Origin of the sequence: Rhizobium sp. SU303, assembly GCF_021052345.1 — a bacterium.
GTDB lineage: Bacteria > Pseudomonadota > Alphaproteobacteria > Rhizobiales > Rhizobiaceae > Rhizobium > Rhizobium laguerreae.
The window spans coordinates 168215-224136 of sequence record NZ_CP088095.1 but is presented as its reverse complement, the minus strand read 5'-3'; the positions used below and the strand labels follow the sequence as shown (position 1 = coordinate 224136).

The following is a 55922-nucleotide window of genomic DNA, read 5'->3' as shown; positions in this document are numbered from 1 at the left end:
TTGGGCGATCTTGCCGGCACCGAAATTGACGGCGTCGAGGCCGGAGGCGCAGAAGCGGGAAATCTGCATGCCAGGCGCCTTAGTGGAGTAACCGGCTTCGAAGGCAGCAGCCTTGGGGATGACGGCGCCGGCATCCATGACCGGATCGACGCAGCCCATGATGATGTCGTCGACCGTTCCCGTATCGAGCCCGTTGCGATCGCGGATCGCCTCCAGCGTCTTTGCGGCAAGGCGGACGGAGGGCACCTCATGCAGGGCGCCGTCCTTCTTGCCGCGGCCGCGCGGCGTACGCACGTGGTCGTAAATGAAAACCTCGGTCATTGTCTCATCTCCCTGACGGCAATCTATCTTGCCTCAAATCTTGGAAGGAGGAGATTAAGACCCCTCCCCAGCCCTCCCCACAAGGGGGAGGGAGAACCAGCTCAAAACGCTTCGGCGGCCAGTTCCATCATCGTGTCGGCGCCAGCCTCGATGCGGGCCTTGCGAAGCGCGGTTTCCGGCATCAGGCGTTCCATGAAGAAGCGGGCGGTCACCAGCTTGTTCTTCAGGTAATCCTCGCGGACGGCATCGCCGGATGCAAGGCCGTCCTCGGCGGCTTTGGCCATCTTCGCCCACATATAGCCGAGAATGACGAGGCCGAAGAGGTGCATGTAGTCGGTCGAGCCGGCACCGGCATTGTCGGGTTTGGCCATGGCATTCTGCATGAACCACATGGTCGCGCCCTGGACGTCGTTCAAGCCCTTCTTCAGATGCTTGGTGAAGAAGGAGAGCTTTTCGTTCTCGCGGTTCTCCTCGCAGAAATCACCGATCTCCTTGAAGAGGGCCATGGCGGCACGGCCGCCGTTCAAGGCCAGCTTACGGCCGACGAGATCGAGTGCCTGAATGCCGTTGGCGCCCTCATAGATCATGGCGATGCGGGCATCGCGCACATACTGGCTCATGCCGTGTTCTTCGATATAGCCGTGGCCGCCGAAGACCTGCTGGGCCATGACGGCATGATCGAAGCCCTTGTCGGTCATCACACCCTTGAGGATCGGGGTGACGAGGCCGAGAATGTCGTCGGCCGTCTGGCGCTCCTTCTCGTCGCTAGCGCGGTGGGCGATATCAGACTTGAGCGCGGTCCAGAGCAGGAAGGCGCGGCCGGCCTCGTTGAAGGCGCGGATGGTCATCAGCGTGCGGCGAATATCCGGATGGACGATGATCGGATCGGCCTTCTTGTCCGGCGCCTTGGGGCCGGACAACGAGCGGCCCTGGATGCGGTCGCGGGCATAGCTGGCGGCGTTCTGATAGGCGATCTCGGAAATGGCGATGCCCTGCAGGCCGACCATCAGGCGGGCCTCGTTCATCATCACGAACATGGCGTTGAGGCCGCGGTTTTCGGCGCCGATCAGGAAGCCGGTCGCCTCGTCGTAATTCATCACGCAGGTGGCGTTGGCGTGGATGCCCATCTTGTGCTCGATCGCACCACAGGAGACTGCGTTGCGGGCGCCTGCCTCGCCGTCCTCGCCGACGAGGAATTTCGGAACGATGAAGAGCGAGATGCCCTTGGTACCCTCGGGCGCACCTTCGATGCGGGCCAGCACCAGATGGATGATATTGTCAGTCAGGTCGTGCTCGCCGGCGGAGATGAAGATCTTCTGGCCGGAGATCTTGTAGCTGCCGTCAGCCTGCGGCACTGCCTTGGTGCGCAGCATGCCGAGATCGGTGCCGCAATGCGGCTCGGTCAGGTTCATGGTGCCCGACCAGGTGCCGTCCACCATCTTCGGCAGATAGGTGGCCTTCTGCTCGTCGGAACCGTGGACGAGGAGTGCCGCGATCGCGCCCTGCGTCAGGCCCGGATACATCATCAGCGACATGTTGGCGGCAGACGTATATTCGCCGACGGCGGTATGCAGCGTATAGGGAAGCCCCTGCCCGCCGAATTCTTCCGGCACCGCAAGGCCGATCCAGCCGCCTTCGCGATAGGCTTTATAAGCCTCCTTGAAGCCCTTCGGCGTCGAGACGCTGGCATCGTCGTGACGCGTGCAGCCTTCCTGATCGCCGGAATAATTCAGCGGAAAGAGAGCTTCTTCGGCAACCCTTCCGGCCTCGCTGAGGATCGCTTCGATCATATCGGGGGTCGCGTCGGCAAAACCCGGCAAATTGTTGTAGCGCTCGAGACCCAGTACGTCGTTCAGGACGAAAAGCGTATCGTTCACCGGGGCCTTGTAGACTGGCATCTCTCAAATTCCTCCCATTCGACTGACCGGATTGCGACGGCCTTGGGCACTGTCTTACAAAATATTGACGTTTGCGTAAACGTCAAATTTTACAGCTACGGCGTCTTTCTTGAAAAAATTCGAGAGCACGAATCCGCGGGCCATGAAGGCGCCGAAAGGAGCAGACGCCATCTCATCTTCCTTGTCCACCGCAGAACGGAGTCTCGGCCGAGCAGTAGCGCAAGTCGTTCCGACGTCCTACGTCTGTGGAACGATCCATCGAGGAAGACATCATGACCGACTTTCCCTATGAGAGCGCACTCATCGTCGGTGCGGGCTCCGGCATCAGCGCATCGCTTGCCCGGCAATTGTCGGCGCAGGGCGTCAAGGTCGGGCTCGCCGCCCGCAATATCGAAAAACTCCAGGCGCTGGTCGATGAAACGGGCGCCAGCGCCTTTACCGCCGACGTCTCGCAGCCGGCGAGCGTCGTGGCACTGTTCGACGAGGCTGCCGCCGCAATCGGTGGGCCTGACGTGGTGATCTTCAATGCCAGCGCCCGTCAGCGCGGACCGCTGGCCGAACTCGATCCCGCCGAGGTCGAGAAGGCGATTGCGACCACTGCTTTCGGCGGTTTCCTGGTGGTGCAGCAGGCGGCGCGACGGATGATCCCGCGCGGCCGCGGCGCCATCCTCATGACAGGCGCGTCGGCAAGCGTGAAGGGATTTGCGCAATCGGCCCCCTTCGCGATGGGCAAGTTCGCGTTGCGCGGCCTTGCCCAGAGTGCCGCCCGCGAACTCGGGCCGATGGGCATCCATGTCGCGCATTTCGTCATCGACGGCGCGGTGCGCTCGCAGATCCGGCCGGACCGGGTGGAGAAGCCGGATGGTACGCTGCTGCCGGATGCGATCGCCCAGACCTATATCGATGTGCTTCGCCAGCACCGCAGCGCATGGTCGCTGGAGGTGGAAGTTCGGCCCTGGACGGAGAGCTTCTGAGCCCTGCTGGCGGGTGGCTATCGCTACGAATACTACGATATTCCCGACACCGATCTCGGCCAGGTCTTCGTCTATGGCCCTAAAGGCGTGAAGATCGAGCTGCAATATCCAGGCCGGCCTGAGCGCGCGAGCGGCCATTCGATATGACGCGTTCGGGGGCAATTGCCGCCAAAAACGGCGTTTGGAACACAAACGTTAAAAAATTCCCATCGGCATTAACGGCTTGTTTACCACGTTTCGTGAAAGGTGCGGATTGAGCAGTAGTGATCCGCATCCTTTCCCCCGTCTCGCGTTCCCTTAGGATGCCGCTACATCGTTCAGCTTGAGGAAAGTCTAATTGACTATCGTCTTATGAATGGTGCGCTCAGGCCCGCGTAAAGCGGGCAGCAGACGAAAAGCCAACGATCGAGCTCTGACGAGGGGTCGAGCAGTCGAAGCGAGCAAGAAGATGAACGGATCGCGATCAAATCCTTCCCGACAGTCCGACAGGACCTCGCTCGATGCGCTGAACCGCACGATCGAAGGGCTGGAGGCGCGCATCGAAGGGCTGATGGGCAGCGGGCGCGAACAGCGGCCGCGCGCGGCAACGGCCGAGCGCGATCCTTATGCCGCTTCCCATGCTCCCCGGCCAGCAAAAGCCCTGCCCGAGCCGCGGCCGGATCCGCTCTCCGAAATTCGTCAACGCCAGCGCGCGCTTGAAGCCGGCCGCGAGCGGCCTTACGCACGCGAGCAGGCTCCGCAGCTTCGTGAACCTGCGCCGCGCGCCGCTGCCCCGGTGCCGGCACCCGCCTTCCGCGCCGGCGACGACACGATGACGGAGATCGCCCAGGCGCTCGTAAATCTGCGGCAGGACCTCAAGCGCGACATTTCCGAGGGCGTCACCCGCGAAATGAACGCGCTGCGCGCCGAGCTGCGCGAAATCAAGACAAATGCCGGAGACGGCCGCTTCGCCGACGACATACGCGCGGACATGGGCCGCCTGGCCCAGAGCATCACGCAACTGACCGGCCGCTCCGCCGCACCGGAGGCCACGGGCCTTCGCGAGGATTTCGAAGAGCTGCGCTCGCTGATGGACGGGCTGGCGCGCGAAGATTCGCTGCGCCATTTGGAAAATCGCTGGGATGGCTTCGAAAACCGGCTTGCGGCGCTCGATACCGAGGGGTTGCAGGAAGAGCTCGTTTCGCTCGCCTATCGGCTCGACGATATCAAGCGCCATATCGGCGGCATGGGCGAAAGCCCGGCTGTTCGGGCCTTGGAAGACAAGCTCATCTCAATCGCCACGGCGATGGAGCATTTCGGCAATATGATCCAGCCGCACGACCGGGTCATGTCCGAACAGTTCGCGGCCATGGACATGCGGCTCGACGAGATCAGCCGGGCAATCGCGGCAAGCGGCCGCACCGCCACTGCGAATGATCCGGGTCTGATGCAGCGGCTGGAAAGCCGGCTTGCGGCGCTCGCCGACCAGATCGACCTGATGAGCCATGATGCGGCCAGCCGCGTGAACCCGGCCGACGAGCTGGCGATGCGGCTGGAGGCACTGACGGGACGCGTCGAGGAACTGACGAAGGCGGAATCGACGTCGCGGCTCGACGAACGGCTGGAACATCTTTCCTATCTGCTAGAGCGCACGCAGGAGACTGCGCCGCAGGCCGATCTCACCGGCACGCTTTCCGACATTTCCCGCAAGATCGACGCGCTTGAGAACGGCGCCGTCAACGATGTGCTGGCCCAGCGGCTCGACCATCTCGCCCGGCGCATCGACGAGATGGCCCATCAGCAGCAGGCGCCGGCACCGGCACCGGCCGCGGTAGTCGACGACGGCGCCTTCCTGCGTCTCGAAGGACGGCTGAGCGACATTGCCGCCCGGCTGGAAGAGAGCACATCGGCAGCGCCGACCGATCCGCGGGCGCTGAAGAACCTCGAAGACCAGATCGCCAATCTTTCGGCGCTGATGAGCGCGCCGCGCGAAAGCGCTGTAATACCCCCCGAGTTCGACCAGCGCATGGGCGCCATCGAAGATTACATGGCGACGAGCGATGAATATATCATCGAGGCCGCACGCCAGGCGGCAGAGGCCGTCGTCGAAGCCTATTCGCGCCATGGCGGCCCGCAGGGTGTCATGCCCGACGCCGACATGTCGGCGCTGACGGCGCTGGCCGAAGATCTGCGCCACCTCGAGGACCTCAGCCGCGACAGCGAGGAACGCACGCACAAGACTTTCCAGGCGCTGCACGAGACGCTGGTGCATATCGCCGATCGGCTCGACGGCATGGAAGATCGCGGGCGGCCGGCCGCGCAGATGCCGATCGCCGACGTCGATTTCGATGTCGATCCCTATGCGCTGATGGTGGCCGAAGCGGAGCTGAACAGGACGCCGGCCGCTGCCCCGACAGCGAAGGCTTCTCCTGTTATCCGGACGGCCGAGGTCGCCGCCGAACCTGCCGCCCCGGCGCAAGCCACCGCCATGAGCGGAACGAGCGCGATCGCCATCGACGCCGCGACCAGGACAACGGAGACAGCAGCGGCATCGGCAGGGACACAGGCACCGGCAAAGGCCAGCCTGCTCGCCAACCTCGGCAAGCGGCTACTGCCCGGCAAGAAAGCCGAGAGCCGGGCGACCGAACGTCCGATGATCGACCCCGCGCCGTCGATTGACCCCACCGACGTGGTGGCGACCGATGCGGCAAACGAACTACTCGAGCCCGGTTCGGGCGCGCCTGACGTGAAGAAGATCCTTGAACGGGTTCGCGCCAGCCAGAGTGCGGCGCGCGGCAAACCTGCCGGCGAAACCGATCGCGCCGATTATATCGCTGCCGCGCGCCGTGCGGCGCAGGCGGCCGCGATGGAGGTGGATGCCAATCCGAAGCAGGCAGCCGGCAAGGCCGAGAAGAAGGGCGCGACTGCCGACAAGGCCGGCAAGGCTTCTGACAAGACGGGCAAGACCAGCGCCTTTTCGCGCTACCGGCGGCCGATCCTGCTGGCGGTCGGCGCCGTGCTGCTCGCGATCATGGCCTTTCCGCTGGCCCGAACGCTGACAAGTGGCGAGAGCGCGCCGCAGCCGCCAGCAGAAGTCTCGGCGCTGACTGGCGCCGAAAATCCGTCGCCGGCCTTGCCTGACGCGACACCTGCCCAGCCGGATGCCGCCTCTCTCGGAACGACCGCTCCGGCAGCGGATGCTGTACCGCCCGCCGCCGAACAGACCCAGCCGGAAGCGACCCTGCCTGACGCCGGCGAGCATCTGACCGACGTGGCGCCGCTTGACGGCGAAGGGGCAGCGACCCTTGCCCCTCCGGGTCCGTCGGGCGCGGCACAGGAGATATCGGGCTTCGCTCCGAACGCCCCGGCTGCGGCAGCACCCGCACCGGCCATCACCATTCCCGATACCGTCCAGCCGAAATCGCTTGCCGATGCGGCGAGCGGCGGCGATGCGCTGGCGCTGTTCGAGATCGGCGCACGTTATTCCGACGGCCGCAACGGCATGGCGGTCGATCAGAAGCAGGCCGCAGGCTGGTACCAGATTGCGGCCGACAAAGGCTTTGCGCCTGCGCAATATCGGCTCGGCAGCATGTACGAAAAGGGCAACGGCGTCGAACGCGACATCGCCAAGGCGAAGGGTTTTTACGAACAGGCGGCCAACCAAGGCAATGCCAGCGCCATGCACAATCTCGCCGTCCTCTACGCCTCCGGCGCGCTCGGCCAGCAGGATTATGCAACGGCCGCCTCGTGGTTTACCAAGGCAGCGAACCTCGGCATCACCGACAGCCAGTTCAACCTGGCGATCCTCTGCGCGCGCGGCAATGGCGTCCCGGCGGATCTCGAAGAATCCTACAAATGGTTTGCGATCGCCGCCAAGGGTGGCGACAAGGATGCGGCGCAGAAGCGCGACGAAGTGGCCAAAGCCATGAAGCCCGACCAGCTCGAACGGGCACGCGCCAAGGCCGATCTCTGGAAGGCGGAACCGGTCGACCATCGCACGAACGCCATCGACATTCCCGACGAGTGGGCCGGCACCGGCGCCAAGACGGCGAGCGTCGACATGAAGAAGGCGGTCCGCAACATCCAGGCGATCCTCAACAATAACGGCTTCGACGCCGGCGTGCCGGACGGCGAAATGGGCGCGAAGACCGTGACCGCGATCAAAAACTTCCAGAAGTCTGTCGGCCAGGAACCGGACGGCAAGGTGACCGATGCGACCGTGAAGGCGCTGCTCGAACGCAACAAGCAGGGCAGCAAGGCAATCTGAGGCGCGTCGCATCGACGCGGGATCGTCTGGACTCTCTGTTCCGGCGATGAAAAACGCCTGGCGGCACTATGCCGCAAGGCTTTTTTCAATTTTGCCGTCGCCTGTCACAAAACCTGAAAAAAGCCGGATTATGCCCGGACATATCGATCCACGCATCCGGCGAATCCTCTGCCACCGATCTCTCCGTCAATCTCTATGGCTAATCACGGGGCCGATCGAAAGCCTCTGGCAACGATTTCACAGTATGATGCGCATTCGAACGGGGACGTGACAAGAAACCGCCCGGCAGGAGCGGTCATCATTCGGGGTCGGCTGTGACAATCTATCTGCCCATCGCAGAATTGTCGGTGAACATCTTCATCATTCTCGGCATGGGGGCGGCCGTCGGATTCCTGTCTGGAATGTTCGGCGTCGGCGGCGGTTTTCTCATCACGCCGCTGTTGATCTTCTACAACATCCCCCCGGTTGTCGCAGTCGCGACCGGCGCCAACCAGGTGGTGGCGTCGTCGATATCTGGCGCGATCTCGCATTTCCGGCGCGGCTCGCTCGACGTCAAGCTCGGCACGGTGCTGCTGGTCGGCGGCCTTGCGGGTGCGACGGTCGGGATCTGGATCTTCTCGCTGCTGCGCGCCATCGGCCAGCTCGATCTCATCATCTCGCTGATGTATGTCGTCTTCCTCGGCACCGTCGGCGGACTGATGCTGCTCGAAAGCGTCAATGCCATGCGGCGGGCAGCGCGCAACGAGCCGCCCGCACCGCGCAAGCCCGGCCACCAGCACTGGGTGCATAAGCTTCCGCTGAAGGTGCGCTTCAAGAAATCAAAGATCTTTCTCAGCGTCATTCCGATCGTGGCACTCGGCTTTGCGATCGGAATCCTCACCTCGATCATGGGTGTCGGCGGCGGCTTCATTATGGTGCCGGCGATGATCTACCTGTTGCGTATCCCGACCAATGTCGTCGTCGGCACCTCGCTGTTCCAGATCATCTTCGTGACCGCCTATACGACGATCGTGCAGGCGGCGACGAACTTTTCCGTCGACATCGTGCTCGCCTTCATCCTGATGGTGGCGGGTGTGATCGGGGCGCAATACGGCGTGCGCGTCGGCCAGAAACTGCGCGGCGAGCAGCTGCGCGCCCTGCTCGGCCTGCTGGTGCTCGCCGTCGGCGTGCGTCTTGCGATCGCTCTGGTGGTGACGCCGGCCGACGTCTATTCGGTGGTGATGGGAGTGGGCAATTGATGCGCCTGGCTGCCGCTGTCATCGCATTGCTTTGCCTGCTGCCGGCGGTAGCCGCAGCGCAGTGGCTACCCGGGCAGGCAACGGAAGCGGTGCGTGAAGGTTTGGAAATCGGCACCTCGACCAGCGAAATCGCCATCACCTCGGATTTCCACGGCGCGGATCTGACCATCTTCGGGGCGCTCTCGAATACCGACCAACTGCTGCTCGCCATCGGCCAATATGACGTGGTCGTGGTGCTGGAGGGCCCGCGCGAGGATGCGACAGTGCGCAGGAAGGAACGCGTCTTCGGCATCTGGGTGAACACCCGCTCGATGACCTTCGAAGCGGTGCCGCATTCCTATTCGATGTCGAGCTCGCGTATGATCGACGATCTGACGACACCGCTCGAGCTGACCGATCAGGGGATCGGCATCGACCACATTCCGCTGACGCCGGTCGGCTTCGTCGGCGACGGCAGCAATCTCGGCGAGTTCCGCGACGCCTTCCGGCGGCTACAGCAGGGTGGCGGGCTCTACGACCGCAACCCGAGCGGCGTGCGGTTCGTTTCCTCCAACCTTTTCAAGGCGAGCCTGCGCTTGCCGGCAAACATTCCGAACGGCGTGCACACCGTGCGCGCCTACCTGTTCAAGAGCGGGCTTTTCGTCACCGAAAAATCGTTGCCGCTGCGGGTCATCAAGACCGGCATCGAGCAGACGATCACCGATGCGGCGCATGAGCAGCCGATCCTCTACGGCTTTGCGGCCGTACTGCTCGCCGTCATCACCGGCTGGGGTGCCAGCCTGATCTTCCGCAAGGACTGATCCATAGCCAAGGCGCTCAGGATTTCCTCCCGAAAATAGGCTCGGCAAGGCGCTGAGGGCGAAGGCCTGCGGGAGCAGCTGCTTGCCCGAATGCTCTACTCCAAAAAAAACCGCTTGCATTTCGCTATCAGTCAGTTTAGCTTTCAACCAGTTGTTAAACGCAACCAGTTTTCATGATGGATGGCAATTCAGAAGGAGGATGGAAATGAGAAAGCTTGTTGTCTGGAACCTGATGACACTCGATGGTTATTTCGAAGGCACGAAGCCTTGGGATATCGACTTCCACAATTTCGCCTGGGGGGCCGAGCTGCAGCGCTATGCCGAACAGTTCGGCAGGGAAGGCGATCTGCTGGTGTTTGGCCGCAAGACCTATGAGGGCATGGCCGCCTACTGGCCGACCGCCGAGGGCGAAGGTGAGATCAAGGCCTATATGAACGGCATCGCCAAGATCGCCGTGTCGCGGACGATGAGCGAGCCCGGCTGGAACAATGCCCGCGTCGTCAGCGATCCGATCCCCGAATTGACGCGGCTGAAGCAGGAGGACGGCAAGACGATCTTCATCTTCGGCAGCGCCGAGCTTGCCGACACTCTGCTGAAAGCCGGCCTTATCGACGAGATCAGGGTTTGCCTGGTGCCGGTGATCCTCGGCGGCGGCAATCCGCTTTTCAAACCGGCAGAGGGCCAGGTGCCGCTGAAGCTCATCGAATCCTCGACGACGGAAGGCGGCGCGGTGATCCTGCGCTACGAGCCCGTCAAAGCGTAGTGGATGGGATGCCGTCCGATGGTCAGGCCAGGGTATCGATCCCTGGCCGCACAAGGAGGCAGCCGGGGAAGTTCGCATTCGACTAAAAACCGGTTTTTAACATTTACGAGTTAGTAATCTCTCGGAAACGAGAGGTTTTGTCATGCGTACTCGTATCGTTCTGACGGCCGTGGGTCTCGCGCTGCTTGCCGGCTGCGCGACGGCGCCGAAGCAGACGAGGAACATCTGTGCCGTCTTCGACGAGCGCGACGGGCTCTTCTCCAGCTGGCAGAGCGCCGCAGAACGAACGGAGAAGAAGTACGGCGTGCCCGTGCCGATCCTGATGGCGACGATGTATACCGAGTCCGGCTTCCAGCCCTATGCGCGGCCGCCGCGCACCAAGCTGTTCGGCTTCATTCCCTGGACCCGGCCTTCAACGGCCTACGGCTATTCGCAGGCACTCGACGGGACCTGGGATCACTATCAATCGCAGACGGGGAACTGGGCGGCGCGGCGGGCGAACTTCGCCGACGCGATCGATTTCATCGGCTGGTATCACTATCAGAACAGCATGGAGACCGGCATTCCGCTGAACGATGCCTATAATCTTTACCTTGCCTATTATTCCGGTCCGACAGGGTACAAACGCGGCGACTGGCGCTCAAACAGGCAGTTGCAGCAAACGGCGCAGAAGTTTGCGCGGATGGCAGGGACGTATCAGCGGCAGTTGCAGGAGTGCGATTGAGCTAGGCGGTGCCGTCCAAATATGAAGGGCTCTACCCCCACAAATTCCCGTACCTGACAGAATAAATCCGGTCTTTGCCGAGCAGATGCGCCACCAGCAAAGCCTTGTCGAATAGGCCCTTCATCGCCTGGTGGCCGAGATCCAGACCGCCGCTCATGAGGCCGAAGGCTGGCATCAGCAGGCGGGCGCCGTCAGTGGCAAAGCAGGGGCGGCGGACGGATTTCTCGCGGCGGCGCACGGTCGCCGACGGATGCAGGTGGCCGGCGATTTCGCCGCTCTGCAAACCGTTCTTCGGCTCGTGCCGGAAGGTCAGGCCGGCATAATGCATCTCGTCGGCAGATGTGCCCGGCAAATCGACGATGCCATCCGGATCATGGTTGCCATTGATCCAGATCCATTCGCGGCCGCGCGCCATCTCGACGATCAGGGCGCGAAAATTCTCCGGCAGGTGCTTGGAACCGATGCGGTCGTGGAAATTGTCGCCGAGCGAGATAACGAGCTTCGGGTTATAGCGGGAAATGACGGCGGCAAGGACGGTCAGCGTCGCCAGCGTATCGTAAGGCGGCAGCATCATGCCGCGGCGCGCAAAGGCTGCGCCCTTTTCCAGATGCAGGTCGGAGACGACGAGCAGGCCGGCATCGGGCAGATAGAGGGCGCCGAGCGGATCGCAGACGACGGCAATGCCATGGACCGATGTCTCGATGCCCGGCATCGCGGCCAGTCCTGATATGTCGCGCGCCAGCGCCAGGCGGTTCATCACTTCTCTTATTCCCAAATACGTCAGTCAGGCCCTATATTTCATCAGGCGAGAGCTTCGGCGATCAGATCATCCGCCGCTTCGGCCAGGAGTGCGTCATGGGCCTCGCCCGGCACCGCCTCGCGTCCGATTTCCAGCATCACCGGCACGGCGAGCGGGGAAATATGGTCGAGAGCGCGGTGGGTGATGTGACCCCTGATTCGCCTCAGCATATCGCCAAGACGGCCAATATCCAAAAGTCCCGTCGCCGCATCCTGCCGCGTCGCCTGCAAGAGGATGTGATCCGGCTCGTGGCTGCGCAGCACGTCATAAATCAAATCGGCGGAGACGGTGATCTGGCGGCCGCTCTTTTCCTTGCCCGGATGGCGGCGTTCGATCAAGCCTGCAATCACGGCGCAATTGCGGAAGGTGCGCTTCAACAGGAAGGATTCGTCCAGCCAAGCCTCGAGATCGTCGCCGAGCATGTCCTCGTCGAAGAGGTCGGAGAGATTGAGCCGGCCATTGCGGATCATCAGTCCCATATCCTCGAGGCCCCAGATGGCCAGCGAATAATCGGTGGCGACGAAACCGAGGGGCTTGGCGCCTATCCGCTCCAGCCGGCGGGTGAGCAGCATGCCGAGCGTCTGGTGGGCAAGACGGCCTTCGAAGGGATAAGCGACCATATAGGCGCGGCTGCCGCGCGGGAAGGTTTCGATCAGGAACTCGTCGCGCTTCGGCAGCATCGACTTGTCGTCCTGCAGCGACAGCCAGTCGCGCACCTGATCCGGCAGGCGGCGCCAGCGATCGGGATCGGCGATCATCGCCCGCACCTGCTCAGCGAGATAGGTCGACAGCGGAAACTTGCCGCCATTATAGGAGGGGATCTTCGGATCGAGCGAAAAGGCCTGCGACGCCAGGCACTCATTTTCACGAATGCCCTCGAAGCGCAGCACCTTGCCGGAGAAGACGAAGGTATCGCCCGGCGACAATTGCTCGAGGAAATATTCCTCGACCTTTCCCAACGTGGCGCCGCCGCGGCCGATCCTACCGCCCTCGCCGCGCTTGACCATGCGGATATTCAGCATCGGGCTTTCGACGATGGTGCCGAGGTTGAGGCGATATTGCTGGGCGACCGCAGGATTGGAGACGCGCCAGCGGCCCTCCGCTGTCTTGCGGATACGGGCGTAGCGGTCATAGGTGCGGAGCGCATAACCGCCGGTCGCGACGAAATCGACGACGCGCTCGAAGGTCTCCCAACTCAGATCGGCATAGGGCGAGGCGCTGATGACCTCATCGTAGAGTTCCAGCATGTCGAAAGGTTCGGCGCAGGCCATGCCGAGCACATGCTGGGCGAGCACATCGAGCGCGCCGCGGCCAACGGGCGGGGTGTCCTGCGCGCCAATATAATTGGCATCGAGGGCGGCTTGGCACTCCATGACCTCGAAACGATTGGCGGGCACGAGGATCGCCTTCGAGGGCTCGTCCATGCGGTGGTTGGCGCGGCCGATGCGCTGGGCAAGACGCGAGGCGCCCTTCGGCGCGCCGACATGAATGACGAGATCGACATCGCCCCAGTCGATGCCGAGATCGAGGGTGGAGGTGGCGACGACGGCGCGCAGCCGGTTTTCGGCCATCGCCGCCTCGACCTTGCGGCGCTGGGCGACGTCGAGGGAGCCGTGGTGGAGGGCGATCGGCAGGTTGTCGTCATTGATCGTCCAGAGCGCCTGGAAAAGCATTTCCGCCTGGCTGCGGGTGTTGACGAAGAGCAGCGTCGTGCGATGTTCGACGAGCTGGCGGTACACGTCGGGAATGGCATATCGGGCGGAATGGCCGGACCAGGGAATACGCTCCTCGGTCGACAGGATCGAGATATCGGGCTTGGCGCCGCCTTCGACGACGACGAGGCCGGCATGATGTTCGCTACCCTCTTCCTGGCCGACCAGCCACTTCTGCAGATCCATCGGTTCGGCGACGGTGGCGGACAGGCCGATCGTCTGGAGACCGGGGGCAAGGCGGCGCAGGCGGGCAAGGCCAAGCGAAAGCATATGGCCGCGCTTGGAGGTGACCAGCGAATGCAGCTCGTCGAGGACGATATATTTCAGGTCCTTGAAGAAGTGCTCGGCCTCCCGGTTGGCCAGCAGCAGGGCAACCTGTTCCGGCGTCGTCAGCAGAATATCCGGCGGGTTGAGCTTCTGGCGTTGGCGCTTGGCGTTGGGCGTATCGCCGGTGCGGTTTTCGACGGTGACCGGCAGGCCCATCTCCTCGACCGGCTTCATCAGGTTGCGCTCGATATCGATGGCAAGCGCCTTCAGCGGCGAGACATAGAGCGTGTGGATACCGGTGAAGGCGGAGCCGGGCGGGATCTTGCCGCGGCGGGTGAGATCGGTGAGCGAGGGCAGGAAACCGGCGAGCGTCTTGCCGGCGCCGGTCGGCGCAATCAGCAGCGTACTTTCGCCGGCCTCGGCGCGGGCAAGCAGCTCCAGCTGATGGACGCGCGGTCGCCAGTCCTTTTCCGCAAACCAGCGGGTAAAGGCGGCAGGCAGCAAGGCACGAGCTTCGGAATCGATCTGGTCCACGCCTGGAAGGTAGTGAAATGCAGGGGAAAAAGAAGAGCCGCGAGCCTTTACATGGCGATATAGCGGTCCTTGCGGTGGTTGATGGCGATCGTGAGGTTGAGAACGATCGCACCGAGCACCGAGCAGGCGATGATGAAGGGGCTCGCGACGAAGAAGGAGAGCGCCAGGATGATGCCGTCGAAGCCGAGCTGGACGAAGCCGGCGCGCCAGCCGAAGCGATCCTGGATATAGAGGGCGAGAATGCCGATGCGCCGAGGCTGGCGCGGTGGCGGAAGAGCGCCAGCATGCCGGCGCCGATGACGAGGCCGCCAAAGAGCGCACCGGCGATAGGATCGACATGCGCCATGCTGATGAAGCCCGAGACGAATTCCGACAGGACCGAGGTGAGCGCGATGGCGGCGAAGGTCTTGATGGTAAAGGCGGCGCCCAAGCGGCGGAAGGCGAGATAATAGAAGGGCAGGTTCACGGCAAAGAAGCAGAGGCCGAAGCTGAAGCCCGTCGCATAATGGGCGAGGAAGGCAAGGCCCGCCGTGCCGCCAGCAAGCAGCCCCGCGCCGGAGAGAAGCGTTACGCCGAGCACGGCGAGCATGCTGCCGGCGACGATGCCCTGGGCGTCGTCGAAGAGCGAGTGACGATCGGCGCTGGAATTCAGAAGGCCTACGAAAGCGTTGGATGCCATGTTGTTCCCCTGTCGGCGTTTCCGTCTTCTATCCGGGGTCAGGATAAAGACAAGTGGCAGCAGCGAGGACACCTCTTGACAGCCGACACAATCGTGGATATTTTTTATCCACGATTTGAGGAGGCCGGGTGCATGAAGATGGGCGATGGGGTCGAGCAGGCCATTCACAGCGTTGCGATGCTTTCCGGCCTCTCCGAAGGCAGCGTGCTTTCGGCGGCCGCGCTGGCAGAATTCCACGGCGTCTCGACAAGCTATCTGCTGAAGCATCTGCAGGCGCTGTCGGGCGCCGGCATCCTCGATACCGTACCGGGGCCGAAGGGCGGATATCGGCTGGCAAAAGCGCCGAAGGAGATTTCGCTGCTCGACATCGTGCTCGCGGTCGAGGGGTCTGCACCGGCGTTCCGCTGCGCTGAAATCCGCCAGCGCGGACCGAACCCGGTCTCCGATCGCTTGTTCGCCCAGCCCTGCACCATCAACGCGGCGATGCTGAAAGCCGAACGGGTCTATCGCGCCGAACTCGCCAAGACGAGCCTGGCCGATATCGGCATCGAACTTGCCGCCGTCGACGACGGATCGATCGCAGCGAGAGGCTGCGCCTTCCTTGAAATCCATGAACGCAAGACGGCTCGTTGAGCCACCAACAAAGGAGAAAGAGCATGCAACCACGCTTCAATTTCGCCAAAGCCGCTCCCGACGCCTACAAGGCAGTCGCCGCGCTCGAGCAATATGTCCAGTCCTCCGGGCTGGAGCGCCGCTTCATCCACCTGATCAAGCTGCGCGCTTCGCAGATCAACGGCTGTGCCTATTGCGTCGACATGCATGTGAAGGAAGCCCGCCACGATGGGCTCTCCGAACAATGGATCAACCTGATGTGCGTCTGGCGGGAATCGCCGGTCTATGACGCCCGCGAACGGGCGCTGCTTGGGTGGGTGGATTCAGTGACCAATATCGCCAAGACAGGCGCGCCGGATGCCGACTACGAGACCCTGAAGGCGCATTTTTCGGAGGAAGAGATGACCAAGATCACGGTGGCGATCGGCGCCATCAACATCTGGAACCGGCTTGCCGTCGGCTTCCGCTCACAGCATCCGCTCGATGCGGCGCAAAAGGCAGCCTAATCGCAATCCGCTTGCAGGGAATTCATCCTGGCAACCGACCCGAAAATCTCGGGTCGGTCGAATATCGGGTCACTCGTGATCCCTGATGGCCCGTACGGCAACGGCGTCAAACCGATTGCCCGAGAGGTCGATGCTGTTGAATAGGTCGCGGACGACTTTCGAAATTTCTTCTGCGGAAGCGCCCTTGGCGTATTCTTCCTGCATACGGCGTCTCACAAGTTTTTCCAAATCTGACATAGTTCACCTCATCAAATCCGGCGCGAGATGAGTTTCGCGCCGCGACCGATCACAGGCAAGTTACGTTTTGTTTAGAATGGCTTACCGATTTGTAACGTTGGAGCATGTCGCGCAAAAGTGTGCGGCGGTTTTGCGATAACCGACATGCATAAAATTAAAGCGCGATGTAGCGATCAGCGCGGTGATTGATGGCGACGAAGAGGTTGAGGACGACGGCGCCGAGAACCGAATAGAAGACGACAGGCGGCGTGGTGACGAAGAAGGCGGCGGCGAGCACGCAGATGTCGATGGCGAGCTGGACGAGGCCGGCGCGGATGCCGAAACGCTCCTGCAGGTAGATGCCGAGAATGCCGACACCGCCGAGGCTAGCGCGGTGGCGATAGAGCGCCAGCAGGCCGAAGCCGAGCAGCAGGCCGCCGAGAAGTGCCGCCCAGGCCGGATGAATGCTTGAAATGGACAAGAAGCGCGACTGTACATCGGCAAGCACCGACGTCAGGCCGATGGCGATGAAGGTCTTGATGGTGAAGGCCATGCCGAGTCGCTTCCAGGAGAGATAGAAGAACGGCAGGTTGAGCAGGAAGAAGGCGAGACCGAAATTGGCGCCAAAGGCATAATGCAGGAGGAAGGCCACGCCGGCCGTGCTGCCGGTCAGAAGGCCAGCGCTGGCGAGCACATAGAGGCCGAGCGCCGCAACGAGGCTGCCCGAGAATATGCCCTGCACGTCTTCGATCGGGGTGTGGCGCGTCGCAGTCGTATTCCAAAAACCAAGGGCATTGATGAGCTGTGTCATGTCGCCAGTCTCCACGGCAGACGAGTTCAAGAACGCGCTTGGGAAAACCCGGCGCGGCGGAATTTTGCATCATGAAAGGAGCCCGAGCGCCTCGGCGTAATATTGCCGGGCTCTCTGCCGATGTGGTGCAGTATCGGGTTTTTCGGTCTTCCGATCAAGCGAAATAGGTAAGCAATGCTGACCTATTCAAAAATCGCAAGAAATGTTCGCTCACGCGGGCTTGCGCGTAAGGAACAGAATGCCGGAAACCGGTTTTCCGCCATCTTTGCGAATGAACGACTTGACGGTCTTCAGGATTTCCAGCCCGTGACGGGCAAAAAGCATGCTGACATAGGTTTCCGAGTGGGCGTAACGCAGCGACGGGGCGAGATGGAAGCCCTCGCCCTCCCCCGCATCCTCGACGGAAAAGGCGATATCGGCGCCTGATGCCGCGAGTTCTCCGACGATGGCAAAGACGCTCTCGAGATTGCCGAGATACATCAGCACATCGGCTGCCGTCACCAGGTCGGCGCGATGGCGCGCTGCATTGGCAAAAAGGCCGGAGAGATCGGGTGCGAGCGAGAGATCGGCCTGGGCGAGACTGTCATAGACATGTTTCTCGGCGGCCTTAGCCAGCATGTTCTGCGAGAGATCGAAGCCCTCGAGGCGGCCGACACGGCCACGGATTTCAGGGCCGAGCAGGCCGGTGCCGCAGCCGAGATCGACGGCGCGTTCGTAGCGCCTGCCGGTGGAGGCGATGAGCGCTGCAAGCTTCTGCGGGACGCTGTAGTCGAGCTTTTCGATAAGCGCTGATTCGAAACGGTCGGCATAGTCGTCGAAGAGGCGCTCGACATAGCGGCTCGGCGGCCGGTCGGGCGTGGCCGCGTCGCCGAGAAGGGCGAGCTTGAGGGTTGCGCCGAAAATGTCTTCCGGATCGAGGGCAAGCGTCTTGCGATAGGCCTCGATCGCGGCATCCGCCCTGCCCGCCTTTTCCAGGTAGGTGGCGAGGCGATACCAGCCGGCGGCCCAGCCAGGCACGAGCTCGAGAGCCTGTTCCATCAGCTCGGCGGCCGCTTCCGGCTCACCGCCTTCTTCGAGCATCCTGGCATAGTCGGCGCGGCGGTCGGCAATTACGTCGCCGGAGGAAAGCTGGTGGGGCTGCATCAATGGACCTTATTGGTTCGCGCGCATTTGGCGGCGGCCACAAAAAAACTCAAGTCCTATTTCAGAGGCGAAGCGGCCAATTCCGGAAAGGGCTTGCGGGCGTCGCGCCGCGACCTTATTCCAAGGGCAAACAGGAGATGGCTTATGTCCGATCAGGCGAACAGGTTCCTCGGCGATTCAATCGGCCGCACATTGATAAAGCTTATCGTGGTGTCGCTGATCGTCGGTTTCGTCATGACTGTCTTCGGCCTGACGCCGTGGGGCATCATCGACGGCATACGCGATTTCATCCTGGAGATCTGGTACCGCGGCTTCTCGGCTCTCGGGCGCGTCGGCGACTATCTGCTCCTCGGCGCGACGATCGTCATCCCGCTCTTCATCATCCTTCGTCTTTTCAGCTACCGCCGGTAACATGACATCCATCGATCTTTCCAGGCGCGGCCTGCTGCGCCTTTCCGGACTTGCGCTCGCCGCCGGCATCGCCGGTTGCACCACGACCCCGCGGATGGCCGGCACGCCGTCGGAGGGCGAAGACGAGACAGCGAGTGTGCTGCCGCTCGTCAACCAGCTCAGGGCCAAAAACGGCCTGCCGCCGCTTGCCGTCGATCCGGCGGCGAGTACTGCCGCTCTTATCCAGGCGAAACGCATGGCGAGCGCCGGCAAGATGGCGCATCTCATGGGCATGACCGACAGTTTTGGCGCGCGCGTCAAGGCGAGCGGCGTGCGGTTGCCGGCAGCGGAAAACATCGCGTCGGGCCAGCAGAGCGTCGATGCCGTGGTGACGGCCTGGATCAACTCTCCGCATCACCTGGAAAACATGCTTGGACGGTACGGCGGCCTTGGCGTCGCCGTCGCCCATAATACATCTTCCAGGAACCTGCCCTATTGGGCCATGGTGCTTTCCAGCTGAGGTGATTCCGCCTGCAGCAGTTCAAGTGATGCAGCGTCTATTGCGCATCTGAAACGACGCGTGGCGCTGCCGCGACGAGGCCGGCATGGACACACGCAGCAATCACAACGCGCTTGCATTCGACGTGACGCACCTGATGGTGCTGTCGATCGCCATTCCGATGACGCTCGGCTTCATGACGACGCCGCTGCTCGGACTGACGAACACCGCCGTCGTCGGCCGCATGGGCAATGCGGAAGCGCTGGCCGGGCTGGCGATCGGCGCGATGCTGTTCGATCTGATCCTCGGCAGCTTCAACTTTCTGCGCGCCTCGACGACCGGGCTGACGGCGCAGGCCTATGGCCGTCACGACCAGCACGAGCAGCAAGCAGTCTTTTCCCGGGCGATGATTTCGGCGCTCGGCTGCGGACTGGCGCTGCTCTGTTTTTCGCCGCTGCTGATGACGGCGGGGTTGAGGCTGATGGGGGCGGAAGGCGCGATCGCCGAGGCGACCAGCACCTATTTTTCCATCCGCATGCTGGCGGCACCCGCGGCATTGGCAAATTATGCCATCCTTGGCTTCGTGCTCGGGCGCGGACAGGGCAATATCGGACTGCTGCTGCAGGCGATCATCAACGGCATCAACATCCTGCTTTCCATCTATCTCGGCCTGACGCTCGATTGGGGCGTGGCAGGGGTCGCCTGGGGGACGATGGCCGGCGAAACCGTCGGCGCGCTTACCGGGCTTGTCATCGTGCTGCGCGGATTCGGTAAAGCAGCCCGGCCGGCATGGTCTGAGGTCTTTTCCCGGCACCGGCTGGCTGAGCTTTTCGCGCTCAACCGCGACATCCTGATCCGCACCTTCGTGCTGATCGGCGCCTTCACCATCATGACGCGGATCGGCACCAGCTTCGGCGCAGTGACGCTTGCCGCCAATGCCGTGGTGATGAATTTCTTCCTGCTGTCAGGCTATTATCTCGACGGGCTTGCCAATGCCGCCGAACAGATCATCGGCCGGGCAATCGGCGCGCGCCACCGGCCGGCCTTCGACCGCGGGCTGAAGCTGACGATCTTCTGGTCCTTCGGGCTGGCGGCGCTCGGCTCGGCCTTCTTCTTCCTCGCCGGCCCCTGGCTGATCTCGGTGCTGACGACTTCACCAGAGGTTCGGCAGGCGGCAGAGACCTATCTGCCCTGGGCGGCGGTCACCGGACTGACCGGCGCACTCGCCTTCCTGATGGACGGTGTCTTCATCGGCGCGACGTGGTCGGCAGACATGCGCAACCGAATGCTGATGTCCTTCGCTGGCTATCTCCTGATGCTCGCGGTCTTCGTGCCGCTCTTCGGCAATCACGGCCTGTGGCTGGCGATGAACGCCTTCCTGCTCTTTCGCGGCTTCTTCCTGGCGATGCTCGTCAAGCCGCGGGCCGATCAGACCTTTCGCGCCGCCCAATAATCCAGCCTGGTATCGCGCAGGTCGCGGATCGAGGCGGCCTTTTCGCGGTCCAGGAGTTTCGAGAGGCCGCGGACGATATCGCCGGCCAGGCCGGGGCCTTCATAGACCATGCAGGAATAGAGCTGGACGAGATCGGCGCCCGCCCTGATCTTCTCCAATGCGGTTTCGGCCGAGGAGACGCCGCCGACGCCGATGATCGGCAAGGCCGGGCCGACGCGCTTGCGCATCCTGGCGAGCACCGCCGTCGACTTTTCGAAAAGCGGCACACCGGAGAGACCACCCGCCTCCTTCGCCTGGCGCTGATCCTTAAGTCCGTCGCGCGACAGCGTGGTGTTGGAGACGATCAGGCCATCAAGCGCATGCGAAAGCACTTCCGCGGCGATATCGTCCATGCCTTCCTCGGTCAGATCGGGGGCGATCTTCAAAAAGACCGGGATCTTCCGGCCGGATGCCGCCGCCATCTCGTCGCGCGCCGCAAGCACTGATGACAGCAGCACAGCAAGGCTTTCGCGCCCCTGCAGGTCGCGCAGGCCCGGCGTGTTCGGCGAGGAGATGTTGGCGGTGAAATAACGCGCGACGGAATAAAAGCGCCGGATGCCGGCGACATAGTCGGCGATGCGGTCTTCGCTGTCCTTGTTGGCGCCGATATTGACGCCGATCATGCCACCGCCCCTCAGCGCGGCGAGGCGCCCGAAGGCGGCATCATGGCCTTCATTGTTGAAGCCGAGACGGTTGATGACGCCTTCATCCTCCACCAGGCGGAAGATGCGCGGGCGCGGATTGCCCGATTGCGGCTTCGGCGTCACCGTGCCGATCTCGGTAAAGCCGAAGCCGAGCTTCAACAGCGCCTCCGGCACTTCGGCATTCTTGTCGTAGCCGGCGGCCATGCCGAGCGGATTTTCGAAGGTAAGGCCGGCAACGGTCTGGCGCAGGCGCGGATCGGGCGTCAGCTGGCAGGCCGGCACGAGGCCGGATTTTAAGGCGGCGACCGACATGCCGTGCGCGGTTTCCGGATCGAACAGGAAGAGACCCTTGCGGGCGAGACGCTTGAAGGGATCGATCATGGCGCGAGCTCCGGGAAGATATGGGCGCCGGCTTCGTCGAGCGGCAGCGGCGCCTCCCAGAGCACAGCGGCGAGCGGCAGATCGGCGTAGAGGTGCGGGAAAAGATCGCCGCCGCGCGAGGGCTCGAAGACCAGCTTGTCGGCGAAGCGGCTGCCATCGACGGCAATTAGCAGCAGACCGGACTGGCCGGCAAAATGCAGGGCGGCGGTCTGCTTCACCTGCTTCGCCGTCGAGAAATGGATGAAGCCGTCCTTGAGATCGATGCCGGCGCCATGAAAAGTGCCGGTTTGTCTGGCTTGCTGCCAGAGCGTTTCCGTCACGATCTTGTAAAGGGTCGGTGTCAGGGTCATCATGGCCTCACGATAGGCTGTTCCTCGGTCACGAGGGCTTTGCCGGAAAGAGGCGGCGATGTCCACGCCTCGGCGCCGAAAAACGGGACAGCCACAAGCAAAATCCGGAGGATGAGACGATGAAGGCATTCGTTATCACACTTGGCGTTTTTCTGATGCCGTTGGCCGCGGCGGCCGTCGAAGCTGATGCAAGCCGTTTCCAGCTGGAGAAGAGCGGCGACCATTTCGTCCGGCTCGACCGGCAGACCGGAGCCATGTCGATCTGCCAGGACAAGGACGGCGCCCTCGTCTGCCGGATGGCAGCCGACGAGCGGGCGGCCTATGAGGACGAACTCGACCGGCTGGCAAAGCGGGTGACGGCGCTCGAACAGGGCGGTGTCATCCAGCGCGCATTGCCGAGCGACGCCGAGGTCGACCGTTCGATCAGCATCATGGAGCGGATGATGAAGAGTTTCATGGGGATGGTGAAGGAGTTTCAGGCCGAGGAAAACACCAATCCCCTTCCGCAGAAGACCTGATCTGATATAGTCACTATGAGCAAGCCGGTATGCAACGCGGAGGGGCGGAGGCACATGCCGGCATGATCGGGCTCTTGGGAGGGAGTTTTCGATGCAGGAACAGACCATCATCATTGCGGACGATCATCCGCTTTTCCGTGACGCGCTGCGCCAGGCGGTGATCGGCATGGAAGGCCGGCAGTCGATCGTCGAGGCCGGCGATTTCGCCGCCGCGCGCCGGGCCGCCGGCGCCCATGCGGATGCCGACCTGATGCTGCTCGATCTCGCCATGCCCGGGGTCAGCGGCTTTTCCGGCCTGATGGCGCTGCGCTCCGAATTCGCCAGCCTGCCGATCGTCATCGTCTCGGCGACCGACGATGCGACGACGATCCGCCGGGCGCTGGAACTCGGTGCCTCCGGCTTCATTTCGAAATCCTCCGGTATCGAGGATATTCGCCGCAGCATCCAGACGGTGCTTGCCGGCGACATCGCCACGCCGGAAAGTTATCGCGACGGGCAGGAGCAGGATCCCGATGTCGCCGACCTGATCCACCGCCTGCATACGCTGACGCCGCAGCAGAGCCGGGTGCTGACCATGCTTGGCGAGGGACTGCTGAACAAGCAGATCGCCTACGAACTCGGCGTCTCCGAGGCGACGATCAAGGCGCATGTCTCGGCGATCCTGTTGAAACTCGACGTCGACAGCCGGACGCAGGCCGTCATCCAGCTCGGCAAGATCAATATGGCGATGGTTGCCTGAGCGATACATTTCCCTTTGGAAACAGGATTTTATTCCTCTTTCATCTTTACTCAGAGGGCACGGTCGATTAATATTCCGCCGGGTTGAAGCGCGGCGTTGAAATCAGCCGCGACGGAATCGCGCGCATGCTGTCACACGACCAGATTTGGGAAGCGCTCGACAGGCTTGCCGAACGGCACGAGCTGACGCCATCCGGACTTGCGCGCCGCGCCGGCCTCGACCCGACCTCCTTCAACAAATCGAAACGGCTTTCTGCCGACGGGCGGCTGCGCTGGCCTTCGACGGAATCGATCGCCAAGGTGCTCGATGCCACAGGGGCAAGCATGGAGGAGCTTCTGGCCTTCATGCGGCCGGATGCCGATCTTTCCAAACAGCCGGCCGGGCAGCAGGAAAGCGCGTTTCCCCAGCAGGGCGGCTCTATTCCGCTGCTCGGCTTCGCCCAGGCGGGAGCAGGCGGTTTCTTCGACGATGGCGGTTTTCCGGCCGGCCAGGGCTGGGACGTGGTGGAATTTCCGGCGGCCCCGGCACAGAAAGCCGGCGTCTATGCGCTGGAGGTGCAGGGCGAGAGCATGATGCCGCTCTACCGCGACGGCGACGTGCTGATCGTCGAGCCGGGGGCACAGGTGCGCCGCAACGACCGCGTCGTCGTGCGCACAAACGAGGGTGAGGTGATGGCCAAGGTGCTGCTGCGCCAGAGCCCGCGGTCGATCGAGCTGATGTCGCTCAATCCCGAACATCCCAACCGCACCCTCGAGCTTTCCGACATCGACTGGATCGCCCGCATCATCTGGGCCAGCCAATAGGAAGATATTCCATGCGCCCTGCCGCCTTCATCACAGGTATCACGGGGATGGCGGTGGTGGCCGGCCTGCTGCTGGCAGGCGAAGCAAGGCTTGGCGGCGGCACGGCCGGTGAAGAGACGGCGTCCGCGGAGGACACGGCGACCGCACCGGCGGATGCCCGCGAACCCGCGGCTATGTCGGACGAGCGTGCCGAAATGATTGCCCGGTCAGCGGAGCCGGCTGCTCCATCCGCTCCGCTCCCAGGGAACAGCGTGGCGTCCAAACCGGCCGATATGCCGCAAGAAGCGGAAACGGCGGCCGGGCAAACAGCGCGTCCGGCAAAGGCGATCGAACTGGTGCGACCGATGGTCGAAAATGCCGGCATTCTTTCCTTTGGTGGGCGCCGGCTTCAGCTTGCCGGCATCGTGCCGACGCCGGTCGACAGGATATGCGGGCCGTCGGGCCGGCAATGGCCCTGCGGCATGATGGCAAAGACGGCGCTGCGCCTGCTGTTGCGCAACCGCAGCGTCAGCTGCGATCTCGAGACGGTGGAATGGAAGGAAACTGTCACGACTGCCTGCCGGCTGGGCTCGGAGGATCTCGGCTCATGGCTCGCCGAAAACGGCTGGGCGGAACCGACAGCGGGTTCGCCGCTTACATCCGCCGCCGAAAAGGCCAGGCAGGCGGGAAAAGGCCTCTACGGCGATGATCCGCGCCGCAATTAAACCGGCGGCCGCGACAGCGGTCGGACAGCCCGCATCGGGCCGATCCCTTGTAATGGCTGTCGTCAATTCCTAATCTCGGCTGACCGAAAAAGGAATCAGAGATGAACAAGCCGCTTTCCGCCCATGATGCGCTGATCTACGTGATGGTGATGGCATCCGCTGTCGACAGCACGATGAACGACAGGGAGATGACAAGGATCGGCCAATTGATCGGATTCCTGCCGGTTTTCCGGGACTTCGATGACGACAAGCTGATTTCGGTGGCGCGCGACTGCGCCGCGCTACTGGCCGGGCCGGAAGGCCTCGACGTCGTCCTCGAAACCGTGCGCGACACCCTTCCCGCAAAGCTCTACGACACCGCCTATGCGCTGGCCGTCGAGGTGGCCTCCGCCGATCTCTCGGTCAAGGCGGAGGAGTTGCGCCTGCTCAGCCTGCTGCGTGACCGGCTCAGCCTCGACAAGCTCACCTGCGCGGCGATCGAGCGCAGTGCGATTGCCCGCTTCCGCAAGGGCTGAGGGCGAGCAATTTGGACTGCGGCTTCAATAGAGCCCGTAGGGGAAATACCGCAGATAAATTTCCTGGAGGCGGCCGTTGCGCGACAGCGTGGCGAGCGCGTGGTCGATGGCTGACGTCAGCACGCTGTCCTTCTGCCGCAGCATGATCGTCATGCCCTCGCCGAGGAAATGCTCGGAGAGATAGGGGCCGTCGAACAGCGCGCAGCATTTGGCAGAGGCCGGCGAAGAGACCCAGAAGGAAAGCTGCAGCGCATCGGCAAAAGCGGCATCGACCTTGCGGTCCTTGAGCGCCGCAAGCAGGGCGTCCTTCGTATCGAACGGCTCGGCCTTGAGCGTGGGGAAAAAGGCGGCCAGCATCGCCTCATGCACCGTCCCCCTGACGACGCCGACCGGATGGCTGGAAAGCGCGGCAGCGGTCTTTCCGTCAAGCGGCACGGCGAGATTGCGCACGAAGCGCGCCGGCAGCATCAGATAAGGCCTGGAGAAGACGAATTGCCGGCGCAGCTCCGGGGTCACGGCAAGGCCGGCGATGATGGCATCGCCCTGTGAGGCGGCGAGCGCATCCCTAAGGTCGGCAAAGGGGAGCGCCTGGATCTGGCACTTGTCTGAAATCTCCAACTCGCTGCAGATTTCGCGGGCGAGGTCGACATTGAAACCGGAAAGCTTGCCGTTCTGATCGGTGAAATTGAAGGGCGGGAAATCGACCGACGTCAGGAAGCGCAGGCGCACCAGAGAGGAGAGATCGGGCCTCGCAAGACGTTCGCGCGCATCGAAGAGCAGCGGCAGCGAAGGTGCCGCCTGCTGGGCCGACGCGGCAAAACTTGAAAGCAGCGCGCCGAAAAACAGGCCGAGCGTGAAAAAACCCTTCAGAGTTAGGGATGCCGGCTTGGATTGCATCATCGTGATCGTGGTCTCTGGGTTAAGCGCGAAGCGTGCGGCGTCGGCAAGATGTATCAGAGTCATGCGTGGCGGGGAATATGAATGCCGGCGCTCCGAGACTTGATCCTCGGTGCCTCTCATACGCGCTAGGTTAAAGTGCAACCTCTCAGCCCCTAAAAATCATAGCCAACCGCCGCCTCGTGTTAGCGCGGAATTAAAGAATATCGCCTTTATTTGTTGCGACGACATCGGACCCCGCCAGCCGATCGCATGATGCAAGCGTCAGCCCAAACGTAATCCCTAATCCGCGATATTGAAGCAGCGTTTTTCTGCAACAATTGATTTCAAAAGCACCGGGCGCGCGAGCACGCCCCGTCAATCGGGTGACATTTCCATGCTGAAACATCTGAAAATCCGCACAAAAATCATATCGGTCGTAGCGCTGCTCGGGCTGATCACGATGGCCGGGTTGATCTACGTCATTTCCGAGTTCCGCCGTGCGGACGCCGCCTACAGCGCCTTCATCGATCATGAGGCGCAGGCCTCGATGCTGAGCGCGCGCGCCAGCGCATCGGCGGTGGCCTCGGTGCTGCAGGTAAGCCTGCTTGCCGACATGAAGCCCGATACGCCGGAGTTCCAAAAGGCGCTCGCCATACCGAGCAAACTGCCGCAGGCGCGTGACCGCATGAAGCAGGCGCTGGCGCTGGTGCCCAGCCGCAAGCCGGCGATCGATGAAATTCAGGCGGGCATCGATGAGATCGAAACGCTGGCGAACAAGATCATCGAACAGAGCAAAGTCAAGGACAGCGCCGGCGCCCAGGCGAATGTTGCCCTGATCAATGTCAAGCTCGATGCGCTGACGCCGAAGATGATCGCCAACAATGATGCGATGATGGCGATGCTCAACGATGGCGGCGACGCGCTCTCGGCTTCCGTCAACGAACGGATCGTCTTCTGTCTCGTTCTGATCGGCATCGCCGTTCTCGCTGCCGTCGGCTTCAGCGTGGTCGTGGCCCAGATAGGCATCGCCGGTCCGATGATGCAGCTGCGCCAGCGCATGACGCGGCTTGCCGAGGGCGATACGACAAGCGATGTCAGCGGACTCGACCGCGGCGACGAAGTCGGCCAGATGGCAAAGGCCGTTTCGGTCTTCCGCGACAATGCGATCGAGCGCGCCCGGATCGAAGCGCGCGCCGAAGCAGACCGCGACATCAGCGACAGCGAGCGCCGCGACCGCGAGGCGCAGAAGGCCCGCGAAGCATCCGAACTCGACCGTGCCGTCACCGCACTCGGCGACGGCCTGCGCCGCCTTGCCGCCGGCGATCTCGCCTCGCATATCGCCGAGCCCTTCGTCGCGCATCTCGATGCGCTGCGTGAGGATTTCAACAACTCGGTCGAGAAGCTCAACGAGACTCTGCATACGGTCGGCGCCAATGCCCGGGCGATCGGCGCCGGCGCCAACGAGATTCGTTCCTCCGCGGACCAGCTCTCGCAGCGGACGGAACAGCAGTCGGCCTCCGTCGAAGAAACCGCTGCGGCGCTCGAGGAGATCACCACGACGGTGCGCGACGCCGCCAAGCGGGCCGAGGAGGCAAGCCAGCTCGTCGCCCGCACCCGCCTCGGCGCCGAGAAATCAGGCGAGGTCGTCCGCAAGGCCGTCTCCGCCATGCAGCAGATCGAGAAGTCCTCGGGCGAAATCTCCAACATCATCGGCGTCATCGACGACATCGCCTTCCAGACCAACCTTTTGGCTCTGAACGCAGGCGTCGAAGCCGCCCGCGCTGGCGATGCCGGCAAGGGCTTTGCGGTCGTCGCCCAGGAAGTGCGCGAACTTGCCCAGCGCTCGGCCAAGGCCGCCAAGGAGATCAAGGCACTGATCAGCACCTCCGGCTCGCATGTGCAGACCGGCGTCTCGCTGGTCGGCGAAACCGGCAAGGCGCTCGACGCGATCGTCGGCGAGGTGCAGGAGATCAACCAGCACGTCCACGCGATCGCCGAAGCCTCCCGCGAACAGTCGATCGGACTGCAGGAGATCAACACCGCCGTCAACACCATGGATCAGGGCACGCAGCAGAATGCGGCGATGGTCGAGGAATCCACCGCCGCCAGCCACAACCTGGCGACGGAAGCGGCAGCGCTCAACAACCTGCTCGGCCAATTCAGGCTGACCGGCACCGGCGGCTTCACCACGAGTGCGCCAATCGCCACGGCACCACGCGCTGCCGCCCGCCCGGCAGCCAGGGCAGCTCCGGTCCGCGTCGCCCGCGACGGCATTGCCCGCCCGGCCGCCTCGCCGGCCCGCGCTCTCGGCCAGAAGATCGCCAACGCCTTCGGCGCCGGCAGCAGCACATCGCCGAGCCAGGATCCCGACTGGACGGAATTCTGAGCCGACCTCGGCACGAGGCACGGCTGCCCGGTTCGCGCCGATGGCTGCCCCTCACCCTCTCCCCGTTCTGACGGGGCGAGGGGACCTGCCCCGCGAGAGTTTTGTGGGGAACCGAGAGGGTGCGGCATATCCCCTTCGCCCCGCTTGCGGGGAGAAGGTGGCGGCAGCCGGATGAGGGGCGGACGGCGGCGGCCGGCCTTTGCTTTTGGGCATCGTCTAACCCGGCCGCCAGCCGATCTCGACGAGGATGTTTCCGGGCGCCGTGCAATAAAACAGCCAGCCGCCACGCATGGCGGCCGGCGGACCGGACAGATCAGCACCGGCAGCCACAAGCCCGCCATGGACCGCATCGACCTCCGCCCTTTCGGGCAGGATGAAGCCGACATGATAGGTCTGGCGGCCCATCTCCACCTGATCGGCGGTGCCGAATTTTGCGATTGCGTGGCTGAGGACGATTTCGAGGCCGGTATCGTCTTCGAGGATCGCGAGGCCGTTTTGACCGCGCATATCCTTAAGTCTCAGGCCAAAATGGCGGATGAAGAAATCCGCCGTGGCAGCAATATCGGGAACGTGGAAATCGAGATGGTTCAAGTGCATGACAGTCTCCGTTCGAAAAAATCCCGGGACTGCCTATTTGCCGTCTCCGCACGCCGCCGGGATCCCGCATGTTCATGCGGATCACGTCGCGGGTTCTCGTGCCATGGCACGGAGCAGAGCTTCGCCAGAGCACTTGACGCTCCAACGGAAGGGATCGGGCTTACCTCAACCGATCCTGCCTTTTTCGACGATGCCGATCTAGCAGACGACGCCGATTTCGGCAATGGATGCGTCATCGCGGCTGGAGGATCCGGATTTTCACCCTAATATCAACAGGTGGATGTCGCGTCCCGCCGGCCACTCGATCACGGCGCCCCCGGCGACGCTTCCCGAAGGATTGAAGCGCGGCATGGGCATTCGTGTCGTGAACTCTATCCGGTGAGGCGTAGAGTGATATTATTCAGGCATTGGAGGGATGGACATGAAACTTGCAATCATCGGCCTCATCGGCACGCTCGTTCTCGCGGGATGCAGCACCGTCAGCTACGACGGACCGGGCCTCGAACCCATCCCCGGCAGCATCACCTATAGTGGCCAGCCGCGCACCAAACTCACCAAATCACCCCCCGGCTCCGCCTTCCCGCACGATTTCATCGACCAGTACGGCCGGCAGGTGGAGGAAACGTATATCATCCAGCCCGACCGCAGCCTGATTATCGCGCATCGGCAATATAAGCCGATCCGGTTCTTCGGGGATTAGGCTTGGTCGGCGTGGTCTGCGGGATGGAGCGGGTGAAGGGAAATATTCCCTCAATTGCGAACGGAGGTCCATGGGTGTGGATCAAGTCCGCTGTGTCTTCGGCAAGCGCGTCGATCGCCGCTTAACGGACTTCGAGTCTGGATTTCAGCCCGAGCCGGATCAACCCGTCAGGGCCAGCCAATCACCGATCGTTTTTCCGGAACGCCGCGTGGAGTGGAGGGCCGGAGCCGGCCGCTGTTGGGTTGCCATCGTCCTTCGGATTTCACGCGGGCTCAGCCCGAATTCGTGGATGAAGGCGCGCGTAAAATTGGCGGCGACCTCGAAACCGGCGGCTTCTGCGATATCTGAAATCGGCCTGTGGTCGGCCGAATTGCTGAGATCCGCATAGGCCTGCAGCAATCGCCGCTTGCGAATATAATTGAGCACGCCTCCACTCGCCTCAAACAGCTGGTAAAGCCGAGTACGCGAAATCCCCAACGCGCGGCACATCACGTCCGGTGTCAAGTTTTCCGAATGGAGATTGACGTGAATGTAGCGGTGAGCCCGCTCCATCAGTCCCATGTTGGCCTGGTTTTGACCGGTATCAGTCCTTGTGGACGATGCGGCGCCCGCAACGACCATATCGCCGATGGTTTGGATGATCCGGGGCACTTCCTCTATCGTCAGATTCCCGAGGTTCGTTTCGAGGCCCGTGAGATAGCCCGTGAGCAACTCGGCGTGGCTGCCCGAAAGAACCGTGTTGCCGGCGCTCTGAAGAAGGCTCGCATCGCGAGCCAGCATCTCATACGGCAGGAACACGAGCAAAGCTTCGGTATCGGTCGTCCGTCCGCGATAGGGGCTGCCGAGAGACATGAAAAATATCTCGCCGGCAGCGGTCTCGGTGACACGACGGTTGACCTCGGTCCAGGCCTGGCCGCTGCGCTGCAGGCCCACGTTCCAATGGTCGATGGGGCTCGATCGAAGCATGGCCTGATCGCGGATATATCTGTGGGCATGCGCGCGCTGCTGGACGATGAGGATATCGCCGAGCTGCCAGCCGATCTGCTCCGCGAGGAACCCGTCTTCCGGTGATTTTCCCTCCGGCAGATGAACATCCACGAGCGGCGCCATATGTGCCCGCCAGGCCTGGAATTGTTCTGTCGGTGGCAGGTCCTGCGTCGAGAATCGCAGCGGCTCGAGTGCAGGGGAGGCATGGGGTGGGCGTTCCTTGCGCATGGCCGGTTCACGCGGCCAGCGCCGCCTCTCCACATGCGCCGGCCGTTCCTGTTCCGCGGCAGGATCATCGTCGGATTCAGACCCTGTAGCCATCCAATTCCTCCAGCGCATAACCCGACCCGAGCCATGGAAATTGAGAAAAGCAATTGTTTTTGCGGCTGAAATCTCCGCAGAACTCCGTCTGAAAAAGCGGAAGTGCCCGAAGAGTCTCCTCCATAAGTTGTTTATCATATTCCTTTTCGCTCTGAAATGTACGGAGCGATAATTTCCAGGACGTGGGGATAACGACAATTGTCTTTCTTAGCTGTATCTAAATAAGCATCGGTTCATTCCAAAAGAAAAACCGGACGAATAAAATATTCGCATGATCGAACGACTTGGTTTCGCGATATGTCGAAGTAAATATCGAATATCCCATAGCAAACTCTGAAAACACGGGAGGTAGTCGTGAACTATCTTGGCAGGATTCGTGCGCGCTCTGTAAAAGCTTCGGCTCGTGATGCAAATTGTCTATCCGGAATACACCACGCTCCCAAGAGAGTTCTTGTCACCGGCGGTGCAGGTTTCCTCGGATCGCATCTGTGCGAGACGCTTTTGGCCGCCGGACACCAGGTGATCTGCCTCGACAACTTTTCCACGGGCATGCGGCGCAATATCGTCCATCTGAAGCGAGTCGATCGCTTCAATGTCATCGCCCACGATATCGTCCACCCGCTCGATCTGGAAGTCGACGAGATCTATAATCTCGCCTGCCCGGCATCGCCCCCGCATTATCAAGCCGATCCGATCCATACGACAAAGACCTGCGTGCTGGGCTCCCTCAACCTTCTGGAGCTGGCCGCGCGCACCGGCGCACGTATCCTTCAGGCATCCACCTCCGAAGTCTACGGCGACCCGAACGTCCACCCGCAGGTCGAAAGCTACTGGGGCAACGTCAATTCGTTCGGGCCGCGCTCCTGCTATGACGAGGGCAAGCGCTGCGCCGAGACGCTGTTCTTCGACTTCCACAAGACGCACGGCGTCGAGATCAAGATCATCCGCATCTTCAACACCTACGGCCCGCGGATGCGTCCGGACGACGGCCGCGTCGTCTCGAATTTCATCGTCCAGGCCCTGACGGGGCAAGACATCACCATATATGGCGACGGTTCGCAGACCCGCTCGTTCTGTTTCGTCGATGATCTCATCGGCGGCATGGTCCGCATGATGGCCTCACCGTCGTCGCTGACGGGGCCTGTCAATCTCGGCAATCCGGGCGAATTCACGATCCGGGAGCTGGCCGAGCAGGTGATCGGATTGACCGGCTCCCGGTCGCAAATCATCCATCGCGCTTTGCCGGTTGACGATCCCCGTCAGCGTCGCCCCGATATTTCGCTTGCCATGCAGGAACTCGACTGGCGGCCGAAGATCGACTTGTCGAGCGGCCTGCGTCAGACGATCGACTATTTCGATGGCGTTCTCACCCGTCCGGCACGCGAGCTGGAGGCGGTCTGATGGATGCGCCCCGGGTCCTGGTCACGGGCGGCGCCGGCTATATCGGCAGCCACACCGCCAAGCTCCTCCGCTCGGAGGGGATTGAGCCTGTCGTCTACGACAATCTCACGACCGGAAACCGTTCGTCCGTGCGCTGGGGCCCTTTCGTCGAAGGTGACGTCCTCGACTCGTCATGCCTGATCGAGGTCATCGAGAAATATGCTCCCGCTGCCGTCATCCACTTTGCCGCCTCGGCCTACGTCGGCGAGTCCGTGGAAAACCCCGCGAAATATTACAACAACAATGTCTGTGGTGCATTGTCGCTTATCGATGCCTGCCGGCAGACGGGGCTTCAGAACGTCATCTTCTCATCGAGTTGTGCCGTATACGGCGTCCCGTCAGTGCTGCCGATCGATGAGACGTTGCCGAAGGCTCCGATCAATCCCTACGGCAAGACCAAGCTGATCTTCGAGCATATGCTCGCCGATTATGCGGCGGCCTACGGCCTGCGGTATGTTGCCCTGCGTTACTTCAATGCCTGTGGAGCCGATCCGGACGGCGAGCTTGGCGAATGGCACGTTCCGGAAACCCATCTCATTCCGCGGGCGCTGCTGGCCGCGGCCGGCCGGATTCCGCACCTGGAGATATTCGGCGATGATTACGATACCCCTGATGGGACCTGCATAAGGGACTATATTCACGTCGCAGATCTCGCGCGCGCCCATGTTCAGGCCTTCACCCATCTCGCCAAAGGCGGAGCAAACCTCGCTGTCAACCTCGGCACCGGGCGGGGGTTTTCCATCAGGGAAGTCCTGCGCGTGATCCAGGAAACGACCGGGCGCGAAGTCCCGGTCGTCATCCATCCACGCCGGCCGGGCGATCCGCCCAGCCTCTACGCCGACGCCAGCCTGGCCCGCGAGACGCTCTGCTTCCAGCCTCGATATTCCGACCTCGAAACCATCGTGCGGACGGCGGCTCCGTTCTTCGGACTGGAGGCGCGCGCGTGACCGAACTTGCGATTACCCAAGCGACGCATGCTCCGGAGCTCTCCCACGAGCCGCTTCTTGTCCCGGTTCTGACCGGACATCGGCGGACCGAATATCTGTTCTCGGCGGCCGTATGGGCCTGCGCCTTCGCCTATTTCTGGATCTGGTGGCTGGAGCCGCGCCATCACGTCGATGCTTTCGGCACGATTACGGTGAGCCTCGTTCTTGCCTGGGTTACCGCTCTGCCGGCCTATTTCATCGTCGTCTTCTATCGGGCGGCAAGACCGAACGGCCCCTTGCGCCTGCCGACAGGCAGTCGAGTGGCCATGGTCGTGACCAAGGCGCCGGCGGAACCCTTCTCGGTCGTCAGTGAAACCCTGCTGGCAATGCTTGCCCAGGACGTGGAACACGACACCTGGCTTGCCGACGAAGACCCTTCCCCCGAGACTCTCGACTGGTGCTCCGGGCACGGGGTCTTCGTCTCGACCCGCAAGGGGCGATCCGATTATCATCGGACGTCGTGGCCCCGACGCACGCGGTGCAAGGAAGGCAACCTCGCCTTCTTCTACGACCACTACGGCTACAGCCGCTACGATTTCGTGGCACAACTCGATGCGGATCATGTTCCCGCGCCCGACTATCTCTTCCACATGCTGCGTCCGTTCGCCGATCCAAAGGTCGGCTATGTCTCGGCCCCCAGCATTTGCGACAAGAACGCTTCCGAAAGCTGGTCGGCACGTGGAAGGCTCTATGCCGAGGCCAGCATGCATGGCTCGCTCCAAGCCGGTTACAACGGCGGCCTGGCGCCGATGTGCATAGGGTCGCATTACGCGGTACGCACCGTCGCCCTCAAACAGATCGGCGGCCTCGGTCCGGAGTTGGCTGAAGACCATTCGACGACATTGATGATGAATGCCGGCGGCTGGCGGGGTGTGCATGCGCTGGATGCCATCGCCCATGGTGACGGCCCCAGAACCTTCAGCGATCTCGTGACGCAGGAATTCCAGTGGTCGCGCAGCCTGGTCATGGTGCTGTTGCGGTACTCGCCGAGCCTCATCGGCCGGCTGCCGCCCCGGCTCAAGTTCCAGTTCCTCTTTTCGCAACTCTGGTATCCGCTTTTTGCGTTCTTTATGTTGCTCATGTTTGCGTTGCCGATCATCGCGCTCGTGCGCGGCCAGAATTTCGTGACGGTGACCTATCCCGATTTCCTGGCGCATTTCGCACCGCTTTCTATCGCTCTCGTGGTGATGGCTTACCGCTGGCGCGCCAGCAGCTCGTTCCGCCCCTACGACGCCAAGATCCTGAGCTGGGAATCCATGCTCTTTCTCTTCGCGCGCTGGCCCTGGGCGCTCGCCGGCACGCTGGCTGCGGTGCACGATTTTGTGACAGGCTCCTTCGTCGATTTCCGCGTCACGCCGAAAGGGCGGTCCGAAGTCGATCTGCTGCCGGTGCGTGTCCTGGCGCCCTACGCTGTGCTGGCGCTTATGGCGGTATTGCCCGCCCTGGCAATCGGCGATGCCGGCGCCTCCAAGGGGGGATACTTCTTTACCATCCTGAACGCGGCAATCTACTGCGCGCTGCTGTTGGTCATCGTCGGGCACCATTCGAAGGAAAATACGGTTGCGGCGGCCCCGCGTTTCTACCGTCCGGCGATGGCGACCGTGCTTCTTGCGCTCGTCGCGTTGCCGGGGGCTGCAACCATCATGCGCGGGAAGGATGCGACCGAGGCACTCGCCTGGGGCAGCGGCCGCCTTCAGCTGTTCGAAGAGCGCTACTCCGCCTCCGGTGCAGGCCGAGGCGGGACCGCCCTGCGCACGATCTTCTTCAAACCACGATGGATTTCCGATCCGGAGGAAATCCAACTGAGAACGGATGCCGCTCACCCGGATGTGCGGCCAAGCGTGGAGGAAGTACACAATGCATAGCCCATCCAAAATAGCCCTGTTGTCGTTAACCGGCCTGTTGCTGTCGGGAGTCGCGGTCCTGCCGACCGCTCTGGGCAGCGTTGCCGAAGGGCAGCCGCTTGCAATGACGACATCGTCCATTGCGCCGCCGACCAAAATGCCGGTCGTCACGAAGGAGTCGATCACGTTCGGCGCCTATGATCCGCACGGAGATTTGGGCGCCTCGCCCGATTCGAAGATCGAACACCTCTTCCTGCCCTGGGAAGATGTCGATCTACGCACCCTCGTCCTCGCCGACGATTATGCGCAAGCGCGTGGCCGCACCCTGCTGATCTCGGTCGAGCCCTGGACCTGGTCGACCGGTTGGCGCCAAACCTCGCAGGAACTGCTGCACAGCATCCTCAACGGTTCGCGCGATGCGAACATGGCCGCCGTCTGCTCGACTGCTGCCAAGCTGAAAAGTCCTGTCATCATTCGCTGGGGACAGGAAATGGACGAAACCGACAGCCAGTTCTCCTGGTCGCATTGGCAGGGCGCCGATTATGCCAAGGCCTATCGCCGGATGGTGGAGGTCTGCAAGGCCCACCTGAAGACGGCCAAATACATGTGGTCACCGAAGGGCAATGAGGGGCTTCAAGCCTTTTATCCCGGCAACGATGTCGTCGATCTCATCGGGCTCTCGGTCTTTGGCCTGGAGCAATACGACAGGGACAAGACTGGCCGTGACCAGACGTTTGCCGAGCACCTTGCGCCCGGATACGCCCGTGTCGCCGGTTACGGCAAGCCCATCATGGTTGCCGAACTCGGATACGAAGGCGGCGATTCCTTCGTGCGAAACTGGGCTGAGAGCGTAACGAAACGCTATCCCCAGTTCCCGGCGCTCAGCGCCGTTATCTACTTCAACGACCGTGAAGTCTATCCGTGGCCGGACGGCTATGGCCGCCCCGACTGGCGGGTTGTCCGCCAAAGCATCAATTGAACAAGAAGGAACCTGAACATGTCCATGCTTCAAAAAATGTTCCTGGCCGTGGCCCTGACCAGCGGTATCGCCACGGCCGCGTCCGCTGCCGGAACCAATGAGCCTGCGGGGATAGAGACCGCAAAGCCGATGAGCAGCGCGGAAATCTATCGGCTCTACAACCAGAATTCCTGGATGTGGAAAGCCGGCGCCGGCTACTTCTCCGCAAAGGCGCGTCGCTTTACTGCCTGGTCGCGGGAAAATGGCTCGCCGTCCTTCGGCACGGGCCGCTGGTTCATCACGGAGTCGGGGAAACTCTGCTTCAACGCCGACTGGCATGCCAAGACCGGAACGGCGACGGCAATCACCTGCTTCAGCCACCGCAAGAAGGGCGGCCTGATCTATCAGAAACGCGAACCGGACGGTCAATGGTACGTTTTCAAGAGCGCACAGGCACAAGCCACCGACGAATTCGCAAAGCTTCGCCACGGCGACTACGTGAGTTCTCAATTGGGGAGGATTGAGACGAGCGTCAGTAAGACCAAATAAAGGCGAAGCTAGGGTTGCGCGCGGCCGAGGCGCCATCTGTGTCCTTGTAGGAGCCGATGCCTGCGCGCAACCCTTTTTATAAAAGATCGCGAAGCGCCTTCAAAAGGCGACGAACGAACGGCCGGGGCAATTGGAGCGGGTGAAGGGAATCGAACCCTCGTATTCAGCTTGGGAAGCTGCTGCTCTACCATTGAGCTACACCCGCGACGATGCGAGATTTCCAACAGATAGGGGCGGCTGTCAAGTCGCGTCGGATGCGACGCCTCAGATGCGGAAGTGCTTCGAGAGTTTGAGGCCCTGGGCCTGGTAGTTGGAGCCGAGGCCGGAGCCGTAGAGGCTGGCGGGCTTTTCCTGCATATGCTCGTAGACGAGGCGGCCGACGATCTGGCCGTCTTCGAGGATGAAGGGCACTTCGTGGCTGCGCACTTCGAGCACGGCGCGGCTGCCGCGGCCGCCGGCCGGCGCATGGCCAAAGCCCGGATCGAAGAAGCCGGCATAGTGGACGCGGAACTCGCCGACCAGCGGATCGAAGGGGGTCATCTCGGCGGCGTAATCCGGCGGCACGTGCACGGCCTCGCGCGAGACGAGGATATAGAACTCATCGGGATCGAGGATCAGCTCGTTGCGGCCGCGGCTGTGGAGCGGTTCCCAGAAATCGAAGAGGTCGTGCTCGGCCTTCTTGTCGACGTCGACGACGGCGGTGTGATGTTTGCCGCGATAACCGATCAGGCCGTCCTTGTCTCCGGCAAGGTCGATCGACAGGGCAATGCCGCCGCCTGATACGTTCGGCAGCTTGCTGGCGACCAGCGTCTCGCTCTCGTGCAGCTTCAACAGTTCCGGCTCGCCGAGCAGTGCCTGGCCGACGCGGAAACGGATCTGCGACAGGCGTGAGCCGCGGCGCACGACGATCGGGAAAGTGCGCGGGCTGATTTCGAGATAGAGCGGGCCGGAATAGCCTGATGGGATCTTGTCGAATTCCTGGGCGTAATCGGTGATGACGCGGGTGAAGATATCAAGGCGCCCGGTCGAGCTCTTCGGATTGGCCGAGGCAGACATATCGGCCGGCAGCGCTAAGCTCTCCATCAGCGGCACGATGTAGACGCAGCCGGTTTCGAGCACCGCGCCTTCGGACAGGTCGATCACGTGCAGGCTCAGCCGGTCGAGCTTGTCGGACACCAGATGCGAGGGGCCTGGCATGAAGCTGGCGCGCACGCGAAAGGCCTTGCCACCCAAGCGCAGGTCCAGGCTTGCCGGCTGGATCTGGTCGCGGTCCAGCTCCCGCTCGGAGATCAGACGCCCCGTTTCGAACAGCGCGGAGATCGCGCGATCCGCCAGAATTCCTGTTTCGCGAGCCATCATGCCTCATCCATCATTTGCCGCCGACAAAACCAAACTCGGGGAATTGACGCAAGCAGCTAACAGCAGTATTGCAGAATTATCCCGTGGTGATTTGGCCGGTCGGCTTGCAGCCACGTTAAACAAGTGGCTAAAAAGACCGGGTTGAAACCGGTCTGCTTTTGCGACCGGTTTTTTTGTTATGTGAAGGTGATGGCATGAGCAAGACCTGGCGCCCGGCAACCCAACTCGTTCACGGTGGCACGCTGCGTTCGCAATATGGCGAGACGTCCGAGGCAATCTATCTCACCCAAGGCTTCGTCTACGAGACGTCGGAGGCGGCCGAAGCCCGCTTCAAGGGCGAGACGGAGGGCTTCATCTACGCCCGCTACGGCAGCCCGACCAACGACATGTTCGAGAAGCGCATGTGCATGCTCGAAGGCGCCGAAGACGCCCGCGCCACCGCTTCCGGCATGGCGGCGGTCACCGCGGCGATCCTCTGCCAGCTGAAATCAGGCGATCATATCGTCGCGGCCCGTGCCCTGTTCGGCTCCTGCCGCTGGGTCGTCGAGACGCTGGCGCCGAAATACGGCATCGACTGCACGCTGATCGACGGCCGGGATCTGGCGAACTGGGAAAAGGCGATCACGCCGAAGACCAAGGTGTTCTTCCTGGAAAGCCCGACCAACCCGACGCTCGAGGTGATCGATATTGCAGGCGTCGCCCAGCTCGCCAACCAGATCGGCGCCAAGGTCGTCGTCGACAATGTTTTCGCCACGCCGCTCTTCCAGAAGCCCTTGGAACTCGGCGCCCATATCGTCGTCTATTCCGCGACCAAGCATATTGACGGCCAGGGCCGCTGCCTCGGCGGCGTGGTACTATCAGACAAGGAATGGATCGACGAGAACCTGCACGACTATTTCCGCCATACCGGCCCGGCCATGTCGCCGTTCAACGCCTGGACTTTGCTGAAGGGCATCGAGACGCTGCCGCTGCGCGTGCGCCAGCAGACGGAGAATGCGGCAAAGATCGCCGATTTCCTGGCCGAGCAAGGCAAGATCGCCAAGGTGATCTATCCCGGCCGCAAGGACCATCCGCAGGCCGATATCATCGCCAAGCAGATGACCGGCGGCTCGACGCTGGTCGCCTTCGAGCTGAAGGGCGGCAAGGATGCGGCCTTTGCGCTACAGAACGCGCTCCAGATCATTAAGATCTCCAACAATCTCGGCGACAGCAAGAGCCTGATCACCCATCCGGCGACGACGACGCACAAGAACCTGACGGAAGAGGCCCGCGCCGAACTCGGCATTTCTCCGGGCACGGTCCGCCTTTCGGCCGGCATCGAGGATACCGATGACCTGATCGAGGATTTCGCGCGGGCGCTTGCCAAGGTTTCGGCCTGATCTAGGGATAAGCGGCCGGACCTCTAAAGCGCGTCGCATTCGCTCCTCGCGCTTTAGTTTTTGTTTTTACGCATGTCGTTATCGCAAAACCGCTGCACACTTTTGCGCGACATGCTTGGGGTTCGGCCGTGCCCAGATCTCACTGGGTGAGGCCGGATCTCCCCAAGGTGAGACCGGGGGGAACAAGTTCGCCCGCCGCAGCGTTCCCAAACCGAATTAACACTGACAATTAGGCTTAACGATCGAAAAGCCTTCGGATCACAGCCATTTCAGCGATGATAATTGTTCCGTTTCTTGACGGACAGGGCCTCTTATAAGATACGGGTAACATATCTTGACTAAGGTGCAAGGCATGTATCGCGCCCTCACAAGAGAGATCGAAGTAGTCGTCGAGCCGTTCTATCTGGAGGAGCAATCCGATCCGGAAGACGATCGCTATGTCTGGGGTTACCGGATTGTCATCAGCAACAATTCCAGCATAGCCGTTCGGCTGGTCAATCGTTACTGGAACATCACCGACCAGAACGGCCAGGTGGACGAGGTGACCGGCCCCGGCGTCGTCGGCGAGCAGCCGCGGCTTAGCCCCGGCGACACCTACGAATATTCCTCCGGCTGCCCGCTCGACACGCCCTCAGGGCTGATGTTCGGCCATTACCAGATGGAAACGGACGATGGCGAGATGTTCGATGTCGACATCCCCGCCTTCTCGCTGGATTCGCCTGGGCTTCTGCGCGTGCTTAACTGACGACGCCACAGGCGGCACGATGCCTAGGCCCAGAGATCGCCGACGCCAGCCCCTCATCCGGCTGCCGCCACCTTCTCCCCGCCTACGGGGAGAAGGGAATATGCCGCGACCTCTCCGTTCCCCACCAACCTTTCGCAGGGCACGTCCCCTCGCCCCGTTTTTACGGGGGTCCGCAGGACGGGTCGAGACCAGTGGCTCGACCCCGGCAAGGTTAGGGTGAGGGGCAGCCATCAATGCAAACCGCGCCTATTCGGCCGGCTGAAGCTCGGCCGGCTCGAAGCGGTAGGTGGTCGAGCAGAATTCGCAGGTGACGGCGATTTCGCCGTTTTCCTGGCTGGCCTCGATCTCCTCGGCCGAAAAGCCCTTCAGCACGCCCTTGATCTTGTCCCGCGAGCAGCTGCAGCGGTCGAAAACGGCGCGCGGTTCGTAGACGCGCACGCCGCGCTCGTGGAACAGGCGGAACAGCAGCCGCTCGGTGCCGACCAGCGGATCGGTGAGTTCATCGGCATCGATGGTCTCGACCAGCGAACGCGCTTCGAGCCAGGCATCGTCCTCGCCATGCGGGCGGCTGCCGGTGTCGCCGTCGCCGCCGTGGAGATCCGGCTGGCGCATGCGCTCCGGCGCTTCCGGCAGGAACTGGGCAACGAGGCCGCCTGCCCGCCAGCGATGGCGCGGCTTGCCGGCATCGTCACGATCGAAGAGCTCGGCCGCGGCAAGACGGACGCGCGTCGGGATCTGCTCCGACTGGCGGAAATAGACGCCGGCAATGTCTTCCAGCGTGGTGCCGTCGAGCGGAACGATGCCCTGGTAGGGCTGGCTGAACTTGCCCTGGTCGATGGTGAAGGCGAGAATGCCCTTGCCGAGCAATTGCTCCGGCTCGGTTTCGCCTGACTCGATCGCCTTGTTGAGCAGCGCCTGATCGAAACGGGCGTAGGCGCGGACATTTTCCGGTGTCGAGAAATCGGCGAGAAGATCGACTGGACCGTCGCCCTTGGTCTGCACCGTGAACTTGCCGTCGAACTTCAGCGAGGTGCCGAGCAGCACCGTCAGCACGACGACTTCGGCAAGCAGCCGGGCAACGGGTGCGGGATAATGATGACGCTCGAGGATCGCGTCGAGCATCGGGCCGAGCTGGACGGCGCGGCCGCGCACATCCAGCCCCTCCACCTGGAAAGGGACGACATGGTCATCGCCGGCGAAATCGAACTGGCCGAGGGCGGCTGCAGCTTCTGCCATGGCTTTCACTCCTAGTTTCAGCGCGATGAGCCAGCGTGCCCTTCGCTCACGCGGTCGCGCGATCTTTCACTCGCGACGTCCGTTTATGGTTCAGATCGCGCCCAGGCACCAAGCAAGAATCGACTTCTGCGCATGAAGGCGGTTTTCCGCTTCATCGAAGACCACGGATTGCGGACCGTCGATCACATCATCCGTCACTTCCTCACCGCGATGGGCGGGCAGGCAATGCATGAACAATGCATCATTGCCGGCCTTCGCCATCAAGGCCGCGTTGACCTGATAAGGCTGGAAGACATTGTGACCCCGGGCCCGATGTTCCTGATTCATGGAGACCCAGGTATCGGTCACCACGCAATCGACGCCGGCGACCGCACGGTCGGCATCATGGTAAAGCATGATTTCGGCGCCCTCATTGCGGGCCCAGTTCAGATAGTGATCCTTTGGCTCCGAGCCAAGGGGCACGGCCATGTTCATGCGATAGCCGAAACGCGCGGCACCCTCGACCAGCGAATGCAGCACATTGTTGCCGTCGCCGGTCCAGGCGATGGTCTTGCCCTTGATCGGGCCGCGATGCTCTTCGAAGGTCATGATATCGGCCATGATCTGGCAGGGATGGGTGTCATCCGTCAGCGCATTGATCACGGGCACGGTCGCATGCTGGGCAAGCTCCAGCAGCCTGGAATGCTCGGTGGTGCGGATCATGATCGCATCGACATAGCGCGACAGCACCTTGGCGGTGTCGCCGATCGTCTCGGCGCGTCCGAGCTGCATCTCGGTGCCCGAGAGGAACAGCGTTTCGCCGCCGAGCTGGCGCATACCGACATCGAAGGAGACGCGGGTGCGCGTCGACGGCTTCTCGAAGATCATCGCCAGCATCTTGCCGGCGAGCGGTTTATCACCCGTGCCTGCCTTGAAGGCCTGCTTGCGGGCGAGCGCATCGTTCATGATGGTTCTGAGATCGGCTGACGTGACCGCCGAAAGATCGAGGAAATGTTTAGGGCTCATATCGTCTTCTTACCTGTGCTGCGCCCGAAGGCGGCAATCTCTTCAAGCCGTCTTCTTGACCTTGGAGGCGCGAATGCTCTCGGCGGCGCGTTCGACGCGGGCAAGGCCCTCGCGGGCTTCCTCGGCGGTGACCACGAGCGGCGGAAGAAGGCGGATGACATTATCGCCGGCAGGCACGCCGAGCAGATGGGCGGCGCGGATCGCCTGCAGCAGCTCGGCTGAGGGAACGGCAGCCTTAATGCCGAGCAACAGCCCCTCGCCGCGCACATCTTCGATCACATCGGGATAACGATCCTTCAGCGAGGCGAGGCCCTGGCGGAAGACCAGTGCTACGTCGCGCACCTGCTGGAGGAAGCCATCGGCAAGGATGATGTCGAGCACGGCGCTGCCGACGGCCATGGCGAGCGGATTGCCGCCATAGGTCGAGCCATGCGTGCCGGCCTTCATGCCGGAGGCGGCCTCGGCGGTTGCGAGGCAGGCGCCGAGCGGGAAACCGCCGCCGATGCCCTTGGCAACAGCCATGATGTCGGGGGTGACGCCCGACCATTCATGAGCGAAGAGCTTGCCGGTGCGGCCGACGCCGGTCTGGACCTCGTCGAGGATCAACAGCAGGCCGTTCTCGTCGCAGATCTGGCGAAGCGCCTTCATGAACTCAGGTGTGGCAGGACGGACGCCGCCCTCGCCCTGCACGGGCTCGATGAGGATGCCGGCGGTCGCCTCGGTGATCGCGGCGCGGACCGCTTCGATGTCGCCGAAAGCCACCTGATCGAAACCCGGCGCCTTGGGACCGAAACCTTCGAGATATTTTTCCTGGCCGCCGGCGGCGATCGTCGCCAGCGTCCGTCCGTGGAAGGCGCCTTCGAAGGTGATGATATGGAAACGCTCGGGATGGCCCTTGGAAAACTGGTAGCGGCGCGCCGTCTTGATCGCGCATTCGAGCGCCTCGGCGCCCGAATTGGTGAAGAACACCTTGTCGGCGAAGGTGGCGTCCGTCAGCCGTTTTGCCAGACGCTCCTGGCCGGGGATCTCATAGATGTTCGACAGGTGCCAGACCTTGTCGGCCTGCTCCTTCAGTGCGCCGACCACATGCGGATTGCTGTGGCCGACTGACGTGACGGCGACGCCGGCGCCGAAATCGAGATATCGCTCGCCAGTCTCGGTGATCAGCCATACGCCCTCGCCTCGCTCGAACCGCAGCGGGGCACGAGAATAGGTGTCATAAAGCGGCGCGGCTTCAGCCATGGCGCGATCTCCATCAAAGTTGGCGGGCAATGACTCCGGCTAAGGAAACCATGCCCGAAAAATTAAAAATGCCGCCTTGCGGCGGCGACTGGCACTATTTCCTTTTCGCGCTGCAATGTCAACAAAACGGCGCCCTTAGCGTATGCAGCACAGGTGTACAGCGGCGTTTTCAGTCTTCAACAGGCATTATTGCAGAAATGCCACGCAGGGGCAGCAAGTTGGGGAAAACTACGAATTCGATTCATCCGGATTCATGCGACTCTTGTCACGGAGTCAGCCTCACACTAGGTTAAAGATCAATTACTAGACTGCATGCGGCGGAACTAGTCACCAAAATTGATCAAGCGTTTCTTGTTTCGGAGCTCCCGGGACAACGGTGAGGGATTCTGCCATCACCAACGCAAAAGGTGGAGACAGGGCATGAACTGGACAGACGAGCGGGTCGAGAAACTCAAGAAGCTTTGGGCCGAAGGACTGAGCGCCAGCCAGATTGCTGCGCAGCTTGGCGGGGTCAGCAGAAACGCGGTCATCGGCAAAGTGCACCGGTTGTGCCTTCCCGGCCGTGCCAAGGCCGGCGGCACCAACACTGCGGCGCGAACGCCGAAGCGCAACACATCGGCGCCGCGCGCACCGAACTACACCTCCCGGATCACGACCCGCACCGTCACCCGCCAGCAGGGCGCGACGATGCTGAAGGAAGAGATCGAGATCGAAACGATCGAGGAAATGGAATACGTGCCGAGAGGCAACGTGGTCGTGCCGATTTCGCGCCGCCTCGGCCTGACGGAACTGACCGAACGCACCTGCAAGTGGCCGGTCGGCGATCCGCTGAAGGACGACTTCCATTTCTGCGGCTGCGAATCCCCCGACAATTCGCCTTATTGCGGCTATCACCAGAAGCTCGCCTACCAGCCGGTCAACGAACGCCGCCGGGCAGCAGCGCGGGCAAGCTGAACGACAACCATCGTCAGAATGCAGAAAACGGGCCGAGTGGCCCGTTTTTTTATGCGCGTGGATGGAAGCGCTCGGGCATCCGAATTGCTTGTAAGGTTTCCTCCGTTATGCTCGGCCTTGTGCCGAGCATCTGACCACCCCAACTACTTTTGCCAAAAATCCTTTATTTTCAAATGCTTAATTTGGCGTGCGCAGATCCTCGGCACAAGGCCGAGGATCACGTCGCAGGTTCTGCCAGGGTTTTGTCAGCAGGCTCAGATGGAAGCCCTCAGGCTTCCATCGAATAACCGGCGCCGCGGACGGTGCGGATGACGTCCTGCATGTTGGAAAAATTCAGCGCCTTGCGCAGGCGCCCGACATGGACGTCGACGGTGCGCTCGTCGACATAGATATCGTGGCCCCAGACGCCATCGAGAAGCTGCGAGCGGGAGAAGACCCGGCCCGGCGACGACATCAGGAATTCCAGCAGGCGGAATTCGGTGGGGCCGAGGCGGACTTCGCGGCTCTTGCGATGGACGCGATGGGTTTCGCGGTCGAGCTCGATATCGCCGCATTTCAGCACCGTCGACAGCACCTCGGGACGCGCGCGGCGCAGCATCGCCTTGACGCGGGCAACGAGCTCGGGGGTCGAGAAGGGCTTGACGACATAATCGTCGGCACCCGTCGACAATCCGCGGACACGCTCGCTCTCCTCGCCGCGCGCCGTCAGCATGATGATCGGCAGTCGCTCGGTTTCCGGCCGCATGCGCAGGCGCCGGCAGAGCTCGATGCCGGAGACGCCCGGCAGCATCCAATCGAGGATGAGAAGATCGGGCGTGCGCTCCTGGAGCCTCATTTCGGCTTCGTCGCCACGAAGGATGGTATCGACCTCGAAGCCTTCCGCTTCGAGATTGTAGCGAAGAAGCACGCTGAGGGCTTCCTCGTCTTCAACAACTGCAACTCTCGGGATCATGCGTGTCGGTCTCCTCGCGCATCATCCTTAAATCAGGGGTGATTTAAGCAATTCATCCTGCGCAAATTCAGAAATTGGCTGCGACCTCTTTGCGCGCCCCGGACGGGCGCGCACGCAACTAATTGTGCGGGCGGTTATTCCGTGACCGCACCGACGGTGTTGGCGCTGTCGTCCTTCGGACGATCGCCTTCCGGCTGTGCGCCTGTCGTCATGTAAAAGATCGTCTCGGCGATGTTGGTGGCATGGTCGCCGATGCGCTCGATATTCTTGGCGCAGAAGAGAAGATGCGTGCAGCTGGTGATGTTGCGCGGATCTTCCATCATATAGGTCAGAAGTTCGCGGAACAGCGAGGTGTACATCGCGTCGATCTCGTTGTCGCGTTCACGGATCGCATTCGCCTTGTCGGCTGAACGATTGGTGTAGACATCGAGTACTTCCTTGAGCTGGACGAGCGCCAGCTCGGACAGATGCTCGAGGCCGCGGGCGAGCTTACGGGGAACGCCGGTGCTTTGGACGGCGATGACGCGCTTGGCGGTGTTTTTGCCGAGGTCGCCGACGCGTTCGAGATCGGCGGCGATGCGGATCGAACCCATGATTTCACGCAGGTCCGAGGCCATCGGCTGACGGCGGGCGATGGTGACGATCGCCTTGTCGCCGATTTCGCGTTCGGCGTGATCGAGGATCACATCGTCGGATATGACCTTCTGCGCCAGTGCGGTATCGCCGTTGACGAGGGCGCGGACGGCTTCGCTGACCATCTGCTCGGCCAGGCCGCCCATTTCGGAAATCCGCCTGGACAGGAACTTCAGATCATCATCGTAGGCAGAAAAAATATGTGTCGATGCCATGGGGCTTTATCCTCGAATAACGGGAAGGCTTGGTGTCGCCAAAATCAACCGAAGCGACCCATGATGTAGTCCTGGGTGCGCGGATCGTCGGGATTGGTGAACATCTTGTCGGTGTCGTTCTCCTCGACGAGATTGCCGAGGTGGAACATGGCGGTGCGCTGCGAGACACGCGCGGCCTGCTGCATGGAGTGGGTGACGATGACGATCGTGTAGTTCTCGCGCAGCTCGTGGATCAGTTCCTCGACCTTGGCGGTGGCGATCGGATCGAGCGCCGAGCAGGGCTCGTCCATCAGGATGACTTCAGGGCTGACGGCGACGGCACGCGCAATGCAGAGGCGCTGCTGCTGACCGCCCGACAGGCCGGTGCCGGATTCATGCACGCGGTCCTTGACCTCGTTCCAGAGGCCGGCGCGCTGCAGGCTGGTCTCGACGATCTGGTCGAGATCGGCCTTCGACTTGGCAAGGCCATGGATGCGCGGGCCGTAGGAGACGTTTTCATAGATCGTCTTCGGGAACGGGTTCGGCTTCTGGAAGACCATGCCGACGCGGGCGCGAAGCTCGACGACGTCAATATCGGGATCATAGACATCGTCGGTATCAAGCGTGATCTTGCCGGTGACGCGGCAGCCGTCGATCGTATCGTTCATGCGGTTGAGGCACCGCAGGAAGGTCGACTTGCCGCAGCCGGACGGGCCGATCAGAGCGGTTACGGTGTTTTCGCGGACGTTCAGGTTCACATCGAAAAGCGCGCGCTTCTCGCCGTAGTATACCGAGACATCCTTTCCGATCATCTTATAAGGGACGTTGCTCATCTTCTGATCCAGCGCCTTTTCAACTGCAGCTTCCGTCAACATGTTCATGATCTTGTAACTCCGTTTACCAGCGGCGCTCGAAGCGACGACGCAAGAGGATGGCGCCCATGTTCATGACGATCAGGAACAGGAGCAGGACGATGATGGCACCCGAAGTACGCTCAACGAAGGCACGTTCGGCCTCGTTGGCCCACATATAGACCTGTACGGGCAGAGCCGTCGAGGGATCGAGCGGTGTCGTCGGCGCATTGGCGACGAAGGCGACCATGCCGATCAGGAGCAGCGGCGCGGTTTCGCCGAGCGCGTGCGCCAGGCCGATGATCGTGCCGGTCAGGATGCCCGGCATGGCGAGCGGCAGCACATGGTGGAACACCATCTGCATCTTCGAAGCGCCAAGGCCGAGCGCTGCGGCGCGGATCGACGGCGGCACGGCGCGCAGTGCCGCACGCGTCGCGATGATGATCGTCGGCAGGGTCATCAGCGTCAGCACCAGGCCGCCGACCAGCGAGGCCGAGCGCGGCAGGCCGATGAAATTGATGAAGACGGAAAGACCGAGCAGACCATAGACGATCGAAGGCACCGCGGCGAGGTTGTTGATGTTGACCTCGATCAGGTCCGTCAGCTTGTTCTTCGGCGCGAACTCCTCGAGATAGATCGAGGCGGCGACGCCGATCGGCAGAGCGAGCACGAGCACGATCAGCATCAGGTAGAGCGAGCCGATCAGGGCGACGCCAAGGCCTGCGGCCTCCGGACGGCTGGAATTGCCGTTGACGAAGAGGCCGGTGTTGAACTGCTTGTGGAGCGCGCCGCTCGCCTTCAGTTCGTTCATCCAGCCGACCTGCTTGTCGTTGACCTTGCGGTTCTTCTCATCGACCGAGAGGTCGATCTGGGCCTTGTTGGCGCTGTCGACATTGGCGTCGGCGAGCACCGTGACATTGACCGTCTTGCCGATGATCGACGGATCGGCAATCACCATATCGCGCAGCTGGATCGGCGCGCTTTTCGACAGCATGGCGGATGCATCGCGCACGTCGGGACGGCTCGAGGCATTGATGTTCAGCTGCTTGACGATCGCGTCACGCAGGAGAACCGGATAGTTGGCGGCGATCAGCACCGAAGGGTCGGTCGCACGCTTATTGTCGGGGTCGATCGTCTTCTCGACGAATTCGATCGGCAGGGTGATCGCCGTCTGCTGGAAGGCGGTATAACCTTTGCCGATTACCGTCCACAGCAGGATGAAGAGGAAGACGAGGCCGAAGGTGATGGCGGCGATGCCATAGGCCTGGAACCGGCGCTCGGCGGCATAGCGGCGCTTGATGCCGATATCGCGGCGCGCGGGCGCCTTGGAAACGGTGACGCCTGATGTGGGAGAAACAATATCCGTCATTCGTACTGCTCCCGGTATTTGCGCACGATGTAAAGCGCATAGATATTGAGGCAAAGCGTGATGCAAAACAGCGTGATGCCAAGGGCAAAGGCAACCAGCGTCTGCGGCGAGGTGAACTCAAGGTCGCCGGTCAGCTGGTTGACGATCTTGACCGTCACCGTCGTCATCGGCTCGAACGGGTTGATCTGGATGCGGGCGGCCACACCGGCGGCCAGCACGACGATCATGGTTTCGCCGACGGCGCGCGAGGCAGTCATCAGCAACGCGCCGACGATGCCGGGAAGGGCTGCGGGCAAGACCACCTTCTTGACGGTTTCGGAGCGTGTGGCACCAAGACCGAGCGAACCGTCACGCAGTGACCGCGGCACGGCGGTGATGATATCGTCCGACAGCGAGGACACGTAAGGGATCAGCATGATGCCCATGACGATACCGGCCGTCAGAACGCTCTGCGCCTGAATGAAATTGCTGTAGTTGCCGGACAGAAGGCCGCTGACCTGGGCGGAGAAATCGCGCAGGAACGGACCGACGGTGACGAGCGCGAAGAAGCCGTAGACGATCGTCGGAATGCCGGCGAGCACTTCCAGCAGCGGCTTGGCGATCGAGCGCACCTTCATCGAAGCGTATTCGGCCATGTAGATGGCGGCAAAGAGGCCGACCGGCACGGCGACCAGCATGGCGACCAGGCCGATATAGATCGTACCGAGCAGCAGCGGGATCAGGCCGAACTGACCGAAGGACGAGCTGCCGGCGCCGGCAAAGCGCGGATCCCAGACCGTGCCGAAGAAGAAGTCCATGGCGGGAACGGCCGTAAAGAAGCGGGCGGCTTCCGACAGCATGGAGAGCACGATGCCGATCGTCGTCAGAATGGCGATCGAAGAGGCGAGCAGCAGGCCCCAGAGCATGACGCGCTCGACCCGGTTGCGGGCGCGGAAGCGCGGAGCGATGGAGCGCAGCGCATAGAAGGCGCCGGCAATGGCGAGCGCGAAGACGATCGCCGTCATGGCGATGCGGCTCGTCAAGCTCATGGCGTTGAGCGTCCTGGCGGCGTCGATCATGTAAGGCAGCGGCTGGCCGGCAAGCGGCACGCCCTTTTCGAGGAGCTTGGCCTGAAGCGCAGCCGGATCGTTGCCGACCGCCGCAGTTTCATCCGAGGTCAGCATCGTCAGGCCGCGGGCGACCGTCGCCACCGTCGAATAACCAAGATCCTGCTCGACCGAGACCTGAGCCTTGATGTCGTCAGGGAAAGCGCTGCGAACCGAAGACTGGATGATGCCGGGGCTGATGGAGAGCCAGAGGCCAAGGACGATGAGGGCGGGAAGAACTGCCCAGATCGCCGCATAGGCGCCGTAATAGGCCGGCCGTGAATGCAGTGCGGAGGATCTGCCTCCGGCAAGCGCCGTGGCACGGTTGCGCGCGACCAGATAGGCGGCGACTCCGATCACCACAAGGCACAAAAGTATGATGGATGTGCTCATTCGTTACGTCCCCAGGCCCATAGCCCCAAAAAGCCCGGCAGCTTCGTCAGCTGCCTTCAGCTTCCAATCATGGAGAAGAAATTCAACCCTGCAGCGGACATGCCCGGCAGGGACATAAGCAATGCCGGCGCGGGCTGAAAGGCACCGCGCCGGCAAAATTCATTACATAGCCTTACCGGCTTCGACTTCCTTGCGGATCGCTTCGCGCTCGGCATCCGGAGCGGCAACGAGGCCGTATTCGACGAGCGGGCTGTCAGGGCCGATCATCTGGTCGGATACGAAGAAGTTGACGTATTCCTTCAGGCCCGGAACAGCGCCGAGATGTGCCTTCTTGACGTAGAAGAACAGCGGGCGGGAAACCGGGTAAGTGCCGTTGGCGATCGTTTCGGTGGACGGAACGATACCGCTCATCGAAGCAACCTTGAGCTTGTCGGCGTTGTTTTCATAGAAGGAAAGGCCGAATACGCCGACGCCGGTCTTGTTGGCGGCGATGCGCGCCAGGGTTTCCGGATAGTCGCCGTCGATGTCAACGGCGACGCCGTCCTTGCGGACTGCGACGCAGGCCTTGCCCTGGGCAGCCTTCTCGGCGATTTCCTTAGCGATGACGTCGGTTGCGCCAGAGGCCTTGCAGCCGGCAGCGAGAACGTTCTGTTCGAAGACTTCGCGGGTGCCGTGCTTTTCGCCCGGAATGTAGGCAGCAATATCAACAGCCGGAAGCTTCGGGTTGACTTCCGACCACTTCTTGTAGGGGTTGGCGACGAGCTTGCCGTCGACGACGACCTGGGCTGCGAGGGCCTTGTAGATATCGGCAGGAACGTAAGCGAGATCAGGGTTGGAAGCGTCGGTTGCGAAGACGATGCCGTCATAACCGATCTTGACTTCCTGGATGTCCGTTACGCCGGCAGCCTTGCAGGCTTCCAGTTCGTTCTTGTTGATCGGACGCGATGAATTCGCAATATCGATGGTGTCTTCGCCAACGCCCTTGCAGAATTCCTTCAGACCAGCGCCCGAGCCGCCGGATTCGACGACCGGCGTCTTGAAGTTGGTGAAGGTTTCGCCGAAGGACTCGGCAACGATCTTTGCGTAAGGCAGGACGGTGGACGAACCAGCGACCTGAATCTGGTCGCGGGCGACGGCAGCGCCAGCGAAAGCAGCAGTTGCAGCGAGCGCGGCAACGGTGAGCTTGAAGGTGTTCATTAGAAATCTCCCGCATTGGGCTTGTGTGAGTGCGGCCTTAGAGAGGCCCTCGCATTGCCTTTTTTCATCGGCGGGACTCTCTTAGCTCTTGAAGCCTCGTCCTTTTATGTCAAATCGATGAAACATTTGTGACAATATAAGTTATTGATTTAAAATGATAAAATTATGCAACGTAAAAGTGTTGCGACATATCGTTAGAAGCGGACGGTAAAATCGGTGCCTTTGCCGACTTCCGACTTGACGATCAGCCGCGCCCGGTGGCGGGTGAGGATGTGTTTGACGATCGCAAGGCCGAGGCCGGTGCCCTTTTTCGAGCGGCTGTCCTCGATGCTGACCCGGTAGAAGCGCTCCGTCAGCCGCGGCACATGCTCGGCCGGGATGCCCGGGCCCCTGTCGACGATGCTGACCTCGACCGGCTGGCCGGTGCCGTTCTTCAGCCAGACATCGACGATCTCGCCCTCCTGGCCGTATTTGCAAGCATTTTCCATCAGGTTCTCAAAGACCTGGACAAGTTCGTCGCGATCTCCCAGCACCTCGACCTTACCATCCGGCAGATGCAGATTGATGTCGACGCCGACATCCCTGGCGAGCGGCACCAGCGCATCCCTGACATGGCCGAGCAGCGGCACCAGATCGATCTTCTCATCCGGCGCAATGTGCGATTTCAGCTCCAGGCGGGAGAGCGACAGCAGGTCGTCGACCAGCCGGCTCATGCGCGTCGTCTGGTCGAGCATGATGTTGAGGAAACGCGCCTGCGCCTTCAGATCGTTCTTCGCCGGCCCCTGGATGGTCTCGATGAAGCCGCGCAGCGAGGCAAGCGGCGTGCGCAGCTCGTGGCTGGCATTGGCGACGAAATCCGAGCGCATGCGGTCGATGCGGCGGACCTCGGAAATATCGCGGAAGGACAGGATGAAGTAGCGCTCGTGCGGCCCGTCTCCGGCCGCGAATTCTATGGGCGCGCTGCGCACGATATAGACGCGCTCGGACGGCAGCCGCTCGGAATGCTCGATCTGGTTCGGTGCGTTGGTGGCGATGGTTTCGCGCACCATGTCGAGCACGCCGGGCGAGCGCATACGGGCCGATATATGGGCGCCGAGCGCCACCTCGCCGAAGGCCTTTTCGGCAGCGCGGTTCTGGAAGAGCACCGAGGCGTCGTCCGACAGCACCATGACGGGGATATCGAGGCCGGAGAGCGTGGCGGAAACTTCAGGCAGCCGGCTTGGCGGCGCTTCCGGCTCGATCTCCACCGGCGGGGCCGGCTCGGCCTCAATGATCGGCGCCTCATTGAAAAGCGCCGTGAGGATCATCACAAGCAGCAGGACAAGCACAACCCACTTGTTCATGCCGGCGGCAAGCGCGGCGAGCGCGCTGAGGATTGCTGCCAGCAGCACCGGCCGTTCGCGCCTTATGCGCGCCAACAGGCTTTTTCTCCATGGAGTTTCGTCTGGCAAGTGCCCTCGCGCCGTCGATTCGTTTTTCTTATATTGAACTCTGCCTGATAGCGGCAATTCATGACAGAAGTTTTCGGGCTACCGCTTTGAAGCGAAAAGCCGCAGCAGAAACCCACGAAAAATTATCGGTCGACCGCGAAAGATTTGATTTTCAACGGTAAATATGTTCGCTTGCAGGAAGAGAAGCGATCGGGCTGTGGAGGCTGATATGGACGAGGACGTCGAAAACAGGGCCGTGGAGCTGGAGATCCGCGGAAAGAAGCGCATCTTCGATGTCGACGATCCCACTCTGCCGGCCTGGGTGGAGGAACGCGCGCTGGAATCCGGCGACTTTCCCCACAAGAAGAAGCTCAAGGAGGAGGACTATCTGGAGCAGCTGGAAAAGCTGCAGATCGAACTCGTCAAAGTGCAGTTCTGGCTGCAGGCGACCGGCAAGCGGGTGATGGCGCTGTTCGAAGGGCGCGACGCTGCCGGCAAGGGCGGCGCGATTTCGGCCTCCTCGGCGAATATGAACCCACGCCTAGCGCGCGTCGTGGCGCTGACCAAGCCGACCGACCGCGAGCAGGGACAATGGTATTTCCAGCGCTATGTCGCGCAGTTTCCGACGGCTGGCGAATTCGTGCTGTTCGACCGCTCCTGGTACAACCGCGCCGGCGTCGAGCCGGTCATGGGCTTCTGCACGCCGCAGCAATATGAGGATTTCCTCAAGCAGGCGCCGCAGCTCGAAAAGATCATCGCCCATGAGGGCATCTTCTTCTTCAAATTCTATCTCGATATCGGCCGCGAGATGCAGCTCAAGCGCTTCCACGACCGCCGGCACGATCCGCTGAAAGTCTGGAAACTGTCGTCGATGGATATCGCGGCGCTGACGAAATGGGACGATTACAGCGACAAGCGCAACAGAATGCTGAAGGAAACCCATACGGATTTTGCGCCCTGGACGGTGATCCACGGCAATGACAAGCGGCGCGCGCGCCTCGAACTCATCCGCCACATGCTGAACAAGATGGATTATGACGGCAAGGACAGACAGGCGCTCGGCACGGTCGACGCGGAGATCATCGGCTCAGGGCCTGGCTTTTTGAAATAGGGCACCGATCGCATCGGGACCGGGGTCACCGGCTCTGCCGGGACCGGGGTCACTGTCCCGGCAGGATGCGGATGGCGAAGAGGTTGATGCCGCGCGCCTTGCCGTCGAGATCGCTGTTGATCGTCAGCGTGCCCGGCGAATTCGGCGCGAGCGAGCGGTCGAACTTCACCTGCAGCAGCGCATCCGACTTTTCCCGGGTGACGGTGAAGCGGTGGCGGGCGCAATTGCCGAGCGTCTGGAAATTGCATTCGACGGTGATCTGCGTCGGCTCGTCGGTGGTGGATTGCAGCGTCAGCGCGATCGTCGAGGATTTGCCGGCCAGCTGCTGCAGCACCGATGGCGGCACGCTGATCGAGATATTGCCATCGGCTGCACCGCTTTCGGAAATCAGCCGGATGGCCGGACCGTCATTCTCGGTGATCTTTTCGGTGCGCGCCCGCGGGCCGGTCTGCATCTTGTCGGCGTCCTCAGGCTTGAACAGCGGGATCCAATCGGCCGAGAAACTGTTCTGCGGATCGATGGTGACCGGCTGATCGGTGTGTGAGCCCGCATTCCCGGCGCTATCGTCATTGCCAGTGAAATCCTCCGGCTGGGTGCTTGCCGGCGGATTGGCAACGCTGGTGTCGCGCTCGGCCGCCGTCATCAGCAGGCCCGACGTATACGCCCACCAGGCGCCGATGCCGATAAAGGCAAGCAGGACGCACCAGACGAGCAGTCTCGAAAAGAATTTCCGCGGCTTGCGGCGACCTGCCGCGCGCTCCGGGCGGAAATCCATGGTGGTGGCGCGCTGACTGCGGGCAAGGCGTTCCTCGCCGAGGGGAGCGGCAGCCAGATGATCGGTATTGCCGGCATGCACGTCGTGGAGGCTGGACTCGTCGCCGCGGCTGAAGGCTACCTCTGGGGTGCGGGTTTCGCCTGCGGGCACGGGACTATCGATAAGGCTGTCGATATCGGCCACATCACCGCGCGGAACCGGCGGTGCGGGCATTTCCACGACCGGCGGCACCGGCACTTCAGGCGGCCTCTGGCGGGGGTGAAGGCGGTCGCGCTCCTCGCCTTCGATGGCGTGGATGGTGCTTTCCAGGCGGTGGCGGTGATGGGCGACGACTTCGGTGTCGGTGATATCCTGCTTGCGCAGACCGGCTTCCAGCGCCTGGCGGGCCGACTGATAGATCCTCGCTCGAACCTCCGGATTGTCGCGATCGGAATTCTCGAGCGCTGTTCTGATGGCCGTTTCTAATCCGCTCACATCCAGTCCTTCACCTTGAACTCGGCATCGGACTGCAATCCCTGCCGTTCTCCATCAAAATTCGGTAACGGCAAGTGCGGCAAACCGCAAGCCTTGCGAGCCCGGCCGCAGTCGATCGGCGGGGATATCGGCAGCTTTCACCGCTTACGGGCCTTATTCTATTAGCTTTCTCGCGCATATATTCGGGCCGAAATCGACGAAGGCAATGGCAGCCGGTCTTTTATCGCCTTTTCTTCTCTGTTATGAGATTGACGTTTTCGTAAACGTCAATGGAGGTGATGACCATGGCCCTGCCCCCGATCCTGAGGGACAAATTGAGACTGCCGGTCATCGGCTCGCCGCTCTTCATCATCTCGCACCCGGCGCTGACGCTGGCGCAATGCAAGGCGGGCATCGTCGGAGCGTTTCCGGCGCTGAACGCCCGGCCGGAAAGCCAGCTCGACGAATGGCTGGCGGAAATTACGGAGGAGCTCGCCCGCCACGACGCCGCCCATCCGGAGCGGCCGGCCGCGCCCTTCGCCGTCAACCAGATCGTCCACATGTCGAACAAGCGGCTGGAGCACGACCTGTCACTCTGCGTCAAATACAAGGTGCCGATCGTCATCTCCTCGCT

General features: G+C 62.2%; 52 protein-coding genes, 1 tRNA gene, 1 pseudogene and 1 riboswitch (2 of these 55 running past the window's edge). Of the genes and pseudogenes, 28 read left to right on the top strand and 26 right to left on the bottom strand.

Annotated features, from left to right (window positions below; genetic code table 11):
- Together RlegSU303_RS01115 and RlegSU303_RS01110 are read right to left on the bottom strand one after the other, a co-directional pair.
- Positions 1-321: the beginning of an acetyl-CoA C-acetyltransferase gene (locus RlegSU303_RS01115; RefSeq protein WP_017958891.1), read on the bottom strand. Its footprint begins 888 nt before the window's first position; the window shows 321 of its 1209 coding nt (coding positions 1-321); the start codon lies at positions 319-321; its stop codon lies off the left edge, out of view.
- Positions 322-422: 101 nt separating this feature from the next.
- The gene (locus RlegSU303_RS01110) at positions 423-2219 is read right to left on the bottom strand and encodes an acyl-CoA dehydrogenase C-terminal domain-containing protein (protein ID WP_131718642.1); all 1797 of its coding nucleotides are present in this window, start codon (positions 2217-2219) and stop codon (positions 423-425) included.
- 272 nt (positions 2220-2491) lie between these two features.
- Between RlegSU303_RS01110 and RlegSU303_RS01105 the strand changes: the two genes are divergently transcribed.
- The 6 genes from RlegSU303_RS01105 (at position 2492) to RlegSU303_RS01080 (ending at position 10964) form a co-directional block, all read left to right on the top strand.
- The gene (locus RlegSU303_RS01105; protein WP_017958889.1) at positions 2492-3193 is read left to right on the top strand and encodes an SDR family NAD(P)-dependent oxidoreductase; all 702 of its coding nucleotides are present in this window, start codon (positions 2492-2494) and stop codon (positions 3191-3193) included.
- A gap of 448 nt (positions 3194-3641) precedes the next feature.
- Positions 3642-7439, top strand: a complete 3798-nt coding sequence (locus tag RlegSU303_RS01100) for a peptidoglycan-binding protein (RefSeq protein ID WP_231283373.1) — start codon at positions 3642-3644, stop codon at positions 7437-7439.
- Positions 7440-7753: 314 nt separating this feature from the next.
- Positions 7754-8677, top strand: a complete 924-nt coding sequence (locus RlegSU303_RS01095; RefSeq protein ID WP_017958886.1) for a sulfite exporter TauE/SafE family protein — start codon at positions 7754-7756, stop codon at positions 8675-8677.
- Complete coding sequence (locus tag RlegSU303_RS01090) at positions 8677-9477, top strand: TIGR02186 family protein (RefSeq protein WP_026158513.1); 801 nt, start codon at positions 8677-8679, stop codon at positions 9475-9477. The genes RlegSU303_RS01095 and RlegSU303_RS01090 overlap by 1 nt, the downstream gene beginning before the upstream one ends.
- Before the next feature lie 205 nt (positions 9478-9682).
- Complete coding sequence (locus RlegSU303_RS01085) at positions 9683-10240, top strand: dihydrofolate reductase family protein (protein WP_131628017.1); 558 nt, start codon at positions 9683-9685, stop codon at positions 10238-10240.
- Between the two features lie 142 nt (positions 10241-10382).
- Positions 10383-10964: a transglycosylase SLT domain-containing protein gene (locus RlegSU303_RS01080; RefSeq protein WP_151519627.1), complete on the top strand. Its 582-nt coding sequence runs from the start codon at positions 10383-10385 to the stop codon at positions 10962-10964.
- 31 nt (positions 10965-10995) lie between these two features.
- On the opposite strand, the gene pdeM is transcribed toward RlegSU303_RS01080, so the two are convergent.
- From pdeM to RlegSU303_RS01065, 3 genes and pseudogenes are all read right to left on the bottom strand, one after another.
- Positions 10996-11721, bottom strand: a complete 726-nt coding sequence (pdeM, locus tag RlegSU303_RS01075) for a ligase-associated DNA damage response endonuclease PdeM (protein WP_151519631.1) — start codon at positions 11719-11721, stop codon at positions 10996-10998.
- Between the two features lie 44 nt (positions 11722-11765).
- On the bottom strand, positions 11766-14276 hold the full coding sequence (locus RlegSU303_RS01070; protein WP_231283372.1) for a ligase-associated DNA damage response DEXH box helicase: 2511 nt from the start codon (positions 14274-14276) through the stop codon (positions 11766-11768).
- 47 nt (positions 14277-14323) lie between these two features.
- A pseudogene (locus tag RlegSU303_RS01065) lies at positions 14324-14955 on the bottom strand (YitT family protein).
- A 132-nt stretch (positions 14956-15087) separates the two neighbouring features.
- Between RlegSU303_RS01065 and RlegSU303_RS01060 the strand changes: the two are divergent.
- Both RlegSU303_RS01060 and RlegSU303_RS01055 read left to right on the top strand, forming a co-directional pair.
- Positions 15088-15588, top strand: a complete 501-nt coding sequence (locus RlegSU303_RS01060) for an RrF2 family transcriptional regulator (RefSeq protein ID WP_017958879.1) — start codon at positions 15088-15090, stop codon at positions 15586-15588.
- A gap of 23 nt (positions 15589-15611) precedes the next feature.
- Positions 15612-16073, top strand: a complete 462-nt coding sequence (locus tag RlegSU303_RS01055) for a carboxymuconolactone decarboxylase family protein (RefSeq protein ID WP_011650365.1) — start codon at positions 15612-15614, stop codon at positions 16071-16073.
- A gap of 69 nt (positions 16074-16142) precedes the next feature.
- On the opposite strand, the gene RlegSU303_RS01050 is transcribed toward RlegSU303_RS01055, so the two are convergent.
- From RlegSU303_RS01050 to RlegSU303_RS01040, 3 genes are all read right to left on the bottom strand, one after another.
- Positions 16143-16289, bottom strand: coding sequence for a hypothetical protein (locus RlegSU303_RS01050; protein WP_157626466.1), 147 nt, complete (start codon positions 16287-16289; stop codon positions 16143-16145).
- 175 nt (positions 16290-16464) lie between these two features.
- Positions 16465-17100: a YitT family protein gene (locus RlegSU303_RS01045; RefSeq protein ID WP_026158511.1), complete on the bottom strand. Its 636-nt coding sequence runs from the start codon at positions 17098-17100 to the stop codon at positions 16465-16467.
- Between the two features lie 210 nt (positions 17101-17310).
- Positions 17311-18243: a class I SAM-dependent DNA methyltransferase gene (locus RlegSU303_RS01040; RefSeq protein ID WP_131718637.1), complete on the bottom strand. Its 933-nt coding sequence runs from the start codon at positions 18241-18243 to the stop codon at positions 17311-17313.
- A 144-nt stretch (positions 18244-18387) separates the two neighbouring features.
- On the opposite strand from RlegSU303_RS01040, the gene RlegSU303_RS01035 reads away from it, so the two are divergent.
- The 3 genes from RlegSU303_RS01035 to RlegSU303_RS01025 all read left to right on the top strand — a co-directional run bounded on the left by RlegSU303_RS01035 (position 18388) and on the right by RlegSU303_RS01025 (position 20585).
- Positions 18388-18654: a DUF6460 domain-containing protein gene (locus RlegSU303_RS01035; RefSeq protein WP_026158510.1), complete on the top strand. Its 267-nt coding sequence runs from the start codon at positions 18388-18390 to the stop codon at positions 18652-18654.
- Between the two features lies 1 nt (position 18655).
- Positions 18656-19153: a CAP domain-containing protein gene (locus RlegSU303_RS01030; protein WP_131718636.1), complete on the top strand. Its 498-nt coding sequence runs from the start codon at positions 18656-18658 to the stop codon at positions 19151-19153.
- Positions 19154-19238: 85 nt separating this feature from the next.
- On the top strand, positions 19239-20585 hold the full coding sequence (locus RlegSU303_RS01025) for an MATE family efflux transporter (protein ID WP_017958872.1): 1347 nt from the start codon (positions 19239-19241) through the stop codon (positions 20583-20585).
- On the opposite strand, the gene RlegSU303_RS01020 is transcribed toward RlegSU303_RS01025, so the two are convergent.
- Positions 20561-21649 (bottom strand): quinone-dependent dihydroorotate dehydrogenase, encoded by a 1089-nt coding sequence (locus RlegSU303_RS01020; RefSeq protein WP_017958871.1) that lies wholly within the window; start codon positions 21647-21649, stop codon positions 20561-20563. The genes RlegSU303_RS01025 and RlegSU303_RS01020 overlap by 25 nt on opposite strands.
- Positions 21646-21999 (bottom strand): DUF952 domain-containing protein, encoded by a 354-nt coding sequence (locus RlegSU303_RS01015; RefSeq protein WP_026158509.1) that lies wholly within the window; start codon positions 21997-21999, stop codon positions 21646-21648. The genes RlegSU303_RS01020 and RlegSU303_RS01015 overlap by 4 nt, the downstream gene beginning before the upstream one ends.
- A gap of 119 nt (positions 22000-22118) precedes the next feature.
- On the opposite strand from RlegSU303_RS01015, the gene RlegSU303_RS01010 reads away from it, so the two are divergent.
- The 5 genes from RlegSU303_RS01010 to RlegSU303_RS00990 all read left to right on the top strand — a co-directional run bounded on the left by RlegSU303_RS01010 (position 22119) and on the right by RlegSU303_RS00990 (position 25278).
- The gene (locus tag RlegSU303_RS01010) at positions 22119-22517 is read left to right on the top strand and encodes a hypothetical protein (RefSeq protein ID WP_017958869.1); all 399 of its coding nucleotides are present in this window, start codon (positions 22119-22121) and stop codon (positions 22515-22517) included.
- Between the two features lie 91 nt (positions 22518-22608).
- A complete protein-coding gene (locus RlegSU303_RS01005) occupies positions 22609-23256 on the top strand; it encodes a response regulator (protein WP_003545225.1) in 648 nt (215 codons plus the stop codon).
- Between the two features lie 125 nt (positions 23257-23381).
- Positions 23382-24059 carry a S24 family peptidase gene (locus RlegSU303_RS01000; protein ID WP_026158508.1) on the top strand — a complete coding sequence of 226 codons (678 nt, stop codon included), beginning with the start codon at positions 23382-23384 and terminating at the stop codon, positions 24057-24059.
- 11 nt (positions 24060-24070) lie between these two features.
- Positions 24071-24763 (top strand): thermonuclease family protein, encoded by a 693-nt coding sequence (locus RlegSU303_RS00995; protein WP_017958867.1) that lies wholly within the window; start codon positions 24071-24073, stop codon positions 24761-24763.
- Between the two features lie 101 nt (positions 24764-24864).
- Complete coding sequence (locus RlegSU303_RS00990) at positions 24865-25278, top strand: tellurite resistance TerB family protein (protein ID WP_017958866.1); 414 nt, start codon at positions 24865-24867, stop codon at positions 25276-25278.
- A 24-nt stretch (positions 25279-25302) separates the two neighbouring features.
- On the opposite strand, the gene RlegSU303_RS00985 is transcribed toward RlegSU303_RS00990, so the two are convergent.
- Positions 25303-26178, bottom strand: a complete 876-nt coding sequence (locus RlegSU303_RS00985; protein WP_026158507.1) for a transporter substrate-binding domain-containing protein — start codon at positions 26176-26178, stop codon at positions 25303-25305.
- A gap of 373 nt (positions 26179-26551) precedes the next feature.
- Between RlegSU303_RS00985 and RlegSU303_RS00980 the strand changes: the two genes are divergently transcribed.
- Entirely contained in the window at positions 26552-28543 is a 1992-nt protein-coding gene (locus RlegSU303_RS00980; RefSeq protein WP_231283371.1) for a methyl-accepting chemotaxis protein, read from the top strand.
- 216 nt (positions 28544-28759) lie between these two features.
- Here RlegSU303_RS00980 and RlegSU303_RS00975 read toward each other — a convergent pair whose 3' ends face one another.
- Positions 28760-29140 (bottom strand): VOC family protein, encoded by a 381-nt coding sequence (locus tag RlegSU303_RS00975; RefSeq protein WP_043294645.1) that lies wholly within the window; start codon positions 29138-29140, stop codon positions 28760-28762.
- Positions 29141-29561: 421 nt separating this feature from the next.
- Here RlegSU303_RS00975 and RlegSU303_RS00970 point away from each other — a divergent pair, with 421 nt between their 5' ends.
- On the top strand, positions 29562-29840 hold the full coding sequence (locus RlegSU303_RS00970; RefSeq protein ID WP_231283370.1) for a hypothetical protein: 279 nt from the start codon (positions 29562-29564) through the stop codon (positions 29838-29840).
- Positions 29841-29999: 159 nt separating this feature from the next.
- On the opposite strand, the gene RlegSU303_RS00965 is transcribed toward RlegSU303_RS00970, so the two are convergent.
- On the bottom strand, positions 30000-31148 hold the full coding sequence (locus tag RlegSU303_RS00965) for a helix-turn-helix domain-containing protein (RefSeq protein WP_231283835.1): 1149 nt from the start codon (positions 31146-31148) through the stop codon (positions 30000-30002).
- Positions 31149-31502: 354 nt separating this feature from the next.
- Between RlegSU303_RS00965 and RlegSU303_RS00960 the strand changes: the two genes are divergently transcribed.
- The 5 genes from RlegSU303_RS00960 to RlegSU303_RS00940 are packed head-to-tail and all read left to right on the top strand — an operon-like array spanning position 31503 to position 36925.
- Positions 31503-32549 carry a UDP-glucuronic acid decarboxylase family protein gene (locus RlegSU303_RS00960; RefSeq protein WP_017958859.1) on the top strand — a complete coding sequence of 349 codons (1047 nt, stop codon included), beginning with the start codon at positions 31503-31505 and terminating at the stop codon, positions 32547-32549.
- Positions 32549-33535 (top strand): UDP-glucose 4-epimerase GalE, encoded by a 987-nt coding sequence (gene galE / locus RlegSU303_RS00955; RefSeq protein ID WP_017958858.1) that lies wholly within the window; start codon positions 32549-32551, stop codon positions 33533-33535. The genes RlegSU303_RS00960 and galE overlap by 1 nt, the downstream gene beginning before the upstream one ends.
- Positions 33532-35439, top strand: a complete 1908-nt coding sequence (locus tag RlegSU303_RS00950) for a glycosyltransferase family 2 protein (protein WP_231283369.1) — start codon at positions 33532-33534, stop codon at positions 35437-35439. The genes galE and RlegSU303_RS00950 overlap by 4 nt, the downstream gene beginning before the upstream one ends.
- A gap of 19 nt (positions 35440-35458) precedes the next feature.
- Positions 35459-36397: a glycoside hydrolase family 26 protein gene (locus RlegSU303_RS00945; RefSeq protein WP_020485958.1), complete on the top strand. Its 939-nt coding sequence runs from the start codon at positions 35459-35461 to the stop codon at positions 36395-36397.
- 18 nt (positions 36398-36415) lie between these two features.
- The gene (locus tag RlegSU303_RS00940; protein WP_017958855.1) at positions 36416-36925 is read left to right on the top strand and encodes a DUF995 domain-containing protein; all 510 of its coding nucleotides are present in this window, start codon (positions 36416-36418) and stop codon (positions 36923-36925) included.
- A 131-nt stretch (positions 36926-37056) separates the two neighbouring features.
- On the opposite strand, the gene RlegSU303_RS00935 is transcribed toward RlegSU303_RS00940, so the two are convergent.
- Positions 37057-37130, bottom strand: a tRNA-Gly gene (locus RlegSU303_RS00935).
- A 59-nt stretch (positions 37131-37189) separates the two neighbouring features.
- Positions 37190-38284, bottom strand: coding sequence for a 2'-deoxycytidine 5'-triphosphate deaminase (locus tag RlegSU303_RS00930; RefSeq protein WP_017958854.1), 1095 nt, complete (start codon positions 38282-38284; stop codon positions 37190-37192).
- 73 nt (positions 38285-38357) lie between these two features.
- Positions 38358-38436: riboswitch (SAM riboswitch) on the top strand.
- 42 nt (positions 38437-38478) lie between these two features.
- Here RlegSU303_RS00930 and RlegSU303_RS00925 point away from each other — a divergent pair.
- Both RlegSU303_RS00925 and apaG read left to right on the top strand, forming a co-directional pair.
- The gene (locus tag RlegSU303_RS00925; RefSeq protein WP_131718633.1) at positions 38479-39663 is read left to right on the top strand and encodes an O-succinylhomoserine sulfhydrylase; all 1185 of its coding nucleotides are present in this window, start codon (positions 38479-38481) and stop codon (positions 39661-39663) included.
- Positions 39664-40015: 352 nt separating this feature from the next.
- The gene (gene apaG / locus RlegSU303_RS00920; RefSeq protein ID WP_026158505.1) at positions 40016-40408 is read left to right on the top strand and encodes a Co2+/Mg2+ efflux protein ApaG; all 393 of its coding nucleotides are present in this window, start codon (positions 40016-40018) and stop codon (positions 40406-40408) included.
- 246 nt (positions 40409-40654) lie between these two features.
- On the opposite strand, the gene RlegSU303_RS00915 is transcribed toward apaG, so the two are convergent.
- The 3 genes from RlegSU303_RS00915 to RlegSU303_RS00905 all read right to left on the bottom strand — a co-directional run bounded on the left by RlegSU303_RS00915 (position 40655) and on the right by RlegSU303_RS00905 (position 43891).
- Positions 40655-41644 (bottom strand): Hsp33 family molecular chaperone, encoded by a 990-nt coding sequence (locus RlegSU303_RS00915; protein ID WP_231283368.1) that lies wholly within the window; start codon positions 41642-41644, stop codon positions 40655-40657.
- Positions 41645-41734: 90 nt separating this feature from the next.
- Positions 41735-42649, bottom strand: coding sequence for an ornithine carbamoyltransferase (gene argF, locus RlegSU303_RS00910; protein WP_231283367.1), 915 nt, complete (start codon positions 42647-42649; stop codon positions 41735-41737).
- A 42-nt stretch (positions 42650-42691) separates the two neighbouring features.
- Positions 42692-43891, bottom strand: coding sequence for an aspartate aminotransferase family protein (locus RlegSU303_RS00905; protein ID WP_026158504.1), 1200 nt, complete (start codon positions 43889-43891; stop codon positions 42692-42694).
- A 420-nt stretch (positions 43892-44311) separates the two neighbouring features.
- Here RlegSU303_RS00905 and RlegSU303_RS00900 point away from each other — a divergent pair, with 420 nt between their 5' ends.
- Positions 44312-44845, top strand: coding sequence for a GcrA family cell cycle regulator (locus RlegSU303_RS00900; protein ID WP_017958849.1), 534 nt, complete (start codon positions 44312-44314; stop codon positions 44843-44845).
- Between the two features lie 268 nt (positions 44846-45113).
- On the opposite strand, the gene phoB is transcribed toward RlegSU303_RS00900, so the two are convergent.
- From phoB to phoR, 7 genes are all read right to left on the bottom strand, one after another.
- Complete coding sequence (gene phoB / locus RlegSU303_RS00895; RefSeq protein WP_010068798.1) at positions 45114-45797, bottom strand: phosphate regulon transcriptional regulator PhoB; 684 nt, start codon at positions 45795-45797, stop codon at positions 45114-45116.
- 134 nt (positions 45798-45931) lie between these two features.
- Positions 45932-46645, bottom strand: a complete 714-nt coding sequence (gene phoU / locus RlegSU303_RS00890) for a phosphate signaling complex protein PhoU (RefSeq protein ID WP_003556199.1) — start codon at positions 46643-46645, stop codon at positions 45932-45934.
- A gap of 44 nt (positions 46646-46689) precedes the next feature.
- Positions 46690-47505, bottom strand: a complete 816-nt coding sequence (pstB, locus tag RlegSU303_RS00885; protein WP_017958848.1) for a phosphate ABC transporter ATP-binding protein PstB — start codon at positions 47503-47505, stop codon at positions 46690-46692.
- 16 nt (positions 47506-47521) lie between these two features.
- Positions 47522-48844 (bottom strand): phosphate ABC transporter permease PstA, encoded by a 1323-nt coding sequence (gene pstA, locus RlegSU303_RS00880; RefSeq protein WP_017958847.1) that lies wholly within the window; start codon positions 48842-48844, stop codon positions 47522-47524.
- A complete protein-coding gene (pstC, locus tag RlegSU303_RS00875; RefSeq protein ID WP_025393032.1) occupies positions 48841-50322 on the bottom strand; it encodes a phosphate ABC transporter permease subunit PstC in 1482 nt (493 codons plus the stop codon). The genes pstA and pstC overlap by 4 nt, the downstream gene beginning before the upstream one ends.
- 162 nt (positions 50323-50484) lie before the next feature.
- Entirely contained in the window at positions 50485-51519 is a 1035-nt protein-coding gene (locus tag RlegSU303_RS00870) for a substrate-binding domain-containing protein (RefSeq protein WP_017958845.1), read from the bottom strand.
- 194 nt (positions 51520-51713) lie between these two features.
- Positions 51714-52937 carry a phosphate regulon sensor histidine kinase PhoR gene (gene phoR, locus RlegSU303_RS00865; protein WP_131644338.1) on the bottom strand — a complete coding sequence of 408 codons (1224 nt, stop codon included), beginning with the start codon at positions 52935-52937 and terminating at the stop codon, positions 51714-51716.
- A gap of 241 nt (positions 52938-53178) precedes the next feature.
- Here phoR and ppk2 point away from each other — a divergent pair, with 241 nt between their 5' ends.
- Entirely contained in the window at positions 53179-54060 is an 882-nt protein-coding gene (ppk2, locus tag RlegSU303_RS00860) for a polyphosphate kinase 2 (protein WP_017958843.1), read from the top strand.
- Positions 54061-54109: 49 nt separating this feature from the next.
- On the opposite strand, the gene RlegSU303_RS00855 is transcribed toward ppk2, so the two are convergent.
- Positions 54110-55309 carry a regulator gene (locus RlegSU303_RS00855; protein ID WP_131718631.1) on the bottom strand — a complete coding sequence of 400 codons (1200 nt, stop codon included), beginning with the start codon at positions 55307-55309 and terminating at the stop codon, positions 54110-54112.
- Positions 55310-55593: 284 nt separating this feature from the next.
- On the opposite strand from RlegSU303_RS00855, the gene RlegSU303_RS00850 reads away from it, so the two are divergent.
- Positions 55594-55922, top strand: partial view of an NAD(P)H-dependent flavin oxidoreductase gene (locus RlegSU303_RS00850; protein ID WP_131718630.1) — the 5' portion only. The gene runs 631 nt beyond the window's last position; only the first 329 of its 960 coding nucleotides appear in the window; the start codon lies at positions 55594-55596; the stop codon falls past the right edge of the window.

What these genes read in the sequence shown, in the direction of transcription:
- RlegSU303_RS01110 (WP_131718642.1), bottom strand. Translation starts at nt 2,219, where the DNA reads ATGCCAGTCTACAAGGCCCCGGTGAACGATACGCTTTTCGTCCTGAAC.
- RlegSU303_RS01105 (WP_017958889.1), top strand. Translation starts at nt 2,492, where the DNA reads ATGACCGACTTTCCCTATGAGAGCGCACTCATCGTCGGTGCGGGCTCC.
- RlegSU303_RS01100 (WP_231283373.1), top strand. Translation starts at nt 3,642, where the DNA reads ATGAACGGATCGCGATCAAATCCTTCCCGACAGTCCGACAGGACCTCG.
- RlegSU303_RS01090 (WP_026158513.1), top strand. Translation starts at nt 8,677, where the DNA reads ATGCGCCTGGCTGCCGCTGTCATCGCATTGCTTTGCCTGCTGCCGGCG.
- RlegSU303_RS01085 (WP_131628017.1), top strand. Translation starts at nt 9,683, where the DNA reads ATGAGAAAGCTTGTTGTCTGGAACCTGATGACACTCGATGGTTATTTC.
- RlegSU303_RS01080 (WP_151519627.1), top strand. Translation starts at nt 10,383, where the DNA reads ATGCGTACTCGTATCGTTCTGACGGCCGTGGGTCTCGCGCTGCTTGCC.
- pdeM (WP_151519631.1), bottom strand. Translation starts at nt 11,721, where the DNA reads ATGAACCGCCTGGCGCTGGCGCGCGACATATCAGGACTGGCCGCGATG.
- RlegSU303_RS01060 (WP_017958879.1), top strand. Translation starts at nt 15,088, where the DNA reads ATGAAGATGGGCGATGGGGTCGAGCAGGCCATTCACAGCGTTGCGATG.
- RlegSU303_RS01055 (WP_011650365.1), top strand. Translation starts at nt 15,612, where the DNA reads ATGCAACCACGCTTCAATTTCGCCAAAGCCGCTCCCGACGCCTACAAG.
- RlegSU303_RS01045 (WP_026158511.1), bottom strand. Translation starts at nt 17,100, where the DNA reads ATGACACAGCTCATCAATGCCCTTGGTTTTTGGAATACGACTGCGACG.
- RlegSU303_RS01040 (WP_131718637.1), bottom strand. Translation starts at nt 18,243, where the DNA reads ATGCAGCCCCACCAGCTTTCCTCCGGCGACGTAATTGCCGACCGCCGC.
- RlegSU303_RS01035 (WP_026158510.1), top strand. Translation starts at nt 18,388, where the DNA reads ATGTCCGATCAGGCGAACAGGTTCCTCGGCGATTCAATCGGCCGCACA.
- RlegSU303_RS01030 (WP_131718636.1), top strand. Translation starts at nt 18,656, where the DNA reads ATGACATCCATCGATCTTTCCAGGCGCGGCCTGCTGCGCCTTTCCGGA.
- RlegSU303_RS01025 (WP_017958872.1), top strand. Translation starts at nt 19,239, where the DNA reads ATGGACACACGCAGCAATCACAACGCGCTTGCATTCGACGTGACGCAC.
- RlegSU303_RS01020 (WP_017958871.1), bottom strand. Translation starts at nt 21,649, where the DNA reads ATGATCGATCCCTTCAAGCGTCTCGCCCGCAAGGGTCTCTTCCTGTTC.
- RlegSU303_RS01015 (WP_026158509.1), bottom strand. Translation starts at nt 21,999, where the DNA reads ATGACCCTGACACCGACCCTTTACAAGATCGTGACGGAAACGCTCTGG.
- RlegSU303_RS01010 (WP_017958869.1), top strand. Translation starts at nt 22,119, where the DNA reads ATGAAGGCATTCGTTATCACACTTGGCGTTTTTCTGATGCCGTTGGCC.
- RlegSU303_RS01005 (WP_003545225.1), top strand. Translation starts at nt 22,609, where the DNA reads ATGCAGGAACAGACCATCATCATTGCGGACGATCATCCGCTTTTCCGT.
- RlegSU303_RS01000 (WP_026158508.1), top strand. Translation starts at nt 23,382, where the DNA reads ATGCTGTCACACGACCAGATTTGGGAAGCGCTCGACAGGCTTGCCGAA.
- RlegSU303_RS00995 (WP_017958867.1), top strand. Translation starts at nt 24,071, where the DNA reads ATGCGCCCTGCCGCCTTCATCACAGGTATCACGGGGATGGCGGTGGTG.
- RlegSU303_RS00990 (WP_017958866.1), top strand. Translation starts at nt 24,865, where the DNA reads ATGAACAAGCCGCTTTCCGCCCATGATGCGCTGATCTACGTGATGGTG.
- RlegSU303_RS00985 (WP_026158507.1), bottom strand. Translation starts at nt 26,178, where the DNA reads ATGATGCAATCCAAGCCGGCATCCCTAACTCTGAAGGGTTTTTTCACG.
- RlegSU303_RS00980 (WP_231283371.1), top strand. Translation starts at nt 26,552, where the DNA reads ATGCTGAAACATCTGAAAATCCGCACAAAAATCATATCGGTCGTAGCG.
- RlegSU303_RS00975 (WP_043294645.1), bottom strand. Translation starts at nt 29,140, where the DNA reads ATGCACTTGAACCATCTCGATTTCCACGTTCCCGATATTGCTGCCACG.
- RlegSU303_RS00970 (WP_231283370.1), top strand. Translation starts at nt 29,562, where the DNA reads ATGAAACTTGCAATCATCGGCCTCATCGGCACGCTCGTTCTCGCGGGA.
- RlegSU303_RS00965 (WP_231283835.1), bottom strand. Translation starts at nt 31,148, where the DNA reads ATGGCTACAGGGTCTGAATCCGACGATGATCCTGCCGCGGAACAGGAA.
- galE (WP_017958858.1), top strand. Translation starts at nt 32,549, where the DNA reads ATGGATGCGCCCCGGGTCCTGGTCACGGGCGGCGCCGGCTATATCGGC.
- RlegSU303_RS00940 (WP_017958855.1), top strand. Translation starts at nt 36,416, where the DNA reads ATGTCCATGCTTCAAAAAATGTTCCTGGCCGTGGCCCTGACCAGCGGT.
- RlegSU303_RS00930 (WP_017958854.1), bottom strand. Translation starts at nt 38,284, where the DNA reads ATGATGGCTCGCGAAACAGGAATTCTGGCGGATCGCGCGATCTCCGCG.
- RlegSU303_RS00925 (WP_131718633.1), top strand. Translation starts at nt 38,479, where the DNA reads ATGAGCAAGACCTGGCGCCCGGCAACCCAACTCGTTCACGGTGGCACG.
- apaG (WP_026158505.1), top strand. Translation starts at nt 40,016, where the DNA reads ATGTATCGCGCCCTCACAAGAGAGATCGAAGTAGTCGTCGAGCCGTTC.
- RlegSU303_RS00915 (WP_231283368.1), bottom strand. Translation starts at nt 41,644, where the DNA reads ATGGCAGAAGCTGCAGCCGCCCTCGGCCAGTTCGATTTCGCCGGCGAT.
- argF (WP_231283367.1), bottom strand. Translation starts at nt 42,649, where the DNA reads ATGAGCCCTAAACATTTCCTCGATCTTTCGGCGGTCACGTCAGCCGAT.
- RlegSU303_RS00905 (WP_026158504.1), bottom strand. Translation starts at nt 43,891, where the DNA reads ATGGCTGAAGCCGCGCCGCTTTATGACACCTATTCTCGTGCCCCGCTG.
- RlegSU303_RS00900 (WP_017958849.1), top strand. Translation starts at nt 44,312, where the DNA reads ATGAACTGGACAGACGAGCGGGTCGAGAAACTCAAGAAGCTTTGGGCC.
- phoB (WP_010068798.1), bottom strand. Translation starts at nt 45,797, where the DNA reads ATGATCCCGAGAGTTGCAGTTGTTGAAGACGAGGAAGCCCTCAGCGTG.
- phoU (WP_003556199.1), bottom strand. Translation starts at nt 46,645, where the DNA reads ATGGCATCGACACATATTTTTTCTGCCTACGATGATGATCTGAAGTTC.
- pstB (WP_017958848.1), bottom strand. Translation starts at nt 47,505, where the DNA reads ATGAACATGTTGACGGAAGCTGCAGTTGAAAAGGCGCTGGATCAGAAG.
- pstA (WP_017958847.1), bottom strand. Translation starts at nt 48,844, where the DNA reads ATGACGGATATTGTTTCTCCCACATCAGGCGTCACCGTTTCCAAGGCG.
- pstC (WP_025393032.1), bottom strand. Translation starts at nt 50,322, where the DNA reads ATGAGCACATCCATCATACTTTTGTGCCTTGTGGTGATCGGAGTCGCC.
- RlegSU303_RS00870 (WP_017958845.1), bottom strand. Translation starts at nt 51,519, where the DNA reads ATGAACACCTTCAAGCTCACCGTTGCCGCGCTCGCTGCAACTGCTGCT.
- ppk2 (WP_017958843.1), top strand. Translation starts at nt 53,179, where the DNA reads ATGGACGAGGACGTCGAAAACAGGGCCGTGGAGCTGGAGATCCGCGGA.